Consider the following 57492-nt stretch of genomic DNA (forward strand, 5'->3'; position numbering starts at 1 on the left):
GCGAAGGTAAGTTGATGACTCATGATGAACCCTGTTCCATGGCTCCAGATGACAAACATGATCTCATATCAGGGACTTGTTCGCACCTTCCCTAGTTGAGCTGGCTGTCCATCTCGACTAAATAAAGCCGGGATAACCCGGCTTTACTATCAACTTATTTATTATGTCGCTCGTAAAGTCGCTGAACGACATCCTGTAATCCCAGCCCTTCATTTTGTAGCAGCACGGTCAGGTGGTAGAGCAGATCGGCGGATTCGTTGATAAGCTCCTCCCGATCCTTGGCCATGGCGGCCAGCGCCACTTCCACACCTTCCTCACCGACCTTCTGGGCGATGCGCTTGGTCCCTTTGCCGTAGAGGCTGGCGGTGTAGCTGGTTGCCGGATCGGCCCCTTTGCGAGAAGCCAGTATCTGCTCCAGCTCTGCCAGAAAACCGAGGGGTGGCAGTGGGTGGCCGTTAAAGCAGGAGGTTGTCCCCTTGTGGCAGGTGGGGCCGACGGGGTTGGCGGCAATCAGCAGAGAGTCCTTATCGCAGTCAGTGCTGATGGCCACGAGTTGGAGCACATTGCCCGAGCTTTCGCCCTTGGTCCAGAGCCGCTGTTTGCTGCGGCTAAAGAAGGTGACCTGACCGGTAGTCTGGGTCTTCTCCAGCGCTTCACGGGTCATAAAGCCCTGCATCAGCACCTCGCCGCTGGCGGCGTGCTGGACGATGGCAGGGATCATGCCATCACATTTTGCCCAATCGAGCTGACCGGCAAGGGGGCGCGCGTTGGCGGTTGTTTGTGTGTTATCTGAGAAGTTATTCACGGATGGCGACTCCTTCGGTTTTCAGCCAGCGTTTCAGTTCGGGAATGGGGATAAGGCCTTTGTGGAACACAGAGGCGGCCAGCGCCCCGTCCACGTCGGCGAGGGTGAAGGCATCGCGAAAGTGTGCCATGGCACCGGCGCCGCCGGAGGCGATCAGCGGCACCTTGCAGACGCTGCGCACCAGCTTGAGCTGGTCGAGATCATAACCCTGACGCATGCCGTCCTGATTCATCACGTTCAGCACGATTTCGCCTGCGCCTCGTTTCTGCACCTCCTGCACCCAGTCGAGGGTGTGCCAGGTGGTGGTGCGGGTGCGGCTCTCGTCACCGGTAAACTGTTTGACCTGATAGTGACCCGTTTCGGCGTCGAAGTAGGAGTCAATGCCCACCACCACGCACTGCACGCCAAAGCGCTCGGCCAGTCGGCTGATGAGGGTCGGGTCGGCCAGCGCAGGGGAGTTGATGGATACCTTGTCTGCGCCAAATTCGAGGATCTGGCGGGCGTCTTCGACGCTCTTGATGCCACCGGCGACGCAGAAGGGGATATCGATCACCTCCGCCACCCGGCTCACCCAGCTCTTGTCTACCACCCGGGCATCGCTGGAGGCGGTGATGTCATAGAACACCAGCTCGTCAGCACCCTCTTCGGCGTAGCGGCGCGCCAGCTCGACTATGCCGCCCATCACCTCGTGGTTGCGAAACTGCACCCCCTTGACCACTACGCCATCTTTCACATCGAGGCAGGGAATAATGCGTCTTGCCAGCATCAGTTGCCTCCTCTGGTATCGGCTGCGGGGGCTTGCCAGCAGGCGATGGCGTCACCCACCGAGAACTTACCCTCCAGCAGGGCGCGGCCAAGGATGATCCCTTTGACGCCGGAGCCCTTGAGCGCCTCGATATCAGCGATGCCGCCAATGCCGCCGGAGGCCTGAAAGGCGACGCTCGGGTAGCGGGCGCAGAGATCACGATAGAGTTCGACGTTGGTGCCAGCCAGGGTGCCGTCACGGCTGATGTCGGTGCAGAGCACATGCTTGAGACCGGCGGGGAGGAAGCGTTCGATCAGCGCCTCGATGGTCACGCCGCTGTTCTCCTGCCAGCCTACCACCGCGATATGGCGATTGCCCTGCTCATCGATATTGACGTCCAGCGCCAGCACGATCTGCTCGGGGCCATATTTTTCCATCCAGCTCGCCACCAGATCCGGGGATTTGACGGCGGTGGAGCCAATCACCACCCGGCTGGCACCGGCGGCCAGCAGATCCGCCACATCCTGTTCGGTGCGCACGCCGCCGCCGACCTGCACTGGCGCTTCGGTGGCCGACAGCAGTTGGGTCAGCAGGGGCAGCTGGCGCGCCTTGGCATCCTTGGCACCGTCCAGATCCACCAGATGGAGCTGTACCGCCCCCTGGGAGACATATTCATCGAAGCGGGCTTGCGGGCTGCTGCTGTATTCGGTCTTCTGCTCGTAGTCCCCCTGATAGAGGCGAACCACCTGACCGTTGATAAGGTCAATTGCGGGAATGATCATGCTAGTCACAGCTCCAGAAAATTTTGCAGCAAACGGGCACCGGCTGCGCCTGAGCGCTCCGGGTGGAATTGGGCGCCAAAGAAGTTGTCACGACCGACGATGGCGGTAAACGGCTGGCCGTAGTCGCAGGTCGCCAGCGTCGCTTCGGTCACCTCCAGCGCATAGGAGTGCACGAAGTAGAAGTAGCTGCCGCTCGGGATCCCCTTGAGCAGAGGATGGATCTCGTCATGCTCAATCTGATTCCAGCCCATATGGGGCAGGCGCATGCTTGACTGGTGTAAGGTGCCGACCTCCATCAACCGGATCTTGCCCGGCACTATGCCGAGGCAGTCGATGAGATCGCCTTCACTGCCATCGGCACTCATGCTCTCTTCGGAAGCCTCAGCCAGCATCTGCATGCCGAGGCAAAAGCCCAGCAGCGGCTGCTTGGCGGCGCGAATGAGCGGCACAAGCCCCCGTTCATTGAGGTTTTTCATGGCGGCCACTGCGGTGCCGACGCCGGGCAGGATCAGCTTGTCCGCCTGCTCGATATCGGCTGCCTGGCTGGAGACCAGCGGCTGCACGCCGAGGCGTTCGAACGCCATTCTGACCGAGGCCAGATTTGCACAGCCGGTATCGATAATGACCAGCTTCTGCTTGCTTACATCCATCACAGCACTCCCTTGCTGGAGGGAAGCTCGCTCCCTTCCACCCGGATGGCCTGACGCAGGGCACGGCCAAAGCCTTTGAACAGCGCCTCCACCTGATGGTGGGTGTTGCCGCTGCCCACCTTCATCTGCAGTGTGATGGCCATGGCATCCGACAGCGAGCGGAAGAAGTGGGGCACCATCTCGGTGGCCATCTCGCCCACCTTGTCGCGGCCAAAGCCGCTCGGGCACTCGAACACGAAGTAGGGGCGACCGCTCAAGTCCAGCGCTGTGCTCACCTCCTGTTCGGTCAGCGGACGCGCATCGATCACCGCCTGCACCTCGTCCATCGCCAGCACAAAGCCGAAACGGCCGATACCGCGCTTGTTGCCAAGGGCCTGACGCAGCGCCTGACCCAGCGCCAGTCCGACGTCTTCCACCGTGTGGTGATCATCGATATGCAGATCGCCGCTGACATTCAGCTTGAGCTGGAAACCGGCGTGGGTGGCAATTTGATCCAGCATGTGATCAAAGAAGCCGATACCGGTGGCGATCTGGTTGCCGCCGCTCTTGTTTGTGGCAGAAGGGTCCAAATCCACCGCTACCTGAATGCGGGTCTCCTTGGTGTAACGCTCCACCGAGGCTACGCGCCCATTGGACAGTAGCTGATCACGGATGGCGAGCCAGTCGTGATCCTGCGGGTGGTAGCGAATACCGCCAATGCCCATGTTCTCGGCCAGCTGCAGGTCGGTCTGGCGATCGCCAATCACGAAGGAGTTGGCAAAGTCGATGCGACCGGAGGCGAGGTACTCCTTTACCAGCCCGAGGTGGGGCTTGCGGCAACTGCAGCCGTCGGTGGGGAAGTGGGGGCAGATCAGCACCAGTTCCCACTTCACCCCTTGCGATTCAAACAGGTGCATCATCAGGTCGTGGGGTGGCTGGAAGTTCTCCAGCGGCAGGCTGGCGGTACCCAGCCCATCCTGGTTGGTCACCATCACCAGCACGTAGCCGGCGGCCTGCAACTCGCGCAGCACCGGAATGACCATGGGCTCGAAGCGCAGCTTGGCGAGGCTATCCACCTGCTTGTCGGTCACCGGCTCTTCAATCAGGGTGCCATCGCGGTCGATAAACAAAAACGGGGTCTTCATCGCTACATCCTTGTCTTACAAAGTGGGAGAGGGCAGATCACGCAGTACCGCCAGCACGGCATCCATCTCGCCCTGATAGCCGATGGTGACGCGAATGCTGTTATCCAAGCCGGGTTTGGTCGAGAAATCCCGCAGTATGATGCCGGCGGCCTTCATGGCAGCAAAGACGGTGGCGCCATCCACAAAGCGCACCAGCACGAAGTTGCCCTTGTCTTCGAATACTTCCTTCACGCAGGCAAGCGTTGTCAGCTCTGCCTTGAAAGCGGCCTTTTGCTTGTTGAGCTCTATTACTCGCTCGCGCATCAGCTCCAGCCCCATGGGGGAGAGGGCCTGTGTCGCGATCTGGGCGATGGGCTCGGGGATGGGATAGGGGGCGATCACCTTGGCCAGCATGGCGATCACCTCGGGGCTTGCCAGCGTAAAGCCGCAGCGGATCCCCGCCAGGGCAAAGGCTTTGGAGAGGGTGCGGGTCACCACCAGATTGGGGAAGCGGGCCAGCAGGTCCACTACGGACGCCTCGGGGCAGAACTCGATATAGGCTTCGTCCACCACCACGATGGCGCGATCCCGCGCTTTTTCCAGCAGGGCGATAAGGCCGTCACGCCCCACCAGATCCCCGGTAGGGTTGTTGGGGGAGCAAAGAAACACCAGTTTCACATCAGACAGACGGTCCGCGATGGCGGGCCAGTCCGGCTGGCGGCTGGCGGTTAGCGGCTGCTCGACGATGCCGACGCCACAGGTCTCGGCGCTGATGGCGTACATGCCGTAGGTGGGCGGGCAGATGAGGATCTGATCTTCACCCGCTTCGCAGAAGGTGCGAATAAGCAGCTCGATGGCCTCGTCGGCGCCGCGGCTCACCAGCACCTGATCGGGATTAACCCCGGCATAGGCGGCATAGCCGTTCACCACCTCGGCCGGTTGGCACTCGGGGTAGCGGTTGAAGCGGCTTCCCTCGATGGTGAAGGGATAGGCCTGTGGCGCCTCGTTGGCGTTGAGCCAGACGTGGCCCTTGCCGCCGATGCGGCGGGCGGATTGATAGGGGGTGAGAGCCCGCACCACGCGGCGCGCCAGATTGGCAATGCTCATGACAAATCCTTCTGCTGTGCTGTTGGTTGGGACGCGGCGGTCAGGGCATTCAATCTCAGCGTCACGGCATTTTTGTGGCCATCGAGCCCTTCGGCCTGAGCAATGCGCTCGACGATAGGGCCAAGGCCCTGAATGCCGCGCTCGCTCAGCTCCTGCACCGTATAGCGGCGCTGATAATCGGCGAGGCCAAGGCTGGAACAGGTACGGGCATAGCCATAGGTGGGCAGGGTGTGGTTGGTGCCGCTGGCGTAATCGCCGACCGACTCGGGTGTCCATGCGCCCAGAAAGATGGAACCGGCGTTCTCGAGTTTATCCAGCAGATCGCGGGGGGCGCGGGTCTGAACGATCAGGTGCTCCGGCGCATAGGCGTTGGAGATGGCGCAGGCTTCTGCCAGATCGTCACAGAGGATCACCAGACTTGAGCCCAGCGCCTGCGAGGCGATATCGCGGCGGCTCAACTTGGCCAGCTGGCTCTTGATCTCCCCTGCGATGGCATCGGCCAGCAGCGGCGAGGTGGTCACCAGCACTACCTGGCTGTCGGGGCCGTGCTCGGCCTGGGAGAGCAGATCCGCCGCCACGAAGGCGGGGTTGGCGCTCTCGTCGGCAATCACCAGCACCTCGGAGGGGCCGGCGGGCATATCGATGGCTGCGCCGCGCCAGTCGCGGGATACCTGCCCCTTGGCTTCGGTCACATAGGTGTTGCCCGGGCCGAAGATCTTGTCCACCTTGGGAATGCTCTCTGTACCGTACGCCATGGCGGCGATGGCCTGGGCGCCGCCGATGGCGAACACCTTCTCGACGCCGCAGGCGCGGGCGGCAAACAGGATCTCGTCGCTGGCGGGGGACGGGGTGCAGAGCACCACTTCACGGCAACCGGCGATAGCAGCCGGAATGGCCAGCATCATCACGGTGGAGGGGAGCGGCGCGCTGCCCCCCGGCACATAGAGGCCGACCCGGCTGATGGGTTGGGTGCGCAGCTCGCACACCACCCCTGGCTGGGTTTCTACCCGTACCACCGGCTGCACTTGCGCGGCGTGGAAGGTGCGAATATTGGCAATGGCCGCTTCGATGGCATTTTTGATGTCGTCATCCAGCCGCGCGCAGGCAGCTTCAATCTCGGCTTCGCTGACGCGCAACTGCTCACGGGGGGCACGCTCGAAGCGCAGGCTCAGCTCGCGCAGGGCCTCATCGCCACGGCTACGCACCGCGGCGATGATATCCTGCACTACGGCGCCAATATCGGCCTCGTCACTCAAGGCCGGTCGGGTCAGCACGTCGGCCTGCTGGGCAGGGGAGAGGGTCTTCCAGATCAGGGTCTGCATGATGTCCCTTCCTTATTCCATCATTTTTTCGATGGGCAGCACCAGAATGGAGCTGGCACCGAGGGCCTTGAGCTGCTCCATGGTCTCCCAGAACAGGGTCTCGCTGGATACGACGTGCAGCGCCACCTGATTGGTGTCACCGGCAAGCTGCATGATGGTGGGACGCTCGGCACCCGGCAGCAGATCTGTGATGGCATCGAGCTTCTCTTTGGGGGCGTGCAGCATGATGTACTTGCTCTCGCGGGCCTGCTGCATCCCCTGAATGCGGGGCAGCAGTTTGTCGATGAGCTTTTGCTTGGCATCGGACAAGGGGTTGGGGGCCTGTACCAGTACCGCCTTGGAGCGATAGATCACCTCCACCTCTTTGAGGCCATTGGCTTCCAGCGTCGCGCCGGTGGAGACCAGATCGCAGATGGCATCGGCCAGGCCCGCGCGTGGCGCCACTTCCACCGAGCCGCCCAGCATCACGCTCTTGAAGCCGAGACCCTTTTCGTCAAAGAAGCGCTTGAGCAGCCCGGGATAGGAGGTCGCGATGCGTTTGCCGGCCAGGCTCGCTGGCCCTGTGTAGTTCACATCTTCCGGCACCGCCAGCGAGAGGCGGCAGCCACCAAAGTCCAGCTGCTTGAGGGTTTTGACCCCGAAGGGCAGTCCCTGTGAGGCGCGAATAAGCTGCACCTCTTCCAGCACGTTCTCGCCGATGATGCCAAGGTCAACCACCCCTTCCATCACCAATCCAGGGATGTCGTCATCACGCACCCGCAGGATATCGATGGGCATGTTCTCGACATGGGCGATAAGGCGCTGCTCGCGCAGGTTGATTTTCAGGCCACAGCTCTTGAACAGGGCTTGGGAGTCCTGGCTCAGACGACCGGACTTTTGCATGGCGATACGCAGACGTTGTGTTTCCATTTGCTCGATTTCCTTCTAGTCAAAAACGAAAAAACCCTCGGAAGTGTGTGCTTCCGAGGGTTTATGAATCTTGCGGTCCTTTTGGAAGTCACCAGTTAAGTGTCCTCCAGTAGTCAACCTCCTGAAAGACTAGTCGGGATGATGATGGTGGTGATGAGTCTTCAGGGTGGTGAACTTCATGTAATCAATCCTTTACAAAATAAGATGTCGTAATTGACGCCTGATTTAAACTACCTGCCTTGACAGAAAATGCAACCCGAAATTGTGATTTGATCGATTAAAGTGGCGAAAACGGTTTTCTGGTCGATAACTAGACAATAACCCCTGCAGGAGTCGCCATCATGCCCAGCCAGGACCTGTTGTTCCCCATTTTGCCCCGGGCACCCGCCGCGCCCGGCAGCGAAGAGATCAAGCGGGAAGTGAATCAGATCAGCAAAAAGCACCAGCTGCGCAAGACCAGCACTGACAACAGTGACTCCCAGCAGCGCCAGCAGGCGTATAGCACGCCCGCCAAGCGTGATCAGCCTAAGGCGGAGGAGGACGATCACAAGCCGGACCCCGAGCATCAGATCGATCTGTTCGTCTAGGCAGATTATCTGTCCCGCTTTTGCCGCGCTTTTGGCATAATGGCCGCTTTTGCTGCGGGACGCCCTTTTGACCATCCAGACCCTGTTCAAGCCAGATGGCCCTCTGGCCAGCCATATCGACGGTTTCAAAGCCCGCGATCCCCAACTGGAGATGGCCGAAGCGGTCGCGCGCGCCATCAAGAGTGGTGGCCGTCTGCTGGTGGAGGCAGGAACCGGTACCGGCAAGACCTACGCCTATCTGGTCCCTGCGCTGGAATCCGGCAAGCGGGTGGTGATCAGCACCGGCTCCAAGAACCTGCAGGAGCAGCTCTTCTATCGGGATCTCCCGACCATCACAGGGGCGCTCTCCTACACCCCGCCGGTGGCCCTGCTCAAGGGGCGCAGCAACTATCTCTGCATCGAGCGTATGAACCGGCTCTTGAGCGAATCCCATCTGCAAAAGCCTGAAATCCTGAACGATCTGGTGAAGGTCAAATCCTGGTCCACTGCTACCGATAACGGCGATGTGGGGGATATTCCGGGATTGCAGGAGAACGCCGAGATCCTCGCCCACGTCACCAGCACCAACGATAACTGCCTCGGTCGCGACTGCCCCTATTACGACGACTGCCATCTGGTGGTGGCACGACGCCGCGCCATGGACGCCCAGGTGGTGGTGATCAACCACCACCTCTTCTTCGCCGATATGGCGGTGAAAGACACCGGATTTGGTGAGTTGGTGCCCGAAGCGCAAGTCTATGTGTTTGACGAGGCGCACCAGCTGCCGGAGATCGCCACCAACTACTTCGGCAAGTCGGTAGGCAGCCGAACGATTCAGGATCTGGCGCAGGATATCCAGCTGGCCTATCGGGCAGAGGCCCACGACATGGCCCAGCTCGGCAAGGCGGCGGACCGGCTCGCTATCGCCAGTCAGGACTTGCGTCTCGCCTTCGGGGTGGATGGCGGTCGTGGTAATACCCGCGACATGCTGCGCCAGCCGCTTTGGGGGCAGGCTTTGGCTCGTCTTAACGATGCCATCGGGCTTTGCTACGAAGTGCTGAAACTGGCTCTCGGCCGTGGCGAGCAGCTGGATCACGCCTTCGAGCGCATCAGTGAACTGCGCACCCGCCTGGGTGAAGTGCTGGCGGTCAACCAGACCGGTTTCTCATACTGGTACGACTGCTCACGGCTTCATTTCACCCTCAATCTGACGCCGCTGTCGGTGGCCGAGCGATTCAGTGCCGAGGTGCAAAGACCGGAAGTGGCCTGGGTCTTCACCTCCGCCACCCTGACGGTGGATATGCGCTTTGATCACTTCAAAGCCGAGCTGGGGCTGGCGGGCAGCGCCGAGCTGATCCTCGACAGCCCGTTCGACTATGGCGAGCAGGCGCGGCTCTGTGTGCCCCGCTATCTGCCGGAGCCCAACGCCTTTGGTCGTGGCGAGCAGTTGGCCAATCTGATGATCCCGCTCATAAACAAGACGCCGGGGGGCTGTTTCTTCCTCTGCACCAGCCATCAGGTGATGCGTCAGGTAGCCGAGGTGCTGCGCCGGGAGATTGGCCGAACCGTCTTGTTGCAGGGGGAGGACAACAAGCAGCGGTTGCTCAAGGAGTTTGTCGAGAATGGCCGTGCCGTGCTGGTGGCGACCAGCAGTTTCTGGGAGGGGATCGACGTGCGAGGGGCGGCGTTGTCGTGTGTTATCATCGACAAGCTGCCGTTTGCCAGCCCCGATGATCCGCTGCTCAAGGCGCGGGTGGATGATTGCAAGCTCAAGGGGGGGGATCCCTTCGCTGAGCTGCAGTTGCCCAAGGCGGTGATTGCCCTCAAACAGGGGGTGGGGCGGCTTATTCGTGATCGCAGTGATCACGGAGTGCTGGTGATCTGTGATCCACGAATGGTCAACAAACCTTACGGCGCCACCTTTATCAAGAGTCTGCCCGCCATTCCTCGCACCCGGGAGTTGGGGACGCTGGGGAGCTTTTTCGATCGCGGTGAATAAGTTTGCCGCCAGCTAACAGATTTGAACAACGGGTGAGCATATCTCGCTTGCCGGTTATGTAATTGACTGATTTTATAGAGATTGGAAAGCATGAACGAGTTGAAGATCCTGGCCGTAGATACCGCCACCGAAGCCTGCTCCGCCGCCCTGCTGGTGGGTGACAAGCTGTTCTCCCGCTGGGAGGAGGCGCCACGGGATCACACCCGAAAAATCCTGCCCATGGTTCAGGCTGTGTTAGAGGATGCCGGGATAAGTTTGAGTGACCTCGATGCCATCGCGTTCGGCCGCGGCCCGGGCTCCTTTACCGGCGTGCGGATCGGCATCAGTGTGGCGCAAGGTTTGGCGTTTGGCGCGGGAGTGCCGCTGATTGGCATCTCGACCCTGGCCGCCATGGCGCAAGGCGCCTATCGACTGGATGGCGCCGAGCAGGTGCTGACCGCCATCGATGCGCGGATGAACGAGGTCTATTTCGGCCGCTATGAGCTCATTGATGGCCGCATGCAGCTGGTGGGGGACGAGGTGGTGAGCGAACCCGCGGCACTTGTTGACGTCCGTGGCAAGCTTGCGGGTCTTGTGACCTGCGTCGGCACCGGTTTTGAAACCTATGGCGAGACCCTGAGTGGTCTGGCCGATGAGCTGGCGGTGAGCCAGGTGCGTTTCCCGGCTGCAGAAGACATGCTGCCGCTGGCCCGCGCCGCCTGGCTGGCGGGGGAGGCGGTGCCTGTGGAGCTGGCGACGCCGGTCTATTTGCGTGACAAGGTGACCTGGAAAAAACTGCCGGGTCGCGAATAAGGGCAGGAGCACTGACGTCATGTCGCTCTTGCCGCTCATCAGCTGCAACACAAGCGGGTGGCCCGACGGGCCACGCCGGCAACAGGAGAGTGACATGATGCGTAATACCAAGAGCGACATGATGAAACGCACTATGGTGGTCGGGGCGCTGGCCCTGCTGCTCGGGGCCTGCAGGTCGGTCCCCAAAGAGCTGGCCTATGAGCCCGAAAACCAGCTGGTGGCCTATCAAGCTGCCCTTGGCGGAATGGAGGGCAAACCGGCCCGCTGGAGCGGCGTTATCTCGGCGGTACACAACAAGGCGGATCAGAGCGTTATTGAAGTAGTCTATCTGCCGCTCAAGTCTAACGGTGTGCCGGAGCAGACCGAGCAGAGCCCGGGCCGTTTTCTGGCCATCATGAAGGGTTTTGTCGATCCGACCCTCTACGCCAAGGGGCGCAGCCTGACAGTGCTTGGCACCATAGGCCAACCGGTTGATAGCCAGATTGGCGAGCACAAGTACCGCTTCTCTGTGCTCAATGTGACGGGCAGCAAGCTGTGGCCGCCAGTCAAGGAGGTGGAGGTGCGCTATATGGACCCCTACTTCTACGACCCCTTCTATGATCCCTTCTGGCCGAGACGGCCGCTGCGTCGCTAAGGCTGGCTATGATCAAGAGCATCAAAAGCACTCTGCACGAACGTCTGCTCACCTTGGCAGATGGTCGGCAGGTGGCTCTGCTTGAGAATCAACTCGCGGATCAGGCTCAGCAGGGCAAACCTCTGCTGATCGCCCTGCATGGCTGGCTCGACAATAGCGCCAGCTTCTTGCCGCTGGCGCCGCATCTGGGGGATTTTCACCTCATCTGTGTCGATCTGCCGGGACATGGTCACTCCGATCACAAAGCCACCCCCTATGTCTTTGTCGACTGGCTGGACGATCTCTACCAGATCGTGCAGGCGGCAGGGTGGTCGCGCTTCACTTTGCTCGGTCACTCCCTCGGGGCGTTGATCGCCTCCGCCTATGCCGGGGTGTTCCCCGAACAGGTGGAGTGGTTGATCATGCTGGAGGGGCTGGGGCCGCTGAGCCAGCCCGATGAGGAGGTCCCTGCCCAGCTGCGACGTGCGATTTTAAACCGCAGTCGCACCCGGGAGCGCAGTGCTAACGGCTTTGCCTCCATCGATGAAGCCGTGGCTGCTCGTTGCAAAGTGGCGGATATCACGCCGCAGTCGGCGCGTCTTATCTGTGAGCGGCAGCTTGAGATGAGGGCTGGGCGCTGGCACTGGCGCAGTGACCCCCGTTTGCGTGATCTGTCGCCCCTGAGAATGAGCGAAGGGCAGGCCCGGGCACTGATGGCGGCTATCCGCTGTCCAGTGCTGTTGATTCAGGGGGAGCAGGGCTTTGCTGCGCTTGAAGCCCAATGGCAGGCCCGTCAGGATGCCTTCCAGCAGATCGAGCGGGTCATATTGGGTGGAAACCACCATTTTCATATGGAAAATTCGGTTGATATGGCCGTTTGTATCGTAAAGTTTTGTCAAGTTCGGTAGAATCGCCAGCTTTCAATAATTCCAGGTTTGTTTTCTCCCTCACATTTTTCTGTTGTTAATTTGCTGTTAATTTATGTTGCGCTGTGTAAATATGTGCGGCATTAGAGCATCAGCTTAAAACAACCGATTAAAATGGATGTGAACCGGGACGGAGGCAACACAGTGAGCGCACAGGTGCTAGTTATGCAGGAGAAGTTTGTGGAAAAAGTCTGGCTGAAACGTTATCCGGAAGGGGTCCCCGCCGAGATCAATCCAGACCAATACAGCTCCCTGGTCGAGATGTTCGAATCCTCGGTGACCCAGTTTGCCGATCAGCCCGCCTTCGTCAATATGGACCAAACCATCACCTACCGCCGGCTGGAAGAGCAGTCCCGCGCCTTTGCTGCCTACCTGCAAAACGAGCTGAAGCTGGAGAAAGGGGATCGGGTTGCGGTGATGATGCCTAACCTGCTGCAATACCCCATCGCCGTGTTCGGCATCCTGCGTGCCGGCATGATCGTGGTCAACGTCAACCCGCTCTATACCCCGCGCGAGCTGGAGCATCAGCTCAAAGACTCCGGTGCCAAAGCCATCGTCATCGTCTCCAACTTCGCCCATACCCTGGAAAAGGTGGTCTACGACACCCCGATCAAGCACGTTATCCTGACCCGGATGGGGGACAATCTGGGGCTGGCCAAGGGCACCTTGGTCAACTTCGTGGTCAAGTACGTCAAGAAGCTGGTGCCGAAATACAATCTGCCCCACGCCACCACCATGCGTCAGGCCCTCTCCAAGGGGCGTTTCCTGCAGTACATCAAGCCGGAGATCACCAACGACGATCTCGCCTTCCTGCAGTACACCGGTGGCACCACCGGCCTCTCCAAAGGGGCCATGCTGACTCATCGCAACATGATTGCCAACGTCGAGCAATGCCTCGGCGTCTATGGCCCCATGCTGGAGCGTGGCAAGGAGTTCGTGGTCACCGCGCTGCCGCTCTATCACGTCTTCGCCCTGACCGTGAACTGCCTGCTCTTTATGCGTATCGGCGGTTACAACCTGCTGATCAGCAACCCGCGCGACATCCCGGGGTTTGTCAAAGAGATCAAGAAGTATCCCTTCACCTGCATTACCGGCGTGAACACCCTGTTCAATGCTCTGGTCAACAACGAAGAGTTTCAGGGGATCGCCTTTGACAAGCTCAAGCTCACCATCGGCGGCGGCATGGCAGTGCAGCGCGCGGTTGCGGAGAAGTGGAAGACACTGACCGATACCCCGCTGCTGGAAGGCTATGGCCTGACTGAGTGTTCGCCACTGGTGAGCGTCTGCCCCTACGATCTGACTGATTACAACGGTTCCATCGGTCTGCCGGTCTGCTCTACCGAGATCCGTCTGGTGGATGACAACGGTCAGGTGATCCACGCCCTCGGCACCCCGGGCGAGATGCAGGTTCGTGGCCCGCAGGTGATGGTGGGCTACTGGCATCGTCCCGAGGCGACCGCCGAAGTGATGCAGGATGGCTGGCTCTGTACCGGTGATATCGCGGTGTGCGACGAACAGGGCTTCTTCAAGATCGTTGACCGCAAGAAGGACATGATCCTGGTCTCCGGTTTCAACGTCTATCCGAACGAGATCGAAGATGTCGTTGCCCTGCACCCGAAAGTGTTGGAAGTGGCCGCTGTCGGTGTGCCACACAAGGTCTCCGGCGAGTTGGTGAAGATCTTTGTGGTCAAGAAAGATGCAAAATTGCAGGAGGACGAGATTATTGCCCACTGCCGCAAACATCTGACTGCCTATAAGGTGCCGAAACTGGTAGAATTTCGTGACGAACTTCCCAAGACCAATGTGGGCAAGATCCTGCGCCGCGTACTGCGCGACGAGGAGATTGCCAAGCAATAACCGGACTGCGGCTGCAGAAGCCTCTGCAAACCAGTACCGTCGTTATGCAAAACCGTGGGTCATCCCACGGTTTTTTCTTTTTGGCCCTGATCAACCGCGCAGGCACAGATGCACTATCAACTTATCACTCAGCAAGCCGAACTTGAGCAGTATCTCGCTTCTCTGGCCGACGTTCCCCTGGCTATCGATACTGAATTCGTTCGCACCCGTACCTACTATCCCCAGCTTGGCCTGTTCCAGATCTATGACGGCGAGCATCTGGCGCTGCTGGATCCGCTGACTCTGGATCTCTCCGCCCTCTGGCAGCGACTGGGCCGGGAAGGGCAGATCGCCATCCTGCACGCCTCTGGCGAAGATCTGGAGCTTATCCAGCATCAGGCTGGCCACCTGCCCAACCAGATGCACGATACCCAACTGGCTACCGCCTTTCTCGGTTACGGCGTCTCGGTCGGCTTTGGTGCGCTGGTAAATGAATTCCTCGGGGTCGAGCTGGAAAAAGATCAGGCGCGCACCGACTGGCTAGCCCGCCCGCTTACACCGCGTCAGCTCGAATACGCGGCAGCGGATGTCTTCTACCTGATGCCGCTATACGAGAAGGTGATGGCCAAACTGCGGGAAAGCGGTAAGTTTGCCTGGTTCGAGCAGGAGTGTCAGAACCACTCCGCCCGCAAGACCCAGGGTAGCGATCCCCGTCAGGCTTATCTTGACATCGTCAACGCCTGGCAACTGGGTCGCTGCGAGCTCGCCATTCTGCGCGAGCTGGCCGCCTGGCGCCAGCAAGAGGCGGTGCGCCGCGATCTGGCCCTCAATTTTGTGGTGAAAGAGCTGCACCTGTTCAAGGTGGCGGAGCGTCGTCCTGCCTCCCTGCGGGATCTCAACGAGCTCGGCCTCTCGCCCATCGAGATCAAGATCCACGGCAAGCGGATGCTCGATATTGTCGCCAAGGCGCAGCAGAGCGATCCTGACAGCTGGCCCGAGCCCATTCGTCGGTTGGTGGATTTCCCTCAGTACAAGGCCGAGCTCAAGCGCATCAAGGCCATGGTGGAAGAGAAGGCTAAGGCGAGCAATATTCCGCCCGAGCTGATTGCCAGCAAGAAGATCATTCACCAGTACTTCACCTGGAGCTGGCGGATGAACGACGAAGAGCGGGCCCGCAGCGACAAGCCGATGCTGCTGCAAGGGTGGCGTCATGAGCTGGTCGGTCACCTGCTGGCACAATAAGCCACCAGACGGTTGCACCTATAAATCAATCCTCACCCCCGGGTGGGGATTTTTATTGGGCGAAAGAGACAAACAGGCATGCTGAACTGGAGAACGCAGAGGGGACATGGCTGGCCGGATGGCGGGAGTCGAGAATGAAAAAGAGAGCAGAGAAGAAAAGGCAGCGGCTAACACCGCTGCTTTTTTGATCACCAGATAGGCTGGGTCAGATAAGGGTTGCTCACCTTCTCGCGGCCGAAGGTAGAGCTGGGGCCGTGGCCCGGGATAAAGACGATTTCGTCACCCAGCGGCAGCAGGGTCTCGGTGATCGACTTGATCAGCGTGCCGTGATCCCCACGGGGAAAGTCGGTGCGGCCTATGCTGCCGGCAAACAGCACATCGCCAACCCAGGCGAGTTTTTCGGCTTGGGAGAGCAGCACGATATGGCCCGGGGTGTGGCCTGGGCAGAAGTAGACATCCAGCTCGCACTGGCCAAGCTGCACCTTGTCACCCTGCTCAAGCCAGCGATCCGGCGTGAAGGCGGGGGTATGGGCGAAGCCGAACATCTGGCTCTGCTGGGGCAGCATGTCGAGCCAGAAGGCGTCCTCCTTGTGGGGGCCGGTGATGGTGACGCCAGTTTTTTCCCGCAGCTCGGCGGCGGCACCAACGTGATCCAGATGACCGTGGGTCAGCAGGATATGAGTCAGGGTCAGGCCGCGCTTGGCGATGGCCGCCAGCAGTTTGTCCGCTTCGCCGCCCGGATCGATCAGGGCCGCCTGATGGGTCTCGTCACACCAGACGAGGGAGCAGTTCTGGGCGAACTGGGTGACCGGGATCACCTCGAATTTCAACATAGAGTTCCTCGCTTGGGATGGGTCAGCCGCGCAGCGCGCTGGCATGCTGCTCGGCGAAATAGTCGAGACAGGCCTGTTTGTCACCGCGAAACACGATGCGCTCCTGCTTGTTGCCAAGCTGATAGAGATACATGGGGTCGTAGTAGCGGGTCAGCAGCAACGTGATCCAGGCCAGATGCAGCCCGGTATCGCCGCTCTTTTCCTGCTCGGTGAGAGCGGTCTGCATCAGGGCGTCCAGCTCGCGGTGGGCCTGATCGCCGAGGCGGCGCTTGAGACGGGCTAACGCATCGGTGAGGTAGGCGGCAAACAGCGGCCAACCGGCTTCCTGGCCATACATGGCTTGATAGCGCAGCCAGAGATCGTGCACGTAATCTTCGCGGATCTGCTCGGCGCGATCGATCTGCGGTACATCTACCACCACCAGCGGTGCCTGACTCATGGCCTCATGGAGGGAGAGGGGCAGGCAGCAGCGGCCGATCAGGCGACTCTCATCTTCGACCACGAAGGCATGCTCGCCCTGATGGCGGCGCTTGAGCAGTTCGATGGCCATGTTGTTTTCAAAGTTGATGTTGCTGGGCTGGCCGCCGGGCAGCTGACCAAACGACGAGCCCCTGTGATGGGCGTGTCCTTCCAGATCGAGCGCTTGGGCCACGTGGTCCAGCATATGGGTCTTGCCGGAGCCGGTCATGCCGGTCAGCACAGTCCAGCGACACTCGGCAGAGGCCTTGTCCTGGGTGTCGATCAGGAAGCGGCGCAGCTCCTTGTAGCCACCGGCGATGCGGGGGCGAGTCACCCCGGCATCAGCCAGCCACTGTTGTACGGTTTGCGAGCGCAGGCCGCCGCGAAAGCAGTAGAGCAGGGCATCGGGCTGCTTGCGCAACTGCGCCAGCCAGCCTTCGATACGTTCGGCACGCACAGCTCCCCCTACGAGCTTGTGTCCAAGCTCAATGGCGGCGGCCTGACCCTGCTTCTTGAAGCAGGTCCCCACCTGGGCTCGCTCATCGTCTGTCATCAAGGGCAGGCTGGTCGAGCAGGGGAAGGCCCCCTCCTTGAACTCGATGGGGGCGCGCACATCAATCAACGGCACATCGTCCAAAAAGAGTTGGGCGTAGTCCGTGGCCAGTGGCAATTCACTCATTGGACAATCTCGATAAAGCGGGAGCCCTCAAGGGGCTTGATCTGGCCGATGGGTGAGAGTGCAAGGCCAGCTTCGCGCGCGATGGCGAGCAGCTCGGCTTCGCTCTCTTTCCCCACGGCGACCAGCAGGCCGCCACTGGTTTGCGGGTCGCACATGATGTTGCGGGTGCGATCGTCCATGGCATCGAGCTTGTGGCCGTAGGAGTCGTGATTGCGCAGGGTACCGCCCGGGACGCAGCCCTCGGCGAGGTAGTAATCCACCTCATCAAGCAGCGGCAGCGCCTTGAAGTCGAGGCGGGCACTGACGCCAGATCCTTCACACATCTCCAGCAGATGACCGGCCAGACCAAAACCGGTCACGTCGGTCATGGCGTGGACACCCGGCAGCTCGGCAAAACGCTGGCCAATCTTGTTGAGGGTGCACATGGCGTTGGGGGCCAGCTGCTCGTGTTCGGGTTTCAGCTTGCCCTTCTTCTGGGCGGTGGTGAGGATACCGATACCAAGGGGCTTGGTCAGATAGAGGGTGTCACCCACCTTGGCGGTGTCGTTCTGCTTGATGGCGTCCAGGGGCACGATACCGGTGACCGCGAGGCCGAAGATGGGCTCGGGGGCATCGATGCTGTGGCCACCGGCCAGTGAAATACCCGCTTCGTGGCACACCTGACGGCCGCCGTCGATCACCTGCTGGGCCACTTCGGCGGGCAGGGTATTGATGGGCCAGCCGAGGATGGCGATGGCGACGATGGGCTTGCCGCCCATGGCATAGATATCGCTGATGGCGTTGGTGGCGGCGATGCGGCCAAAGGTGAAGGGGTCATCGACGATGGGCATGAAGAAGTCGGTGGTGGAAACAATGCCCTGACCGTTGCCGATATCGACCACGGCCGCGTCATCCTTGCTGCTGTTGCCAACGATCAGGGTCGGGTCGTTGAAGCCCGGGATCTGGCTCTTGAGGATGGTGTCGAGTACCTTGGGAGAAATTTTGCAGCCGCAGCCAGCGCCGTGGCTGTATTGGGTCAGACGAATAGAAGACATACTTACTCCTTTTATTTGCAAACAGAGCAGAGGCTCTGTGGAGCCGTCTTGGTCAATGGGCGGCCTTGTAGAGAGAATGACAAGAAGCCGCAAATATGGGTGGCCTCGGTGCCGACAGGGGCAGCGATGACTGGCAGTTATGAAGGACCGCCAGGCCGGACGGGGAAGAAAAGGGCGACAAGGTGCGCCAGCGCAGCCCCGTCAAGGGCCACAGGACGGGGCATTATGCCACATTTGCCCCTTGGGGTTCGAACAGGAATTCACATAAACAGCAGGGAATTGCCCGCACTTGCCTGTCATCGGTCTGGATCCGACGCAGGCTGATTGATTGCAGTACAGATGCAGCAAAAAGAACGCCAAAGAGACCAAAAGCATGCAACCGCCGATCTACAACAGGAGAGCTTAGTGACCACCACATTTTTGGTTAACCACCCCATCACCACGGCGCAGTTTGCGGCGTTGTTGGCGCAGACCTCGCTGGGGGCGAGACGGCCGCTGGACCATCCGGCCATCCTGCAGGGCATGCTGGATAACGCCAATTTGCTGATCACCGCCTGGCAGGGCGAGACCCTGGTCGGTGTGGCCCGCTCGGTGACCGATTTTCATTTTTGCTGCTACCTCTCGGATCTGGCGGTGGCCGAGTCGGTGCAGGGGCAGGGGATTGGCAAAGCCCTTATTCGCGAGACGTTTTTGCAATTGCAGCCGGGCTGCAAGCTGATCCTGCTGGCTGCACCGCAGGCGGTGGCGTACTACCCCAAGCTCGGATTTAGCCAGCACCCGAGCGCCTGGGTGATGAACAATCTGGATGAACTGGTGCCGGATGAGTTGGCATAAAACTGTCAACTCATCCAGACAGGGCAAGATTAGCTTATCCGGCTTGCTCCAGCGCCGGTTGCCGTGACTTGCCCCAGCGGCGCAGGCGTCGTTGTAGTGGTCGCTCCAGCAGGTTGTAGCTCAACGCAGAGAGGCCGATCAGTACCGCCAGCATCAGCAAGGTTGCCACTACCCCCAGCAGCGGATTGGTCTGGCCATACCACCATTCGGTGAGCCCCGGCGCCAGATAGTGAATGAGCTCGCAGCCGGTGAGCAGCACCAGCGCATGGAGCAGGTAGATGGAGTAGGAGAGATCCCCCAGCCAGTTGGTGAAGCGGTTATTCAGGAGGTGCAGCAGCGGGCTCTGGCGCTCCCCCTGTGCGGCGGCAATCCAGATCAGCAGCACGTAGGAGCTGATCAGCAGCAGTGTCAGTGGTGGCGTCATGGTGAACTGCATCAGCGCGAAGGGCAGCACAAAGGCGATCAAGAGCGGCAGATCATGCTTCATCATGGGCGAGCTTTTCGCGGCCTTGACCCTCGGCAGCAGCCAGAGGCCGAGCACAAACTCACTCACCCCGCGTCCCACTGCAAGCGCGCCGCTGGTGACATCCAGGGTGCCGCGACTGTGCACGATAAAGGCCAGCACCGTCAGCGCCAGCAGGGGGACGAGATGGCTCCAGCGACTACGGGTCACCGCCAGCGGAATAAGCATCGGGAACAGCAGGTAGCTAATCCACTCTACGCTCAGGGACCAGGCGGCGAAGTTCCAGGTCAACCCGTGATCGGTCACCACCTGCAGCAGCAGTAAGGCGCTGGGCAGCGCTTCGGCTGGCGTGAAGGGGGAACCGAAAGGCGGCATCCCTTCCCACTCCCACATCTTGAAAAAGGGGCCGGCATAGAAGCCTACTCCGTGCTGCGCCTTGTAAAGTTCCCAGCCGACCAGCAACAGCAGGGTTACCAGGTAGAGGGGGTAGACGCGGGTCAGCCGCAGCCAGAGAAAGCGGCCATAGCCCACGGTGCGGGGCGTGCGGGTGAAGGCCTCCCCATAGACATGTGCCAGCACCACGCCGCTCAAAATAAAGAACAGATCGACCCAGAGGTAGCCGTTCTCGATGAGTTGGGTGTGGCCTGCGATCAGCGCCATCCACTGAGGAAAGAGCAGCAAGCGGGCATGGAACAGCACCACCATCAGGGCAGCGATGCCCCGCAGCGGCGTTAACAGCGGCAATGATTGATTCATAACGGGATCCCTTGTGATGTTCAGCTTGGCCTGACATCTATTTTGTTGTTGTACCGCCCATCAATCCTGACGGTGCGGCTGCCCCGGCTTGGCTGCCGCAGGCGGGATCACACTACGAAAAAGAGAGTCATACGGATGTGATTTGAATCATAAATGTGCAGTTATTGTGCAAAGTAATTTAAACAGAGAAGAAGTGGGGCGCCGGCAGCAAAAGAGGAGGAGAAGGAACGCGAATAAAGCAGAGAGGGTGGTCATCGGGGCGAGCGTCAGGCTCAGGTTTATACGGCGCGATGCAAAGCAATCAGGCCCGCAAGGGGCCTGATTGATCACAAGGGGAGGGTGGTTGCCGATCAGCGGGCGCGTACCACCAGACCCTTGAGGTAGAAGCCTTCCGGATAGGCGGTACCGATAGGGTGATCAGAGGCCTGGGAGAGCAGCTCTAGGATCTGGGCATCGCGACCGGCATCGAGCGCCGCATCGGCAACGATCTTCTGGAACAGGCTCTGCTCCATCAGGCCGGAGCAAGAGTAGGTCAGCAGCACGCCACCCGGCGCCAGCAGCTGGAATGCCAGCATGTTGATGTCCTTGTAGCCTCGGCAGGCACCCAGCAGCTGGGCCTTGCTCTCGGCAAACTTGGGCGGATCCAGCACGATGACGTCGAACTTCTCGCCTTTCTCGCGGTATTCACGCAGCAGCTTGAACACGTCGTGACGGACAAACTGGGTGTTGCTGGTATCCAGCCCGTTCAGCTCGGCGTTCTGGCGGGCAATATCCAGCGCATTCTGGGAGAGATCAACGTTGACCACTTCCTTGGCGCCGCCTTTGAGGGCATAGACGCCAAAACCGCCGGTGTAGCAGAAGCAGTTGAGCACCCGCTTGCCTTCGGTGTACTTGGCTGCAGCCTGACGGTTGTCCCGCTGATCCAGATAGAAACCGGTTTTGTGGCCATTGCGAATATCCACCAAGATCTTGACGCCACCGTTCTCTTCGATGACCACCGGCTCGTTCGGGGTCTCGCCATAGATAACGCCGGTGCGCTCTTTCAGCCCTTCCTTCTTGCGCACTGTCACGTCGGAGCGCTCATAGATGCTGCACTCTGGGTAGAGGGTACGCAGTGCTTGCGTTATCAGCTCGCGCTGGAACTCGGCACCGGCAGAGAGGATCTGGCACACCAGAAAATCGGCATAACGGTCGATGGTCAGACCCGGCAGGCCGTCGGATTCGGCGGCGCAGAGGCGATAGCCGGTGAGACCCTGACGCTTGATCAGCGGATCGCGAGACTCCTGCGCATATTTGAGACGACGGATAAAGAAGTCGAGATCGACGGTTTCATCCTTGTCGAAGGTCCAGACCCGGGCACGGATCTGGGAGCTGCCTGACCAGGCGCCACGGGCGAGCCACTTGCCATCGTTGGCATAGATCTCGACGGTATCGCCGTCAATGGGGTTGCCCTGAACCCGCTCAATCCCCTTGGAGAAGATCCAGGGGTGGCGACGCAGCAGGGATTTTTCGCGGCCTTTGACGAGATAGATGGAAGCGCTCATGGATGTTTGCCGATGGTAAAAGAAAAGGGGCCACATTCTATGTGGCCCGCAGGTAAAACTCAAACAACCCTGTGTAATGGATAGGGTTGCCCTGATCTGACACATCATATGGTCAGAGCTTAATCCCCTTGAGTGCCTGGGTCAGCTCGCTGGCGGTGGCTTTCAGCCCCTGCGTGCCAGCTACCGAGGCGCTGGCGGACTCTTCCACCTGCGCCGCTTCATGGCGCACCTGATCGAGATTGTGGGTGATCTCAGCAGCGACCGAGCTCTGCTCCTCGCTGGAGGTGGCGATCTGGGTGCTCATCTCTAGCACCGCATCGCTGTGGTTGCTCAGCTTTTCGATATCGAGCCCCACTTCGCTGATGAGCTGCTGGCTGCTGGCGGCACGCCCCACGGTTTTCTCCATGATCTCGTTTAGTGCGCCGGTACCGGTCTGCAGCTCTTCGATCATCTGCTGGATCTCCACCGTCGCCTGCTGGGTACGGCTGGCGAGAGTACGCACTTCATCTGCCACCACCGCAAAGCCGCGACCCTGCTCACCGGCACGGGCCGCTTCGATAGCGGCGTTGAGAGCCAGCAGGTTGGTCTGCTGGGAGATGGCGTTGATGACGTTGACCACCTCGTTGATCCGGTTGGCATTGTGGGTGAGCCGCTCGACCGCGCCGGAGGCGTTGCCAATCTCGTCGGCCAGGGTGCGGATCGCTTCGATGGTGCGGGCTACCCGGTTGGCGCCATTTGCCGCCTCTTCGCTCGATTGGCGGGTCTGCTGCAGGGTATCGTTGGCATTGCGCGCTACTTCGCGGATTGCCGCCGACATCTGTTCCATGGCGGTGGCCAGTGAATCCATGTGCTGGCGCTGGGAACGCGCCATGGTCTCGCCTTCGCGGGCATGGTCACGAAACTCGTCTGCGGCCAGGGTCAGCGCTTCGGCAGACTCTTCGACCAGCTTGACGATCTGATGCTGGCGGTCGGTAAAGCGGTCGATGCTGCCCGCCAGGGTGGAGAACTCGTCCCGCACCGGGAAGAAGTTGAGACGGAAGGTGAGATCCCCGTCCGCCACGGTTTGCAGCGCCTTGTTGGTGGAGTAAAGCGCTCCGGAGACAAAGGTCATCATGTAGTGGATCACCAGCGCCATCAGGGCGGCCAGCGCGCCGATGAGGAGCAGGGTCGAGCCCTGACCCTCCCACATGGAGAGGTTGCCGGTATCGAGATCACCGGTGACGTAGCCTGCCTGACCCGCTGGCGCGCTAAAGAGGTAGTGATCTCCTTGCTGCTGCAACCCGCTGCTGCCTTGCCGGGTCAGATGCAGATCAGCAGGCAACACCAGAGTGGGCTGCTGGCTGACCAGCTGCGCCGTGGTCTCGACCCGTTGCTGCAACTGCGCTACCCGCAGGGAGATCTCCTGCTGATGGCTGGCCGCCAGCATATACCAGCTGAGAAAGGCGATGATGAAGAGAGGTAACCAGAACGCGATATGGAATTTTTCACTGATGGTGAGGTGAATGAGATAGCGGTCAACCCACCGGAATTTAACTTCTTTCATAATGGAGCTGCATCCTGCAGAGATAGAGTGTCGGGCACATTATCGTCTCGGGAATTTTTTTCTTAAGCGGAAGGTGTGAGAAATGGGAGAGCAATCGTTTGTCATTCGGGTGTGGGGGCAGGTGCAGGGGGTGGGATTTCGCTATTTCACCCGTGAGCGGGCGCTGCAACTGGGTTTGCGGGGCCATGCCTACAACCTGGAGGATGGATCGGTGGAGATCCTCATCAGTGGCCCCGTGCAGGGGGTGCAGATGATGCTGGGCTGGCTGGAACATGGCCCGCGCACCGCCAGAGTGACCAAGATGGAGTATGAGGAGGCGCTGCCGCCCACCGGCCAGGGCTTTCACACCAACTGAAGGGGCGGAGACGAGATGGACGCTGACAAGGAAGGTCTGTTGCTGACTCAGGCAACAAGCTGGGTCGCCCGTTATCAGGAGGCGGCGCGAGCGGTGCGCGAAGAGGCCAGCGAACCGGCCGTGCATGGCTACCGTATCGCGGCGCGTCGCTTGCTGGCGCTGCTCACCCTGTGGCGGCCACTCACCTATCATCCCGAGCTGGAGCAGCGTCTGCTGCGCTCGGTCGGGCGGCTCTCGGCGCTGCGGGATGCTCAGGTCTACGCCGAGCGTTTTGGCAAGCCGCCTGCCAGCACTGGTAATACCCACAAATCGGCCTGTCGCGTGCCCCTGTTGTCGAGGCGACTGGCCCGCTGGCTTGCAGCGGTGGCGCAGGTGCCGGATGCGCGGGCATTGGCATCGCTCTATCAGCAGCATCTGGCCCTGCGCCTTGATGAGGCGCAAGGCGCTCTCGATGAACCTATTCCCTGCGTTGGGAAATCTGCCAGCTCCCGTCAGCAACAGTTGCGCCGCTGGCATCGGCTGCGCCTCGAGATCAAGCAGGCCCGTTATGGCGTGGAACTGTTGCTGGATCTGGGGAGTGGAGATCCCGGCTGGTTGAGCACCCTGACTCACTGGCAGGAACGACTCGGCCAGTTGCAGGATTGGCGTCAATGGCGGCGGAGGTTGCGAGCAGAGCAGGGGAACACCCGCAAGCAGACGAAACTGCGGCAGCAGTTGAAGCAAAAGATCACTGCCCGTTTGCGTCAACTGGACTGCCAGCTGGCGGAGCTGGTGGCGCTCAAACTGGCGATGCAGGCAGGCCACAACATGAATGACATGCCAAGTCGGGTGGTCAGGTATTCAGAACAAAATGTATCGCCCGCCAAGTCAAGCGGTGGATAGCCCCAAGGCCGCAATCTGCGAAAGTCATCCGCGACCAGCATCTACAAAAACTCTCCAAGCCACAAATGCGAGACAAAAAAAGAGAGGCCGTTTGGCCTCTCTTCTCTATCTGGCTGTGGTCGCAGTCAGCGATACGCTTACTTGACGCGCATACCAGGCTGGGCGCCTTCCTGCGGCTCCAGGATCCAGAGATCCTTGCCGCCCGGGCCTGCAGCCAGCACCATGCCTTCGGACATGCCGAAACGCATCTTGCGCGGCGCCAGGTTGGCCACCATGACGGTCAGCTTGCCTTCCAGATCTTCCGGGTTGTAGGCGGACTTGATACCGGCAAACACCTGACGGGTTTCGCCGCCGATATCCAGTTGCAGCTTGAGCAGCTTCTCGGCTTCCGGTACCGCTTCGGCCTTCTTGATCAGCGCGACGCGCAGGTCAATCTTGGCAAAATCGTCATAGGTGATGGTTTCGCTGATGGGGTCATCAGCCAGCGGGCCGGTCACTTTCGGTGCCTGCTCCTTGGCCAAGTCTTCCTTGGATGCCTCGATCATGGCTTCAATCTTCGCCGGCTCGATGCGGGAGAAGAGGGCCTTGAACGGCGCAACGGTGTGATCGACCAGCGGCATCTCGATGCCATCCCAGCTGAGGGTTTCGGCCAGGAAGGCTTCGGCACGTTCGGCCAGCAGCGGCATGACGGGCTTGAGGTAGGCCATCAGCACGCGGAACAGGTTGATGCCAACAGAGCAGACCGCCTGCAGCTCGGCGTCAGCGCCTTCCTGCTTGGCGATGACCCAGGGAGCCTTGTCATCCACATAGCGGTTGGCCTTGTCGGCCAGCGCCATGATTTCGCGGATGGCGCGGCTGAATTCGCGGCTCTCATACGCTTCGGCAATGGTGGTACGGGCGTTGGCGAATTCGGCGTAGAGCTCGGGTTCGGCGCAGGTTGCTGCCAGCTTGCCGCCAAAACGCTTGGCAATAAAGCCGGCGTTGCGGGAGGCGAGGTTGACCAGCTTGTTGACCACGTCGGCGTTGACGCGCTGCACGAAATCTTCGAGGTTCAGGTCCAGATCATCGATGCGGCTGTTGAGCTTGGCGGCGTAGTAGTAACGCAGGCACTCCGGATCCAGGTGGTTCAGGTAGGTGGATGCCTTGATAAAGGTGCCCTTGGACTTGGACATCTTGGCGCCGTTGACGGTCACATAGCCGTGTACGTTGACCTTGGTCGGCTTGCGGAAGTTGGCACCTTCCAGCATGGACGGCCAGAACAGGCAGTGGAAGTAGGCGATGTCCTTGCCGATGAAGTGGTAGAGCTCGGCGTCGGAGTCCGCTTTCCAGTAGCTGTCAAAGTCGATGTCGCCACGCTTGTTGCACAGGTTCTTGAAAGAGGCCATGTAACCGATGGGGGCATCCAGCCAGACGTAGAAGTACTTGCCCGGGGCGCCGGGAATTTCGAAACCGAAGTAGGGGGCGTCACGGGTGATGTCCCACTGCTGCAGGCCGCTCTCGAACCACTCCTGCATCTTGTTGGCCATCTCTTCCTGAATGGCGCCGGAGCCACGCACCCACTCAGAGAGCCATTTTTCAAACTGGGGCAGGTCGAAGAAGAAGTGCTCGGAGTCCTTCATTACCGGAGTGGCGCCGGAGACGGCAGATTTCGGATCGATCAGCTCCGTCGGGCTGTAGGTGGCGCCACAGCTGTCACAGTTGTCGCCATACTGCTCCGGAGACTTGCACTTGGGGCAGGTACCCTTGACGAAACGGTCCGGCAGGAACATGGATTTTTCCGGATCGAACAGCTGGGAGATGGTGCGGCTCTTGATAAAGCCACCATTTTTCAGGCGGCCGTAGATCAACTCCGCCAGCTCGCGGTTTTCGTCGCTGTGGGTGGAGTGATAGTTGTCAAAGCTGATGTTGAACCCGGCGAAGTCGGCCTGGTGCTCCTTGGAGACAGCGGCAATCATCTCTTCCGGGGTGATCCCCATCTGCTGTGCCTTGAGCATGATCGGGGTGCCGTGGGCATCATCGGCACAGATGAAGTGCACCTGATGACCGCGCATTCGCTGATAACGAACCCAGATATCGGCCTGGATATGTTCCAGCATGTGGCCAAGATGGATGGAGCCATTGGCATAGGGGAGGGCGCAGGTTACCAGCATTTTACGAGGATCAGTTGCCATATTACGTTCTTGATGTGCTTGTTGGGATGATAGAGTGCCGTGCATGTTACCCGAATTGGGGGTAGCCTGCCTAGGGTTGTGGCTATGCCAACCTTGGCAGCACCTGCTGTTACGATGGCAGGCAAGCCACTGATTTGTGTGCGGTAACCGTTCACCTCAAGATAATGACAAGATAATGAGGAGTTAATGGTGATTGATTCAGTAAAACAGATCCTCGCCGAATTTAAGCCAGCAGGCTGGCACAAGGATCTGGTGGATGCCGGATTCGTTCGCGAGATCATCAATCAGGGTCAGGGGCTCACTATCCGGCTGGTATTGCCGTTTGCCGGTCTCTCGCTGCTCGATCAGCTCAAAGAGAACTACGATGCCAGGCTGCGCAGCGCCACCGGCGCCGCCCGCATCGACTGGGCATTGGAGATCGATGTGGCCAGCATGCCGAGGGCGCAGGGCCTCAATGCCGTGCAGGGCATTCGCAACATCATCGTGGTCGCCTCCGGCAAGGGGGGGGTGGGCAAATCTACCACTGCGGTCAATCTGGCGCTGGCCCTGCAAAAAGAGGGGGCGCGGGTCGCCATTCTCGATGCCGATATCTATGGCCCTTCCATTCCCACCATGATGGGCACCCTCACAGAGCGCCCGGTCAGCCATGACGGCAAGCTGATGGAGCCGGTGATGGCCTGCGGCCTCAAGAGCAACAGTATCGGCTATCTGGTTTCCGAGCAGGATGCCACCATCTGGCGCGGCCCGATGGCGAGCAAGGCGCTGGCGCAGATCCTCCATGAGACCCGCTGGGGCGAGGTGGATTATCTGGTGGTGGACATGCCGCCGGGCACTGGCGATATCCAGCTCACCATGGCCCAGCAGGTGCCGACGTCGGCGGCGGTGATCGTCACCACCCCGCAAGATGTGGCGCTGGCCGATGCCCGCAAGGGGATCGCCATGTTCAACAAGGTCAATGTGCCGGTGCTCGGTATTATCGAGAACATGAGCTACCACGTCTGCAGCGCCTGTGGTCATCATGAGCCGCTGTTCGGTACCGGTGGCGGCCAGAAGATGGCAGAGCAGTATCAAGTGGCACTGCTTGGCCAGTTGCCGCTGCACATCGATATCCGCCAACACATGGATGATGGCTGTCCGACCGTGTTCGGCGCACCGGAAGGGAGCTTGGCTAAGGCCTATTTGAAGCTGGCGCGCAGGGTAGGGGCTGAACTCTTTTTCAGCGCAAAACCGATTGCGACCCCCCTCTATGCCATGGCGCTGGATGAATAATCGGCGGTCGGTCACTTGAAAGGGAATTGAGGGTGGGCATGACCCACCCTTTTTTATATAATAGATCGGTTTAAACCATCCCCACTGCTCTTCTCTTTTAGGTATTTGTCATGTCTGATACTCAACATTCGTGTGTGATCATCGGTATTGCGGGCGCATCTGCGTCTGGCAAAAGTCTTATAGCCCAGACCATTTATGAAGAGCTGGTGGCCGAACTGGGCGCAGGTCAGATTGGTGTGATCACCGAAGATTGCTACTACCGTGATCAGACCCACCTGACCATGGAAGAGCGGGTCAAGACCAACTATGACCACCCTAACGCGCTGGATCACGACCTGCTGGTACAGCACCTGAGCCAGCTGGTCCAAGGTGACGCGGTTGCCATTCCCCAGTACTCCTACACCGAACACACCCGGATGAGCGAAGTGACACCGTTTGCGCCGCGCCGGGTGATCATTCTGGAAGGGATCCTGCTGCTGACCGACAGCCGTCTGCGGGATCTGATGGATGCCTCCATCTTTATGGATACCCCGCTCGACATCTGCCTGCTGCGCCGTCTGGTGCGTGATGTGCAGGAGCGTGGCCGTACCATGGACTCCGTGCTCAAGCAGTACCAGAAGACAGTGCGTCCGATGTTCCTGCAGTTTATCGAGCCGTCCAAACAGTATGCCGATGTGATCGTGCCCCGTGGTGGCAAGAACCGCATCGCCATCGACATGCTCAAAGCGCGTATCCGCCACATGTTGATTGGTTAAGATGAAACAAGCCGGGTGATGCCCGGCTTTTTTAAAAGCACAATTTGTCAGGAGAGTCGCCCAATGCGTCTGTGTGATACCGATATTGAACGCCATCTGGATGAAGGCAAGATCGTCATTGAGCCACGGCCCGGGGTAGAGCGGATCAGTGGTGTCAGTGTCGATGTGCTGCTGGGTAACGAGTTTCGGGTGTTTCGCGATCATACCGCGCCCTATATCGACCTGAGCGGCCCGAGCAGCGAGATGGCCGATGCCATCGATCGGGTGATGAGTGACGAGATCCACATCCCCGATGGCGAAGCCTTCTACCTGCACCCGGGTCAGCTGGCGCTGGCGGTGACCTACGAATCCGTCACCCTGCCTGCCGATATCGTCGGCTGGCTGGATGGCCGCTCTTCATTGGCGCGGCTGGGTTTGATGGTGCACGTGACCGCGCACCGGATCGATCCGGGTTGGTCCGGTCGCATCGTGCTGGAGTTCTACAACGGCGGCAAACTGCCGCTGGCACTGCGCCCGAAGATGAAAATTGGCGCCTTGAACTTCGAGATGCTCTCCGGCGTCGCGGCCCGTCCCTACAACAAGCGGGAAAATGCCAAGTACAAGAGCCAGCAGGGTGCCGTTGCCAGCCGTATCAATCAGGACTGATAACTGGCAACACGGCAACGATGCAAGGGAGCACAAGGTGCTCCCTTTTTGCATCTGGAATCAAACGGATATGGGGTTGATGGTGCTGGTCGGATGAGATTGGTTGGGCAGGGACGTTTTATCACCACTTCTGCCCGTTTTTCTGTCATAAAAATGTCATAAAAATTAAATTATTGGCTTAATTGTCAGCTATTTTTGCCCTTTCCCGCAATCATTGATGGCTTTAATTAATCGATGGCAAGCCGCATGAAGACTGGCTCTAGGATATTTTTTTCCAAAAAGCTCTTTTTTTTTATGGCTGAAATATTTCAATGGTGGCTATGGTGTTGGCCGCCATCTGGCATAATCCGCCGCAACTCATAAACAGGCTTTTTTTTATGTTTGAAATGTTTAGTGGTTTGGGTTTGTGGTGGTCAATCGGTTTGGTATTGGCCGTTTTTTTTGTGCTTGCCTATGAATTTATCAACGGCTTTCACGATACCGCCAACGCGGTAGCAACGGTTATCTATACCAAGGCGATGCCAGCTCACCTGGCGGTCGTTGCATCGGGGATCTTCAACTTTTTTGGCGTCATGTTCGGCGGTCTGGGTGTGGCCTATGCCATTGTCCATCTGTTGCCCATCGACCTGCTGCTTGGGATGGACTCCACCCAAGGGTTGATCATGGTCTTCTCCTTGTTGTTTTCCGCCATCGTGTGGAACCTGGGCACCTGGTTCTTCGGGATCCCGGCCTCCAGTTCACATACCTTGATCGGTTCCATTCTGGGGGTAGGCGGCGCCTATGCCTGGATCACCCATAAACCGGTGACAGAAGGGATCAACGTGGGCAAAGCGATCGACATCATGCTTTCCCTCATCATCTCTCCCACCATCGGCTTCATCATAGCGGCACTGCTGCTGCTGGCGATGAAACGCATCTGGACCAGCAACAAGATCCACAAAACACCGGAAGAGCGTCAGCTGGTCGATGGCAAGAAGCACCCGCCATTCTGGGCGCGTCTGACCCTGGTGGCCTCGGCCATGGGCGTCAGCTTCGTACACGGCTCCAACGATGGCCAGAAGGGCATCGGTCTGGTGATGCTGGTGCTGATCTGTATGGCGCCTGCCTATTTCGCACTGGACATGAACAGCCGCGCCTATGATCTGGACCGGACCCAGGATGCCAACCAGCGCATCATGGAGATCTACCAGCGCAACCAGTCCGCCCTCTCTGGTGTCATCAACTTCTCTGCACCAGCAACGGCTCAGGAAGAGCTGATGACCCACTGCTCCGCCGATGGCGTGCTGCAGGCGATGGCCACCCTGGATGCCCGTCTGGGGGCCGTGCGTACTTATGATCAGATGAGCCTGACCGACCGCCGCGAAGTGCGTCGTCTGCTGCTCTGTATCGATGACACCGCCCGCAAGGCTGCCAAGCTGCCGCTGCCAGCCAAGGAGCTGACCGATCTGGCCAAATGGCGCAAGGATCTGACCGCGACCGCTGAATACGCACCGACCTGGGTGATCGTCTCCATCGCGCTGGCGCTCGGTTGCGGCACCATGGTGGGCTGGCGTCGTATCGTCCATACCGTGGGCGAGAAGATCGGCACCACCGGCATGACCTACAGCCAGGGCATTGCGGCCCAGATCACGGCTGCAACCTCCATCGGGGTCGCCAGTCTGACCGGTATGCCGGTGTCCACCACCCACATCCTCTCTTCTGCGGTGGCGGGTACCATGATTGCCAACAAATCCGGCCTGCAGAGCCAGACCATCAAGACCATCCTGATGGCCTGGGTGCTGACCCTGCCGCTGACCATGTTGCTCTCCGGCGGCCTGTTCATCGTCAGCCACCATCTGTTTGGTTGATCTGCCGCGCTCATAACGCGCATCACAATGACAATGCCGCCCGGTCGAAAGAGCGGGCGGCATTTTTTATATGCAGGATAGGTCGTGTCTCGTGAGCGCAGGAATATGGCTTGCAGGGATGTTAGGAGCGGGTCAGAAATCCCAGCCAGATTGCGGTATTGGTTCGGGTTGATCGCCTTCGCGAGCCTTGCGCCGCGCAGCCTCGACCCGGCGTTTGCGATCCCGGCACAGGCGCATCACCTCTTGTTGCTGGGCAGGGGTCATGGTGAGCCAGTTGAAACGCTCTTCGCGATTGCGCAGGCACCCCTTGCAGTAGCCCTTGTTGTTCACTTCGCAGACCCCGATGCAGGGGCTCTGCAGCGGGAATATTTCGAGCTGTTCCATCCATCACCTCGCACACCTTGTCACCTTGTTATAACCCAGCGGATCCCCTTTGGAGAAATCCTGCTTCAAGTGATTGATGTCGTTTGCTTTCCCCCTGCAAATTTGGCATCTTCCCCGCCGAGCATGGCTCTTGGCGTTATATGAGGACATATGAACAAACACGCGTACTGGCTGACCGCCGCAGTGCTGGGACTGGCCGGTTGTGCGGGCAACTCTGACAAAGCAGAAGTGCCCAAAAAACAGACCGACAACAGATGCTTTCTTAACTGCGAGGTGCCGGAAAATCTGGGCAAGCAGTATCTGGACGGAACCTTGCCAGAGGATCTGGTGAGGGTGGAGCGAGTCAATAGCCGTGCGCATGCCGACTACAGCAAGTTTGGCCCGCAAAGCAGACTGGTATTGGAGCGCTCCGGCAAGATGACCCGCCGTTATGGCGAGCTCTATCACCAGCTCTCCCGCTGGGTCGCGGGCGGTGGCAACCCTGCCGACATCACCCGTTACGGTATCAGCCTCGCTCAGCTGGGCGGCGCCGATCGCATGGGTAACGTGCTCTTTACCGGTTACTACTCGCCGGTGCTGGAAGTGCGCCACCGCCCGGATGCCAAGTACAAATATCCCATCTATGCAATGCCCAAATGTGGCGGTCGCTGTCCGACCCGGGCCGAGATCCATCAGGGGGCCTTGGCCAACCGCGGGCTGGAGCTGGGTTACAGCAAATCCCTTATCGACAACTTCCTGATGGATGTGCAGGGCTCGGGCTTTGTCCACTACGGGGATGACGATCGGCTGCAGTATCTGGGCTACAGCGGCAAGAACGGCCACGGTTACGTCAGTATCGGCCGGGTACTGATCGACCGCGGTGAAGTGCCCAAAGAGCAGATGTCGATGAAGGCCATCAAGGAATGGGCCAACCGTCAACCGGAGGAGACCGTCAAGGAGCTGGTGGAGCAGAACCCCTCCTATGTCTTCTTCGAGCGTCGCCCCACCAATGATGTGATCGGCGCTGCCGGTATCCCGCTGCTGCCGCTGGCTGCCGTTGCCGCCGACAAGACCCTGCTGCCGATGGGGACCCCGATCCTCGCTGAAGTCCCCTTGCTCGACAAAGAGGGCAACTGGACCGGCAAGCACCAGCTGCGGCTGTTGATTGCGCTGGATGTGGGCGGGGCGGTGAAGAAGGGGCACCTCGATCTCTACCACGGTATGGGTGAGAAGGCCGGTGTCGCGGCCGGTCACTACAAGCACTTCGGCCGAGTCTGGAAACTGGGCCTGCACCACGGGCCGACTGCCGCCCCCTGGTTGTAATCCTCTGAGGGTTCGCGCGTCTGTAATCGGGCGCCCGGGCAATGTGAAGAGACAAAAAAGCCGCCGGATTGCTCCGGCGGCTTTCTATTTTGTGCGAGTGGCTGCTGGTGGCTGCGTCAGCTCTTCTGGATATCCAACCGGATAGCGCCGACCGGTTTGCAGCAGCAGGGGAGGCACTCCCCCTGGGCGACAAATGCCAGCGGCACATTGGGATAGTGCACCTTGCCGGCTATCAGCGGAGTGCGGCAGGCGCCGCAATAGCCGCTGCGACACTGGAACTCCACATGATGACCATGGCGCTCCAGGGTTTCCAACACGCTTTCGCCGGGATGGGCGTACAGCACGGCACCATCCCGGGTATGTACCCGTGGTGCCACGACCGCATGCTGTTCGGCAGGCGCGTGCGGGGCATGGGTCAGCGTGTTGTTGGCGTCACTCACAGCTCGAAATCACCCAGGTCATCGGCATTGACTTCGCTGTCGATCTGACCGACCAGATAGGAGCTGACCTCTACCTCTTGCGGGGCGACCTGCACGTTGTCGGATGACAGCCAGGTGTTGATCCAAGGGATCGGGTTCTGCTTGGTGCCGGCAAAGGCTGGCTGCAGGCCGACCGCGCTCATGCGCAAGTTGGTGATGTACTCCACGTACTGGCAGAGGATGTCCTTGTTCAGGCCGATCATGGAGCCGTCCTGGAACAGGTACTCGGCCCACTCCTTCTCCTGAATGGCTGCTTCCTTGAAGATCTCGAAGCAGGCCTGTTCGCACTCGGCGGCGATCTCGGCCATCTCCGGGTCATCCTGGCCGGTGCGCATCAGGTTCAGCATGTGCTGGGTGCCGGTGAGGTGCAGCGCTTCGTCGCGGGCGATCATCTTGATGATCTTGGCGTTGCCTTCCATCAGTTCACGCTCGGCGAAGGCAAAGGAGCAGGCGAAGCTGACGTAGAAGCGGATTGCTTCCAGCGCGTTGACGCTCATCAGGCACAGATAGAGCTTCTTTTTGAGCTCGCGCAAGGTGATGGTCACCTCGCGGCCCGCGACGGTGTGGGTCCCTTCACCATGCAGGTTGTAGAGGGCGGTCGCTTCGATCAGATCGTCGTAGAAGTGGCTGATGGAGCCAGCGCGCTTCAAGATCTGCTCGTTGGTCACGATGTCGTCGAACACCTGGGCGGGAGTGTTGACGATATTGCGGATGATGTGGGTGTAGGAGCGAGAGTGGATGGTCTCCGAGAAGGCCCAGGTCTCAATCCAGGTTTCCAGCTCCGGAATGGAGACCAGCGGCAGCAGGGCCACGTTGGGGCTGCGACCCTGAATGGAGTCCAGCAGGGTCTGGTACTTCAGGTTGGAGATGAAAATGTGCTGCTCGTGGGGCGGCAGGGCCTGATAGTCGATGCGATCACGGGAGACATCCACCTCTTCCGGGCGCCAGAAGAAGGAGAGCTGCTTCTCGATCAGCCGCTCGAACACTTCGTGCTTTTGTTGATCATAACGGGCTACGTTGACCGATTGGCCAAAAAACATCGGCTCTTTGAGCTGGTCGTTTTGGGTTTGGCAGAAAGTTGAATAGGCCATGGTTACCAGAATATGTGAATAGAGAAAACAGGAGAGCGGGAGCTTCATGCTCCCGCCCGGTTATCAGTTCTTGCCGTGACTTAGATTTTGCAAGCCCCGCCAGCGCAACCGTCATCTTGCAGATCGGTCTGGGCATCGTCTGCACCATCACGGGTGTTGTGATAGTACAGGGTCTTGAGGCCGTATTTGTAGGCGGTCAGCAAGTCCTTGAGCAGCTGTTTCATCGGGACCTTGTTGCCTTCGAAACGGGCAGGGTCGTAGTTGGTGTTGGCGGAGATCGCCTGATCCACAAACTTCTGCATGATACCGACCAGCTGCAGGTAGCCGTCAACGCTCGGTTGCTTCCAGAGCAATTCGTATTGATCTTTCAGGCGATCATACTCGGGCACCACCTGTTTGAGAATGCCGTCCTTGGAGGCCTTGACCGAGACCAGGCCGCGCGGCGGCTCGATACCGTTGGTGGCGTTGGAGATCTGGCTGGAGGTCTCGCTCGGCATCAGGGCGGTCAGGGTGGAGTTGCGCAAGCCCACGGACTTGATCTCTTCACGCAGACTTTCCCAATCCAGATGCAGAGGCTCGTTGCACAGCGCATCCAGATCCTTCTTGTAGGTGTCGATGGGCAGGATGCCCTGGGCATAGGTGGTCTCGCCAAACAGCGGGCAGGGACCGAACTCGCGGGCCAGCTGCACGGAGGCTTTCAGCAGATAGTACTGGATGGCCTCGAAGGTACGGTGAGTCAGGGCCAGACCGGAGCCGTCGGAGTAACGGGCACCGTTTTTGGCCAGGTAGTAGGCGTAGTTGATGACGCCGATCCCCAGGGTGCGACGACCCATGCTGCCCTTCTTGGCGGCGGCAATCGGGTAATCCTGATAGTCGAGCAGGGCATCGAGGGCACGCACGGCCAGATCGGCCATCTCTTCCAGATCTTCCAGCTTCTCGATGGCACCGAGGTTGAAGGCGGAGAGGGTGCACAGGGCGATTTCGCCACTCTCGTCGTCGATATTGTTGAGCGGCTTGGTCGGCAGCGCAATTTCGAGGCAGAGGTTGGACTGGCGTACCGGCGCCACGCTCGGGTCGAACGGGCTGTGGGTGTTGCAGTGATCGACGTTCTGGATGTAGATGCGACCTGTACCGGCACGCTCCTGCATCATCAGGGAGAAGAGGTCTACCGCTTTCAGAGTCTTCTTGCGAATGGCCGGATCCTGCTCGTACTTGACGTAGAGCTCTTCGAACTTGTCCTGATCGGCAAAGAAGGCATCGTACAGACCCGGCGCATCGGACGGGGAGAACAGAGTGATGTCACCGCCCTTGATGAGGCGCTGGTACATCAGCTTGTTGATCTGCACGCCGTAGTCCATGTGACGAACACGGTTCTCTTCCACGCCGCGGTTGTTCTTCAGCACCAGCAGGCTTTCCACTTCGGTGTGCCACAGCGGGTAGAACAGGGTGGCCGCACCGCCGCGTACGCCGCCCTGGGAGCAGCACTTCACGGCAGTCTGGAAGTATTTGTAGAAGGGGATGCAACCGGTGTGGAACGCTTCGCCACCACGGATGGGGCTGCCCAGACCGCGGATGCGACCGGCGTTGATACCGATACCGGCGCGCTGGGAGACATAACGCACGATGGAGCTGGCGGTGGCGTTGATGGAGTCCAGACTGTCGTCGCATTCGATCAGTACGCAGGAGCTGAACTGACGGGTCGGGGTGCGCACGCCGCTCATGATCGGGGTCGGCAGGGAGATCTTGAAGGTCGAGACCGCATCATAGAAGCGCTTGATGTAGTCCAGACGGGTATCTTTCGGATACTTGGAGAAGAGGCAGGCCGCAACCAGCATATAGAGGAACTGCGGGCTCTCGTAGATCTCGCCGGTAACGCGGTTCTGGACCAGATATTTGCCTTCCAGCTGTTTGACTGCCGCGTAGGAGAAATCCATGTCGCGCCAGTGATCCAGATGGGTGTTCAGCTCTTCGAATTCGGCCTGGGTGTAGTCTTCCAGCAGGTGCTTGTCGTACTTGCCCATGTCCACCAGACGAGCCACGTGCTGGTAGAGGTGGGGCGGTTCGAACTGGCCGTAGGCCTTCTTGCGCAGGTGGAAGATGGCCAGACGGGCTGCCATGTACTGGTAGTCCGGGGTCTGCTCGGAGATGAGGTCAGCCGTCGCCTTGATGATGGTTTCGTGAATGTCGGCGGTACGGATACCGTCATAGAACTGGATGTGGGATTTGAGCTCTACCTGGGAGACCGACACGTTGTCGAGCCCTTCGGCGGCCCAGTCCAGCACGCGGTGAATTTTATCCAGATCGATGGGTTCTTTGTGTCCGTTACGCTTCGTCACAAACAAGTTCATTGGCTGATGACCTTCAGTTGATTCCCGAAAAACCATCGCACAATGGTGCCACCCAGGCCCCGGCGATATGCGGGAGTTGGGTAGAGATTGTGCGATGAATCACAAGATGTAGTGTTATTTTAAGTTCGAGCTACAAGATAGTGAGGTCAGCCCGCCATTGCAATGTGTGGATAAGTGACGAGCTGTGGATAAATTGTGAGTCTTGCCCCATCAGTTAGTGACCGCTCACAGTGAGCGGGTTTTCATTCGTCCGCTCCGCTAAATGCAAGTCTCCCGATCGAAGATGGAAAATTTAAATAACTTTTTTTGCTTGCGAAACGGGGGGCTTTTTACTAGCAAACGGCGGCTGATTATCCCTTATGCAACAAGGGTCAAAAGCTGTCCAGTTGTCGCAGCCGCGGGCTCGGCGTGGCAAGGGCTTTGCATCAGATGAGGGTGGTTTGTGGCCGCTTTGTGACGGCTGCGAGCTTGTCAAATGGGTATCCAACAGGCAGAAAGCTGCCTTTATTATCCATGAATAGACGAGTGATGGTGGCGCAGGACGCAGGAGCGTAAAGGAAGAGATGCAAGGGGCGGAGAGTCTCTTCGCCCCGTTTTCGCATATCAGCCGGTAAGGCTGCGCGTTACGCTTTGGCCTTCAGCTCATAGCGCAGCCAGTGGTGCAGGGCCTGCACGGTATCAAACTGCAGATCGGCGCCCCACTGGGCGGGATCTTCCTCATCATTGAGATAGCCCCAGCCAGCGACCGCGGTGCGCATGCCAGCATTGCGGCCCGCTTCGATATCCCGCACATGATCCCCCACATAGAGGCAGTGAGCTGCTTCGACCCCCAGCTTCTCACAAGCAAAGAACATGGGGGCGGGGTCGGGCTTTCGTACCGGCAGGGTATCGGCACTGACAGTGACGCCGCAGCTGGCAAGCTGTGGCAGGGCTGCCAGCAGCGGCTCGGTGAGAAAGCCCGGCTTGTTGGTGACGATGCCCCATGGGAGCTGTTTCTCGTCGAGCCACTCGATAAGATCCACCATTCCCTCATAGGGACGGGTACCGACGCAGAGATTGGCCGCGTAGTAGTCGAGCAGGGCATTGCGCAGGCGGGTGGCCCCCAGCTCCTCAAGCAGTTCGTCGCCGAGGCCCGCTTTCAGCAGCCCGAGCGCCCCGTGGGAGGTGGTCTGACGAATGATGTCGTCAGAGAGCGGCGCAAAGCCTTCGCTGATCAGTACATGGTTGACGGCGGCCCCCAGATCCGGGGCTGTGTCGAGCAGGGTGCCATCCAGATCGAACAGCACACCGCGCAGGGGCAGAGGGCGAGAGGCGCTCATCAACCGTGCTCCGGGCGGACAAACTCCACCATATAGTTGACGTCGACATTCTTGCCGAGCTTGAACTGGTTGGTGAGGGGGGCGTAGTGGACGCCGCTCATGTCCAGCACCAGCAGGCCCGCTGCTTCCCCCATGCGACACAGTTCGGCCGGAGTGATGAATTTTTTGTGATCGTGTGTACCCTTGGGCACCATCTTCATCAGGTATTCGGCCCCGATGATCATCATCAGATAGGATTTGGGGTTGCGGTTGATGGTGGAGACGAACACCCGGCCGCCCGGGCGCACCAGAGTCGCGATGGCGCGCAGCACGGAGGCGGGGTCCGGCACATGCTCCAGCATCTCCATGCAGGTGACTACGTCATACTGGCCCGGCACTTCGGCGGCATGGGCTTCGGCGGTGATCTGGCGGTACTCGAGCTCGACACCCTGCTCCAGAGCGTGCAGGCGGGCGACGCCGAGGGGCTCCTTGCCCATGTCGATGCCGGTGATCTTGGCACCACGGCGGGCCATGCTCTCGGAGAGAATGCCGCCACCACATCCGATATCGAGAATGCGCTTGCCAAACAGACCGCCACTTTTGTCGGTGATCCAGTCAAGGCGTACCGGATTGATTTGATGCAGGGGTTTGAATTCACCTTCCATGTCCCACCAGCGGGAGGCGATGGCTTCAAACTTGGCGATTTCTGTCAGATCGACATTGGCATCACTGTTCATTTTTCGAAGATCCTGTGGCAGGGCGCCCGCTTCTGAGTCATGGGCGCAATCTATTGTCCTGGCGGGCATTATAACGGACGGACTTTGTCACACCAGCCCGATCTGATACCCGATTTGTGGCTTAAGGTATTTGGCTCAGTGTGTTACCATGTCGCGCTGTTTAAGCCAAAGAACAACTAATTAGGGATAAGGCTTTCTATGAGCGATCTGGCCAGAGAGATCACGCCGGTCAACATCGAAGAAGAGCTCAAGAGTTCCTATCTTGATTACGCCATGAGCGTGATCGTAGGACGAGCTCTGCCGGATGTGCGTGATGGCTTGAAACCGGTTCACCGCCGCGTTCTGTTTGCTATGAACGAGTTGGGGAACGACTGGAACAAGCCCTATAAAAAATCGGCCCGTGTGGTCGGTGACGTAATCGGTAAATATCACCCGCACGGCGATATCGCTGTGTATGACACCATTGTCCGGATGGCGCAGGATTTCTCCATGCGTTACATGCTGGTCGATGGTCAGGGCAACTTCGGTTCAGTCGACGGCGACAGCGCCGCGGCGATGCGTTATACCGAAGTGCGGATGGCCCGCATCTCCCACGAGCTGCTGGCCGATCTGGACAAAGAGACCGTGGACTGGGTGCCGAACTATGACGGTACCGAGATGATCCCGGCGGTCATGCCTACCAAGGTTCCCAACCTGCTGGTCAACGGCTCCTCCGGTATCGCGGTGGGCATGGCGACCAACATTCCGCCTCACAACCTCACCGAGATTGTCAATGGCTGCCTGGCGCTGATCGAAAACGGCGACCTCACCATTGACGAGCTGATGACCTACATCACCGGCCCGGATTTCCCCACCGGCGGCATTATCAACGGTCGTTCCGGCATCGTGCAGGCGTACCGTACCGGTCGTGGCTCCATCTATGTGCGGGCCAAGGCTGAAGTGGAAGTGGACGAGAAGACCAGTCGCGAGACCATCATCGTTCACGAGATCCCCTATCAGGTGAACAAGGCTCGACTGATCGAGAAGATCGCCGAGCTGGTCAAAGAGAAGAAGATCGAGGGCATCAGTGCCCTGCGCGATGAGTCTGACAAAGACGGTATGCGCATCGTTATCGAGATCAAGCGCGGCGAGTCCGGCGAGATTGTGCTGAACAATCTCTACAAGCACACCCAGATGCAGACCACGTTCGGCATCAACATGGTGGCGCTCGATAACAACCAGCCCAAGGTGATGAACCTTAAAGAGATCCTGGATGCGTTCCTGCTGCACCGCCGTGAAGTGGTGACTCGCCGGACCGTGTTCGAATTGCGCAAGGCGCGGGATCGGGCACACATTTTGGAAGGTCTGGCGGTTGCGCTGGCCAACATTGATCCCATCATCGAGCTGATCCGCCACAGCGCGACCCCGGCCGACGCGAAAGCGGGCCTGGTTGCCAAGGGCTGGGAACTCGGCAACGTGGCCGCCATGCTGGAAAAAGCGGGCGATGACGCGGCACGGCCAGAGTGGCTGGAGCCCGAGTTCGGTATCCGTGAAGGTCAATACTTCCTGACCGAACAGCAAGCCCAGGCCATCCTTGACCTGCGTCTGCACAAGCTGACTGGCCTCGAGCACGAGAAGATCCTGGAAGAGTACCAGTCTCTGCTGGATCTGATTGCCGAGTTGCTGCACATCTTGGCGAGCCCGGCTCGTCTGATGGAAGTGATCCGCGATGAACTGCTGGCCGTGCGCGAGCAGTATGGTGACGAGCGTCGCACCGAGATCAGCATGTCCAGTGCCGAGATCAACATCGAAGATTTGATCACCCCGGAAGATGTGGTGGTTACCCTGTCTCACCAGGGTTATGTGAAGTATCAGCCGCTCTCCGACTACGAGGCCCAGCGCCGTGGTGGTCGTGGCAAGTCGGCCACCCGGATCAAGGAAGAGGACTTTGTGGAGCGTCTGCTGGTGGCCAACACCCACGACACCATTCTGTGCTTCTCCACCCGTGGCAAGGTCTACTGGCTCAAGGTTTACCAGCTGCCGGAAGCCTCCCGTGGCGCCCGTGGTCGTCCGATCATCAACCTGCTGCCGCTGGAAGAGGGTGAGCGTATCACCGCTATCCTGCCGGTGAAGGAGTATGACGCCGAGAAGTATGTGTTCTTCGCCACCGCCAACGGTACCGTGAAGAAGACCAGCCTCTCTGACTTCAGCCGTCCGCTCTCCTCCGGTATTCGTGCCATCAACCTCAAAGAGGGTGATGAGCTGATCGGGGTGGATATCACCGATGGCAGCAACGAGATCATGCTCTTCTCCGATGCGGGTAAAGTCGTTCGCTTCGCGGAAGGCAGCGGTCGCGCCGATGCCGATGTCAGCGATGACGTTGAAACCGACGACGATGCCGGCAATGACGATGATGGCAGCGACAACGGCGAAGGTACCGAAAGCAAGGGCACCTTCAAGGGCGTGCGTCCCATGGGTCGTACCGCCGCCGGTGTCCGTGGCATCAAGCTGGGCGCCGGTGACAAGGTGGTTTCCCTCATCGTTCCGCGCGGCGAAGGTGCCATCCTCACCGCCACCGAGAACGGTTACGGCAAGCGGACTGCGTTGGCCGAATACCCGACCAAGAGCCGTGGTACCCAGGGCGTTATCTCCATCAAGGTGGATGAGCGTAATGGCAAGGTGATCGATGCGATCCAGGTCGAAGATACCGACCAGATCATGCTGATCACCAACGGCGGTACCCTGGTGCGTACCCGTGTTGCCGAGGTGAGCGTCATTGGCCGTAACACCGGCGGTGTCCGTCTGATCCGTACCGGTGAAGACGAGACCGTAGTCGGTCTGCAGCGCATCGCCGAGAGCGACGAAGACGAGAACGAGGCGCTGGCCGTTGACGGTGAGGTATCTGAAGGTACCGATACCGCGACCGGCACTGATGCGGTCGATGCTGGGGAAGCGGGCGACGAGTAATCGTCACCGGTTACCCGAGCAACGTCTCTGAGCAAAAAGAGCGACCCTGGTGGTCGCTCTTTTTATTTGTCTGCTTTTTATGACTCTCCGCTGATCTTACGGCTGGGTCACTCCTGCAACCACATTCTGGCGCTGCGGGCGGGAATGGTAACCCGTACCCACTGGCTCTGCACGTTGACTACGGCCCCTTGGTCGAGCACGTCACGATAGTTGCGATACCAGTTCATCTCGAATTTGGCGGTATCGAGCCAATACTCCTGCTCATAGTCGCACTTGTTGATGCCGACCAGCCCCTGCTTGCCCCGTTTGAACAGCACAAAGCAGTCACCGCTGCCGACCAACTGCATGGGTTGACCCTGCACCGCATTGTGGAAGCGGATCATCCCCTTGAGATCGGCGCGCTGGTAGTAATCCTGCCAGCGCAGTCCATCCTTGGCCTGGGTCTCGCCGTGATCCGAATAGACCAGCGGCGAGCCACCATCGCGGCCGAGCAGGTAGGCGTAGGCCAGCTTCTCGTCAGTCTGGCTTAAGATCTGATAGCGGAAGCCGTCGTTGGTGGGGATGTCGTGGGTCACGGCAAAGGTGACGGCGCGACTGCCCGGCAGCGCCTGACCATAGGCGCCCGGATCCGCCAGCAGGTTCATGCTGCCACCGTAACTGAAGGCACCGCGCAGGGAGGCAAACAGCGGAAAGTCATAGGCTCCCTGGCCGCTGCTGTCGAGGTAGGGTTTGAGGAAGCGCTCGTAATCGGTGCTGCCTGCGCCCCCTGTGGTGATCACCTCGCCAAACACGTGCATCCCCTGTTTGATTTCGGGGGTGAACACGGCATTGATCTGGTAATCGCTCATGTGCTTGACCGCATCGACCCTAAAACCCTTGATCCCCATCCCCTTGAGTGCCTTGAGATAGGCCTGTTGCTGGCTTACCACCCAGTTATTGGGATCCAGATCCGGCAGCCCCTTGTCACCGGCACCACCACAGAGTCGCCAATACTGGACATGACCCGGATCGCTCCAGTCGCTGATGCACCCTTCGGGATGAAAATCCTGACCGGAGAGGAAGTTTTGCCCCAGATCGCCAAACAGTTTCTGGCGCTCGAAATAGGCCGGGTTGCTGGCGTAGCTTTGCAGCAGCTCGTTGCCGGGATAGTTGAGGTCCTGGCGTTTCCAGCTTTCGTTGGCCATGTGGTTGAGCACCACATCGGCATAGACGGCGATACCCCGCGCCTTCATGGCGGCGATCAGCTGCTCGAGATCCTGCTTGTTGCCAAGAGGGGAGTCGACAAGACGCAGATCCTGCGGCTGGTAACGAGCCCACCACTCGTTGCCTGATGACTTGAGAGGCGGCGAGATGAGTACCTGTTTGTAACCGGCCGACTTGATAAGGTCGGCTTTGGCGGTCACTTCACTGTACTTCCAGTTGAAGGCGTGCAGTATGACGTCGGCGTGCGCCAAGGGGGCGATCAGCATGCCTGCGATCGCCCATATTCCCGCTGTGTGTTTCATTATTGTGTCCCTGTTTTTATAGATGCCTGAATGGGCAACCCAGCTTTGGCGGGAACAGAGTGAGCTGCAATCAACAACCTGCAGATTTGTGACCGCTTTCAGTATGATTTCGCCGAATATGTGAACTGTTTCGGCTTTTCCTCGCCACCGCCAGTTGCCTTTTTACAAGTGATTTTTTGTCATTTCCCTGTCATTCCCAGTCGCTATCCTGCCGGGCGAGTGATGCGTTGTTGCCATCACCTTCACCGTCAGGAGCTGCATATGACCAGTTGGATCACGTGGGAAATTTGGTGGAGCCGGGTATGGGGCGAGTCAGAGGTGCCGCAGTATGAAGAGGATGAGCACGAAGTGGCCCATGAACCCTCGCGGCTGCCGGTTGAAATGGTGCAACAGGGTCGGGAGCAGCGCGCAGGCTAAGGCGTTAGCACGGTCTTTACCGGATAGCGCGATCCTGTCGTGACATGGCTACTCCGTTGGAAAATTCTGAAAAGCGGGATTTCCACGGGATGTGTTGCGCCATATCTTCCTCTCAAGCTCTTGGCACGCCTGATGTGTGAAGGGCGTGAGCAGGGGGATTAGAAGAGCGACAGCTGCTCCCCGGGGCGGATAAACCCATCCAGCCTGAGCTGAATATGACGTTTGCCCAGATCGAGGCGCTTGCTGATGAGGCGAAAGCGCTGGGCCAGCAGATCGGCAAAATGCCCCTCACCGCGCATGCGGGTACCGAAGGCGGTACTGTTGAGCCCGCCACCGCGGCTGGCTCGCAACTGATTCAAAATAGCCTCCTTCTGGCCCGGATAGTGGGTATCGAGCCAGTCCCCAAATAGCGGCGCCAACTCGTGGGGCAGCCGCAGCAGGATGTAATCGGCGCAGCTGGCGCCCGCCTCGGCCGCCGATTTGATGATCTGCTCCAGCTCCGGCTCATTGAGCCGCGGGATCATGGGGGCGGCCAATACCCCCACCTGTACGCCAGCGTTGGCCAGCTTCTCGATCACTTTCAAGCGGCCGGCGCCCGTGCTGGCGCGGGGCTCCAGCTGTCGGCGCAGGGTTTCGTTCAAGGTCGTCACCGACACCATCACCTGACACAGTCCCTCTCTGGCCAGCTCGGTCAACAGATCGAGGTCGCGCAAGGTCATGGCGCTCTTGGTAATGAGCCCGACCGGGTGGCGGTGGGCCAGCATCACTTCCAGCAACTGCCGGGTCAGGCGATAGCGCTGTTCGATGGGTTGATAGGGATCGGTATTGGCGCCAATGACGATGGTCTGTGGCTGATAGGCAGGTTTGGCAAACTCCCGGCGCAGCAGGTCGGCTGCATTGCGTTTGGCAAACAGCTTGCTCTCGAAATCGAGGCCGGGGGAGAGCTCCAGATAGGCATGGCTGGGTCTGGCATAGCAGTAGATGCAGCCGTGTTCGCATCCCTGATAGGGGTTGATGGAGCGACCAAAGGGGACATCCGGTGAGCTGTTGTAGCTGATGATGCTGCGTGCACCGATCTCCCGCACCTCGGTGTCAGGCACAGAGGGGGTGAAGGCGGCATCCCAATCGAACGATTGCCAGCCGTCATCGACCGCCTCGACAAGGGGACCGCTAAAACGGTGATCGATATTGTAGGGGCTGCCTCGTCCTGCCATGGTGTGCACCGACACTGTTCATACATACAGTTATTTTGCCGGTACCCCGGATAAATGACAACAACTGCTGATCGACCGGGTGCAAAAAGGGTTGTCGCTGGGATCTCTTGCTTGATCGCGGCGCTACATTTCGTTTACATAGACGAAATGAGAATTGGATCACGGAAATCATCATGAGCCCCACCACTTCCCGTTGGCTGTTTATCTGTCTGCTTGCGCTGGTTATCTGGCGTCTGCTTCCGCTCTCCACCGAGCAGGAGATGGCTGCCGCCAACCGTGCCTGGCGCACCGGTCACTTCGATGAGGCGACCCGGATCTGGTCGCCACTGGCGGCGCAAGGGCAGCCTAGGGCGCAAGCCTTGATGGGCTGGAGCCATGAGGTAGGGCAGGGGAGCGAGCAGGATATCCATCAGGCCATCAGCCTCTATCGCCAGTCGGCGCAGGCAGGTGATCCCTTCGGCCAATACCGGCTGGCAGAGCTCTATCTGCGCGGTGTCGGGGTCAAGCGTGATCTGCGCCAAGCCTTTCACTGGATGGATCAGGCTGCCCGTAATGGTGATGTCCCGGCCATGCTGAAAGTCGGCGTCCTTCATCTGACGGGGGTCAGCGGCAGGATCGATTTGCCTCAGGCGAAACAGTGGCTCTATCAGGCGGCACAAAAGGGTAACAAGCTGGCGCTTCAGGTGCTGCAAGAGCTGGCGCTGGCCGAGGAGGGGAGCAGTGACTTTGACTTCAACTGGCAATCCCTGCTTGGCGAATAGTCGGCTGGCGACTCATTTGACTGTAGAAAATATCTGCAAATCCGATACAGCACGCCCGACTTCTGGTAGCATGGGGCCGTTTTGGCTTGGTTTGTCACGTTAGACATGTGGTTGACGTGTCAGGCCGTCTTCGCAAAGTGCTGTGGAGAACCAGAACATCACCTTTTTGAATCTCTTTTTCATCCCGCATGTGACCTTTGGTAGGGGTCACCACTGTATAAGGAAACACATAATGCCAATCATTACTCTGCCTGACGGCAGCCAACGTCAATTTGCCCACTCTGTTTCCGTCATGGATGTGGCTGCGGACATCGGTCCCGGCCTCGCCAAGGCGTGCATTGCCGGTCGGGTAAACGGTGAACTGGTGGATGCGTGCGAGCTGATCGAAGCCGATGCTGCGCTGGCCATCATCACCGCCAAAGACGAAGAAGGTCTGGACATCCTGCGCCACTCCTGCGCCCACTTGCTGGGTCATGCTATCAAGCAACTCTGGCCCCAGACCAAGATGGCCATCGGTCCTGTCATCGACAACGGCTTCTACTATGACGTTGATCTTGACCGTACCCTGACCGATGAAGATCTGGCTGCCCTGGAAGAGCGCATGCTGGCGCTGGTAGCCAAGGATTACGACGTCATCAAGAAGAAAGTCTCCTGGCAAGAAGCGCGCGATGTATTCGAGGCGCGCGGCGAGTCTTACAAAGTCGAAATCCTGGATCAGAACATTGCCCGTGATGACCAGCCAGGTCTCTATCATCACGAAGAGTACATCGACATGTGTCGCGGCCCGCACGTGCCCAACATGCGTCACTGCCACCACTTCAAGTTGCTGAAGATGTCCGGCGCCTACTGGCGCGGTGACTCCAACAACAAGATGCTGCAGCGTATCTACGGTACCGCCTGGGCTGACAAGAAGCAGCTCAAGGCCTATCTGCAGCGTCTGGAAGAGGCCGCCAAGCGCGACCACCGCAAGATCGGCAAGCAGCTCGACCTGTATCACATGCAGGAAGAAGCACCCGGTATGGTGTTCTGGCACAACGATGGCTGGACCATCTTCCGTGAGCTGGAAACCTTTATCCGCGGCAAGCTCAAAGAGTACGACTATCAGGAAGTGAAAGGTCCGTTCATGATGGACCGCGTCCTGTGGGAGCGTTCAGGTCACTGGGAGAAATACGCCCAGGCCATGTTCACCACCCAGTCCGAAAACCGCGAGTACGCCATCAAGCCGATGAACTGCCCGGGTCACGTCCAGATCTTCAATCAGGGTTTGAAGTCCTACCGCGATCTGCCGCTGCGTATGGCCGAGTTTGGCTCTTGCCACCGCAACGAGCCGTCCGGTTCCCTGCACGGTCTGATGCGGGTGCGCGGCTTTACTCAGGATGACGCGCACATCTTCTGTACCGAAGAGCAGATCATGGAAGAGGTCTCCGGCTGTATTCGTATGGTCTATGACGTCTACGGTACCTTTGGCTTCGAGAACATCGTGGTCAAGCTCTCCACTCGTCCCGAGCAGCGTATCGGCTCCGACGAGATGTGGGATCGCGCCGAGAAAGCCCTGGCCGAAGCGCTGGAGCTCAACGGTCTGAAGTACGATCTGCAGCCGGGTGAAGGGGCGTTCTACGGTCCCAAAATTGAATTTACCCTGCACGATTGCCTTGATCGTGCGTGGCAATGTGGTACCGTGCAGCTCGACTTTGCCCTGCCTGGTCGTCTGGGTGCCACTTATGTGGGCGAAAACAACGATCGCCATGTACCTGTGATGATCCACCGGGCCATCCTGGGTTCTATCGAACGCTTCATCGGTATTCTGACTGAAGAGTACGCCGGTCTGTTCCCGACCTGGTTGGCACCGACTCAGGCTGTGGTCATGAATATCACGGACAATCAGGCCGATTATGCGGTGAAAGTAGCCAAAGCATTGAATGATGCGGGCCTTCGCGCAAAAGCGGACTTGAGAAATGAGAAGATTGGCTTTAAAATCCGCGAGCATACTTTGAAGCGAGTACCTTTCATGCTGGTCTGCGGCGATAAAGAAGTTGAAGCCGGTAAGATTGCAGTACGGACTCGTAAAGGGGCTGACCTGGGCACTTATCCTGTTGAAGAGTTCATCGCTCTGTTGACCCAGGAAGTTCAGACCCGCGGACAAAAGAAAGTGGAGGAATAAGCTATAAAAGGCGGAAAAAAACTGGGCAAGCAACCGCAAGCCCGCGCTCACCGGATCAATGAAGAGATCCGTCTGAAAGAAGTTCGTCTGACTGGTCTGGATGGTGAAGCCATTGGCATTACCTCCATTCAGGATGCTCTGAACTTGGCCGCAGAGGCCGGAGTTGATCTGGTAGAGATCAGTCCAAATGCTGAGCCGCCCGTTTGCCGGATCATGGATTACGGCAAATTCCTCTACGAAAAGAGCAAAACAACCAAAGAACAGAAGAAAAAGCAGAAAGTCGTCCAGGTTAAGGAAATCAAATTCCGTCCTGGCACTGACGAAGGCGACTATCAGGTAAAACTACGCAACCTGGTTCGCTTTCTGGAAGACGGGGACAAGGCTAAGGTCACCCTGCGCTTCCGTGGTCGTGAAATGGCCCACCAGGATCTTGGTATCAAGGTTCTGGAGCGCGTCAAGAACGATCTGGAAGAGTTGGCCGTAGTCGAGTCGTTCCCGAAAGTCGAAGGCCGTCAAGCTGTGATGGTCCTCGCACCTAAGAAGAAATCTTAAGGCCCACAAGAAATTGGCTCATGGGGCTCGCCCCATGAGTTGGTTCGCCTTGCGATTTTGTTGTCACTCACAATGCGGAGTATGAAATGCCGAAGATGAAAACCAACCGGGGTGCTGCAAAGCGCTTCAAAAAGACTGGCTCGGGTCGCTTCAAGTGCAAGCACAACCACCTGCGTCACATCCTGACCAAGAAGAGCAGCAAGCGTAAGCGTCAGCTGGGACCGAAATTCATGGTTTCTGCTGCCGACCACAAACGTGTTGTCGCTTGTCTGCCGTACGCATAAGGGGGGATGTGAAAAATGCCAAGAGTTAAACGTGGTGTGACTGCTCGAGCTCGTCACAAGAAAGTAATGAAAGCCGCCAAAGGTTACTACGGCGCCCGTTCCCGTGTTTACCGCGTAGCGGTACAAGCGGTAACCAAAGCTGGTCAGTATGCCTACCGTGACCGTCGCCAGAAAAAGCGTCAGTTCCGTCAGCTGTGGATTGCTCGTATCAACGCTGCAGCCCGTCAGAACGGTCTGTCCTACAGCCGTCTGATCAACGGTCTGAAGAAGGCTTCTATCGAGATCGATCGCAAGATCCTGTCCGATATCGCCGTTCACGACAAAATGGCTTTCACCGCCCTGGTTGAAAAAGCTAAAGCAGCTCTGGTTTAATCCAGTTCTGTTATAAACGCTAAAAGGAGGCTCAGGCCTCCTTTTTTGTATCTATAACTCTCTGTTTTACATTATTTTTTCCTTTCTCCCGCCCATATTATGTCCACTGTTTTACACGAGCTGCATATCTCTCCACACAAGGTGATATGTGCGAGATGACCTGTTCTACAAATGGATTGTATGCCAACAAACTAGATGTTTGTTCCATTATTTTAGGAGTTATGGTGAACCGATAAGACTCGCTTGATATAACAAAATGATTTGTAGGGAGAAAAGCCCACCTTAGCTATGGTCAGCGAAGGGGCTTTTTTTGTATTATTCCCCTCTTGACCTTATTTAGCCTAAAGGCTCCTGTACCGGGAGTGGTGACGAGGAAGACATGCAACAGCTTGAAGAAGTAGTCGGCCAAGCCAGAGCCGAAATTGAGGGCGTAAGCGACATCGCCGCCCTCGACGAAATCCGGGTCAAATATCTGGGTAAAAAGGGCTTTTTTACCGAGCAGATGAAGGGACTGGGTGCCTTGTCTGCCGAAGAGCGTCCCGCCGCGGGCGCCGTGATCAACCAGGCCAAACAGCAGGTTCAGGATGCCCTGAACGAGCGTCGTGAAGCGCTCGAAGTTGCCGTGCTGAACCAGAAGCTGGCTGCCGAGACCATCGACGTCAGCCTGCCGGGCCGCCGCATCGAGAATGGTGGCCTGCACCCGGTGACCCGCACCATCGAGCGTATCGAGCGCCTGTTTGGCGAGATGGGCTTCAAGGTTGCCCGTGGTCCAGAGATTGAAGATGGTTTCCACAACTTCGATGCGCTGAATATTCCGGCTCACCATCCGGCGCGTACCGATCACGACACCTTCTACTTCAATCCTGATCTGATGCTGCGTACCCACACCTCCGGTGTGCAGATCCGCACCATGGAGCATCAGCAGCCGCCGATCCGCATCATTGCGCCGGGCCGCGTTTATCGTAACGACTACGACATGACCCACACCCCGATGTTCCATCAGGTTGAAGGTCTGCTGGTTGACGAGCATGCCAGCTTTACCGAGCTGAAGGGCATTCTGCACGACTTTCTGCGCAACTACTTCGAGGAAGACCTGACCATTCGCTTCCGTCCCTCCTATTTCCCGTTCACCGAGCCGAGCGCTGAAGTAGATGTGATGGGCAAGAACGGCAAGTGGCTGGAAGTGCTGGGCTGCGGCATGGTGCACCCGAACGTACTGCGTTCGGTCGGCATCGATCCGGAAAAATACTCCGGCTTTGCCTTCGGCATGGGCGTTGAGCGCCTGACCATGCTGCGTTACGGGGTCAACGACCTGCGTGCCTTCTTCGAAAACGACCTGCGCTTCCTCAAGCAGTTCAAGTAAGGGCGAGAGAACATGAAATTCAGTAAATCCTGGGTGATGGAGTGGGTCCGCACCGAGTTGAGTGACAACGCACTGGCCGAGCAGATCACCATGGCCGGTCTGGAAGTGGACGCCGTGGAAGCGGTTGCCGGCCAGTTCAACAATGTGGTGGTGGGTGAAGTGGTCGAGTGCGCCCAGCATCCGGACGCCGACAAGCTGCGGGTGACCAAGGTCAACGTGGGCGAGGCCGAACTGCTGGACATCGTCTGCGGCGCGCCGAACTGTCGCAAGGGCTTGAAAGTGTGTGTGGCCAAAGTAGGGGCGACCCTGCCGGGTGATTTCACCATCAAGAAAGCCAAACTGCGTGGCCAGCCATCCCACGGCATGCTCTGCTCTTTCAGTGAGCTGGGTATCGACGTTGAAGCCGATGGCATCATTGAGCTGCCGGCCGATGCCCCCATCGGTACCGATATTCGCGACTACCTCAATCTGAACGACGTCTCCATCGATGTGGATCTGACTCCGAACCGTGCCGATTGCCTCGGTATCGCCGGTCTGGCCCGTGAAATTGGCGTGCTCAACAGCGTGGACGTGGTCGAGCCGACCTGGGCACCAGCTGTTGCCACCATTGATGCAACTTTCCCGTTCCGGGTTGAAGCAACCGCCGATTGCCCACGGTATCTGGGGCGCGTTATCAAGGGGCTGAATTTGCAGGCCCAGAGCCCGCTCTGGATGCAAGAGAAGCTGCGCCGTGGCGGCATTCGTTCCATTGACGCCATCGTCGACATCACCAACTACCTGCTGCTGGAATACGGTCAGCCGATGCACGCCTTCGATCTGGCTACCTTGGAAGGGGAGCTGGTGGTACGTCGCGCCCACGCTGACGAGCCGATGACCCTGCTCGACGGCAACGAAGTGAAGCTCAAAGAGACCACCCTGGTGATTGCCGATGCCAAAGGTCCTGCCTGTATGGCCGGTATCTTCGGTGGCAACCGCACCGGTGTATCCGAGACCACTACCGATATCCTGCTGGAGTGCGCCTTCTTCGCGCCGCTCTCCATCACAGGCCGTGCCCGTGCTTACGGTCTGCACACCGACTCCTCCCACCGCTTCGAGCGCGGGGTGGATCCGCAGCTGCAAGCCAAGGTGATGGACCGTGCAACTCGCCTGCTGCTGGATATCTGCGGCGGTGAAGCGGGTCCGGTCATCGAGGTCAAATCCGATGCCCATCTGCCGAAAGCGGCACCCATCAAGCTGCGTCGCAGCAAGCTCGACAAGGTGATCGGTATCAGCGTGGCGGATGCTCAAGTGGTCGAAATTCTGACTCGCCTTGGCATGCAGGTTACTGTGGATGCTGACGGTTGGACTGCGTTGGCGCCCTCCTGGCGTTTCGATATCGCCATCGAGGAAGACCTCATCGAGGAAGTGGCTCGCATCTACGGCTACAACAACATCCCGAACCTGAAACCGGCCGCCTCTCTGGCGATGGTTGAGCAGGCAGAAGGGCAGGTGACCTTGAAGCGCGTGCGCGACCTGCTGGTTGACCGCGGTTTCCAGGAAGCGATCACCTACAGCTTCGTCGATCCCAAGACCCAGCAAACCCTGTTCCCGCAGAGCGATGCCATCGTGCTGCCGAACCCGATCTCGGTCGAGATGTCCGCCATGCGTGTCTCTCTGTTCCCGGGTCTGGTGCAGACCGTCGTTTACAACCAGAACCGTCAGCAGCCGCGCGTGCGTCTGTTCGAGCAGGGTCTGCGTTTCATCAAGGATGAAAGTGCCGAGAACGGCATCCGTCAGGAGCCGATGCTGGCCGGTATCATCACTGGCAACCAGAGCGACGAGCACTGGGATATCAAAACCCGCGCAGCAGACTTCTTTGATTTGAAAGGGGATCTGGAAGCGGTGCTGGACTTGACCGCCGAAGGGGCCACCTTTAGCTTCGAGCGCACCGAGCACAGCGCCCTGCATCCGGGCCAGAGCGCAGCCATTCTGCGTAATGGCGAGGTCATCGGCCACATCGGCGTGATCCACCCGAGCCTCGAGAAGAAGCTGGGCCTCAAGAGCCGTGCGGTGATGTTTGAGCTGGAGCTGGACAAGCTGACCCCGGCCAAGGTGCCGGTTGCGGCCGAAGTTTCCAAGTTCCCGGCGAACCGTCGCGACATCGCCGTGGTGGTCGATCGTCAGGTTCTGGCAGGTGATGTGCTTGAGGTAATTAAAAAAGTTGGCGGAAATCAGGTAGTTGGAATAAACTTGTTTGACGTATACCAGGGTGCTGGTATGGCAGAGGACAAGAAGAGCCTGGCCATCAGTCTTGTATTGCAAGATACCCAGCGCACCCTGGAGGAGAAAGAGATTGCCGAGACCGTAGACAATGTCGTGCGGGCCCTTGGTGAAGAGTTGAATGCATCCTTGAGGGATTGATCTATGGCGCTTACCAAAGCCGACATTGCAGAGCACCTGTTCACCCAGCTCGGGATGAGCAAGCGTGAAGCCAAAGATATGGTGGAAGCCTTCTTTGAGGAAATCCGACAGGCGCTTGAGCGTGGTGAACAAGTCAAGATTTCAGGCTTCGGTAACTTTGACCTTCGTGAGAAGAATCAGCGTCCCGGACGCAACCCCAAGACGGGCGAGGATATTCCTATCAGCGCCCGCCGCGTGGTGACCTTCCGGCCTGGCCAGAAGCTCAAGGCCAGGGTAGAAAATGTTGAACCCAACGAGTGATAAAAAGCCAGGCAGATGCCTGGCTTTTGTTTTCATATGACCAAATTCCCCATTTTTCTTCTGGGTGCCGCACTGGCACTGCCATTGCACGCCAAGCCTTTGCAGACCACAGTGCTGCCGTTGGAGCCGGCGACCCAAGCTTATGTAAATTCACTGAGTCAGCTTTCGCTCTGCTATCCTGCGACGCTTCCTCCACCATACCTGATGGCCGAGGGGGGTCTGCTCAAGGATCGTCTCGCCCGGTTGCAGGAGCTGTTCCCGATTCCGCTGGTGCTCAAAGAGCTGCCCGATTGGCAGACATTGCGCAACGGGCTCGCAGAGGGGGAATGCGACATCATTCCCTATGTCGGAACCCGCAAGAAGGCCGTGGAGGGCATGCGGTTAAGTCGTCCGATGATGGAGACCGATGCCGCCATCCTCTACAAGGGTGAAAATCTCAAACAGGCCCGCTTTCTGGTCTACTCGGTGGCAGACTCAGCCCGCCTATTGCACGAGCTCTATCCTCAGGCGCGCATTATTTCCCTAAAGAGCGGAGAGAAGGTCTACGACGCGCTGCAGAGCGGCAAGGGGGATGCCTATCTGGGGGACTATCTGCAACTGCGCTATCTGATGCGCGAGTTTCCTGCTGATGGTTTGCGCCTGCGCCGCCTGTTTGGTGAGGATCGGATCATCAGCTATCGCTTGATGATGCGTGATCAGCCTGAGTTGGCCAATCTGGTGGACACCCTGATCCGTCATATGCCCGCCGGTACTATCTATACCGATCTGGCCCGTTATCTCGATCAGGGGTCGCTCTACGTCAACCAACCCCACTTCAGCGATACCGAGCAGGCCTGGTTATCCGGCCGCGGGCGCACCATTCGTCTTGTGGTCAATCCCGAGTTGATGCCCTATAGCGGTGTCAATGATCTGGGGGAGGCGAAAGGGTGGAGCGCGGATGTGCTGCGCTGGGTCACCCAGGAGACCGGCCTGAAATACAAGCTGGTACCTGCAGCCAGCAAGGCGGAGGCCGTAGAAAAGCTGCGCCTTGGTGAGGCGGATATGATGGCCGGCTTGCCGGAATCCCCGGCATTGACGGATCAGTTCATTTTCAGTCGGATGATCTCCACCAATCGGTTTGCCTTGATCAGCAAGCGCAAGTTGGCTGCCGATCGCATCACCCAGCTCAAGCGGCAGCGTATTCTGGTACCTGAATCCCTCTACGATCCCTCCTTGCTCGCCCTGCTTGGTGATCAGGAGTGGCTTCGCACCGACGGCCTCGAGCAGGGGTTAGCAGCGATCAAGCAAGGCAAGGCTGACGCCATGCTGAGCGAGCTATATCAGCTGCAATATCCCCAGCGTACCAACTTGCTGGAAGGGCTCGATATCGAGGAGCTGGAAGATCGCTTCAGTCTTGGCTTTGCCATCAACAAGAGTCAGACCGAACTGGCTGGAGTGATGGATCGCAACCTGATGGCGCTGACCAGCACCCAGATCGACGAACTTAACCAGCGCTGGCGCCGCTTGCTCGTCGTGCAGCAGCCCGGCGTGAGCTACGCCGCCTGGTTTGGCTCCATCGCCATGGCACTGCTGATCAGCAGCATTGTCATCGGCGGGATCTGGCGTTCCCGCCAGCAACTGGCACGGGAGGTGGCCCAGCGTCACGCCGCCGAGAAGGCGCTGGCCATCGAGAGCGAGCTGCGGGAAACCATGTTTCAGGCGTTGCCGGTGCCCGTCTATCTGCGCAATAGCCAGGGCAAGGTGATCAAATCCAATAAACAGGGGCGACGTCTGGCCCTGCGCTACTCGCAGCAGTTGATGCTGCCGCCGGTTCAGTCCCAAAAAAGTGAAGGAGAGCTGGTGCTGGGGGATCAGGTCTTCGCCTATGTCCAGCATCCGCTGCGACTGGACAAGCAAGCACCTGCCACCGATCTCATCGCCCTGTCGGATATCAGTGTGCTGCGTGAGCAGGCCCGTTTTTTGCGTCAGGCAGAGCGCCGCCTGCGCGCCCTGACCAATACCGTTCCCGGCGTGGTGCTGCAGTTTATGTTCGAGCGGGGACGGGTGGGGGGTATCGAGTTTATCAGCCGGGGCTGTTACGAGCTGCTGGGGCTGGCGAGCCAGCAGATCCGTCGTGAGCCCAAACGGGTGCTCACTATGCTGGAGCGCGAGGAGCGCCGTCGGGTACGCAGTGAGATGTTCGCCATGTTGCAGGCTGGCAAACCCTTCGCATTCACCATGCGCTACCACCATCCGACCAAGGGTCTGCGCTGGTTGCAGCTCTATGGCCGTGGCCGCAGTCAGCCGCAGGGGTGGCGAATTTATGCGGTGATGCAGGATGCCACTGCCCGGGTCGAGCAGGATCAGGCATTGCAGCACTCCCATGAGCAGGCGCAACAGGCAGTTCTGGCCAAGGGGCGCTTTTTGGCCGCCATCAGCCACGAGATCCGCACGCCGATGAACGCCATGCTCGGCTTGCTGGAGTGGCTGGCCAGTACTCCTTTGTCGAGAGAGCAAGACTCTGCGCTGGCGCGGGTGCGTCAGGCGGGGGATGAGCTGCTCGGCCTGCTCAACGATGTGCTCGACTTTAGCCGCAACGAAAACAGCAAACTCTCCCTCTCGCCCCAGCCCACCGATTTTGCCGAGCTGTGCGAGCACGTGGCGGCGGTGCACTGGACCAAGGCGCGGGCCAAGGGATTGCAACTGCGCCTTACGTTGGACCCGGCTCTGCCAGCCCTGCAGACCCTCGACCCTCACCGGGTACGGCAAGTGCTCCACAACCTGCTCTCCAATGCCATCAAGTTCAGCCTGCGTGGGGAAGTGGTGCTGTGGGCCGAGGTGGTCGCATCGACCTTGCGCTTCGGTGTGGATGATCAGGGACCGGGGATCACCGCCAAGATGCGCACCACGCTCTTTATGCCGTTCGAGCAGTTTGCCGTTGAAGGGCAGCTGCGGGCGCCGGGCACCGGCCTTGGTCTGGCGATCTGCAAGCAGCTGATCGAGCAGATGGGGGGGCTTATCGATGTCGAGGGACGTGTCGGCGGCGGTAGCCGCTTCTATTGCGAGTTGCCACTGAAGCGGGTGCAGCAGGAGCCGGACTGGCAGCCCAATGTGCGACAGCTGGCGCTCTCTTTACCCCACGATGAGGCGCAAGCGTTGTCGCCCTGGCTCAGCCGATTGGGGATCGCCACCGTCAGCAACGCCGTTGATACGCTGCAAGCAGAGGTGGACGAGAAGGGGCTCTACTATTGGGCCTGGCAAGGGGAGTCCTGGGTGCCCGGGACCATCATCACCCTGCTGCAACCACGCTTGACCCCGGATCAACCGGTCGCCGGCACCCAGCCAGGGCTTGGCATGCGGGTACTGCTGGTTGAAGATCACGATGTCAATCGCGAGCTGATCAGCCTGCAACTAGGCCAACTTGGTGCCAGCGTTATCACTGCCGCCAACGGGCAGCTGGCGCTGGAGATGCTGGCGCAGCAGGAGGTGGATTTTGTGCTGACCGATCTGCAGATGCCGGTGATGAACGGGGCCGAGCTGTGCAGGCAATTGCGCCAATCCGCCCGTTGGGCCCGTCTACCGGTCTATGTGATCACCGCAGATCTCAGTGATCAGGCGGCAAGGGAGCTGCAATCCTGCGGTTGCGATGGCCATCTGGACAAGCCGGTCGCTCTCAAGGAGCTGGCGACCTTGCTGCGCCATATTGCCAAAGAGGGGAGCAATGCTGTCGTCCCGACACCGGTTGCCTCGCTGCTGACCGATGAACTGGCCGCCCTTTATCTGAAGGCTACCCGTGATGATTTGGCCGAACTTGAGCGCTGCAGCACAGAAGAAGATGAAGTTGGCGTGAATGCTGCTTTACACAAGTTGAAGGGGGCCGCCAGAATGGTAGGGGCGACTGCGTTGGTGGCGGTCATTGAAGAGTGGCAACAGGCGCCCCATCCGATGCTGCAAGCCAGATTGAACCGGGCACTGGATGAGTTCAGCCAGCAGTTTTCAAAGAGGGCTCAAGATGATCATCACTGATGAAGAATTACTGGCGTTGCTCGATTCGGAAGAGCATGAGGCGGCAGGATTTTGCCCCATTGTGCTCTATGCCCTCGACAGCACCGCCCATGAGTTGGCCAGCACCA

General features: G+C 59.0%; 50 protein-coding genes and 1 other annotated feature (1 of these 51 only partly in view). Of the genes, 27 read left to right on the plus strand and 23 right to left on the minus strand.

Features of this window, described 5'->3' with window-relative positions; all coding sequences use genetic code 11:
• Nucleotides 1-154: 154 nt before the first annotated feature.
• From hisIE to hisG, 8 genes are read right to left on the minus strand one after another with little or no spacing between them, the layout of a single operon-like run.
• A complete protein-coding gene (gene hisIE / locus AB5Y90_RS01795) occupies nucleotides 155-805 on the minus strand; it encodes a bifunctional phosphoribosyl-AMP cyclohydrolase/phosphoribosyl-ATP diphosphatase HisIE (RefSeq protein ID WP_252656661.1) in 651 nt (216 codons plus the stop codon).
• Nucleotides 798-1571 (minus strand): imidazole glycerol phosphate synthase subunit HisF, encoded by a 774-nt coding sequence (gene hisF, locus AB5Y90_RS01800; protein WP_252656660.1) that lies wholly within the window; start codon nucleotides 1569-1571, stop codon nucleotides 798-800. The genes hisIE and hisF overlap by 8 nt, the downstream gene beginning before the upstream one ends.
• Nucleotides 1571-2332, minus strand: coding sequence for a 1-(5-phosphoribosyl)-5-[(5-phosphoribosylamino)methylideneamino]imidazole-4-carboxamide isomerase (hisA, locus tag AB5Y90_RS01805; RefSeq protein WP_252656659.1), 762 nt, complete (start codon nucleotides 2330-2332; stop codon nucleotides 1571-1573). Before hisA ends, hisF begins: the two co-directional genes overlap by 1 nt.
• A 5-nt stretch (nucleotides 2333-2337) precedes the next feature.
• Complete coding sequence (gene hisH, locus AB5Y90_RS01810) at nucleotides 2338-2982, minus strand: imidazole glycerol phosphate synthase subunit HisH (RefSeq protein ID WP_368166471.1); 645 nt, start codon at nucleotides 2980-2982, stop codon at nucleotides 2338-2340.
• A complete protein-coding gene (hisB, locus tag AB5Y90_RS01815; protein WP_368166472.1) occupies nucleotides 2982-4106 on the minus strand; it encodes a bifunctional histidinol-phosphatase/imidazoleglycerol-phosphate dehydratase HisB in 1125 nt (374 codons plus the stop codon). The genes hisH and hisB overlap by 1 nt, the downstream gene beginning before the upstream one ends.
• Nucleotides 4107-4121: 15 nt before the next feature.
• Complete coding sequence (gene hisC / locus AB5Y90_RS01820) at nucleotides 4122-5192, minus strand: histidinol-phosphate transaminase (protein ID WP_368166473.1); 1071 nt, start codon at nucleotides 5190-5192, stop codon at nucleotides 4122-4124.
• The gene (gene hisD / locus AB5Y90_RS01825) at nucleotides 5189-6514 is read right to left on the minus strand and encodes a histidinol dehydrogenase (protein WP_368166474.1); all 1326 of its coding nucleotides are present in this window, start codon (nucleotides 6512-6514) and stop codon (nucleotides 5189-5191) included. The genes hisC and hisD overlap by 4 nt, the downstream gene beginning before the upstream one ends.
• A 12-nt stretch (nucleotides 6515-6526) precedes the next feature.
• Complete coding sequence (hisG, locus tag AB5Y90_RS01830) at nucleotides 6527-7423, minus strand: ATP phosphoribosyltransferase (protein WP_368166475.1); 897 nt, start codon at nucleotides 7421-7423, stop codon at nucleotides 6527-6529.
• Nucleotides 7424-7452: 29 nt separating this feature from the next.
• Nucleotides 7453-7577: a sequence feature (His leader region), on the minus strand.
• Nucleotides 7578-7764: 187 nt separating this feature from the next.
• Here hisG and AB5Y90_RS01835 point away from each other — a divergent pair.
• The 7 genes from AB5Y90_RS01835 to rnd all read left to right on the plus strand — a co-directional run bounded on the left by AB5Y90_RS01835 (nucleotide 7765) and on the right by rnd (nucleotide 15397).
• A complete protein-coding gene (locus tag AB5Y90_RS01835; RefSeq protein WP_005352171.1) occupies nucleotides 7765-8010 on the plus strand; it encodes a hypothetical protein in 246 nt (81 codons plus the stop codon).
• Between the two features lie 67 nt (nucleotides 8011-8077).
• Nucleotides 8078-9988, plus strand: coding sequence for an ATP-dependent DNA helicase (locus AB5Y90_RS01840; RefSeq protein WP_368166476.1), 1911 nt, complete (start codon nucleotides 8078-8080; stop codon nucleotides 9986-9988).
• Nucleotides 9989-10078: 90 nt separating this feature from the next.
• A complete protein-coding gene (tsaB, locus tag AB5Y90_RS01845) occupies nucleotides 10079-10780 on the plus strand; it encodes a tRNA (adenosine(37)-N6)-threonylcarbamoyltransferase complex dimerization subunit type 1 TsaB (protein ID WP_368166477.1) in 702 nt (233 codons plus the stop codon).
• 118 nt (nucleotides 10781-10898) lie between these two features.
• Nucleotides 10899-11414 (plus strand): Slp family lipoprotein, encoded by a 516-nt coding sequence (locus AB5Y90_RS01850; RefSeq protein WP_368166490.1) that lies wholly within the window; start codon nucleotides 10899-10901, stop codon nucleotides 11412-11414.
• Nucleotides 11415-11422: 8 nt separating this feature from the next.
• A complete protein-coding gene (locus AB5Y90_RS01855; protein WP_368166478.1) occupies nucleotides 11423-12301 on the plus strand; it encodes an alpha/beta fold hydrolase in 879 nt (292 codons plus the stop codon).
• 198 nt (nucleotides 12302-12499) lie between these two features.
• On the plus strand, nucleotides 12500-14176 hold the full coding sequence (gene fadD / locus AB5Y90_RS01860) for a long-chain-fatty-acid--CoA ligase FadD (protein ID WP_368166491.1): 1677 nt from the start codon (nucleotides 12500-12502) through the stop codon (nucleotides 14174-14176).
• Between the two features lie 108 nt (nucleotides 14177-14284).
• On the plus strand, nucleotides 14285-15397 hold the full coding sequence (gene rnd / locus AB5Y90_RS01865; RefSeq protein ID WP_368166479.1) for a ribonuclease D: 1113 nt from the start codon (nucleotides 14285-14287) through the stop codon (nucleotides 15395-15397).
• Nucleotides 15398-15585: 188 nt separating this feature from the next.
• Here rnd and AB5Y90_RS01870 read toward each other — a convergent pair whose 3' ends face one another.
• From AB5Y90_RS01870 to selD, 3 genes are read right to left on the minus strand one after another with little or no spacing between them, the layout of a single operon-like run.
• Complete coding sequence (locus tag AB5Y90_RS01870; RefSeq protein ID WP_368166480.1) at nucleotides 15586-16230, minus strand: MBL fold metallo-hydrolase; 645 nt, start codon at nucleotides 16228-16230, stop codon at nucleotides 15586-15588.
• 22 nt (nucleotides 16231-16252) lie between these two features.
• A complete protein-coding gene (gene mnmH, locus AB5Y90_RS01875; protein WP_368166481.1) occupies nucleotides 16253-17368 on the minus strand; it encodes a tRNA 2-selenouridine(34) synthase MnmH in 1116 nt (371 codons plus the stop codon).
• Nucleotides 17365-18402 (minus strand): selenide, water dikinase SelD, encoded by a 1038-nt coding sequence (selD, locus tag AB5Y90_RS01880; RefSeq protein ID WP_167569677.1) that lies wholly within the window; start codon nucleotides 18400-18402, stop codon nucleotides 17365-17367. Before selD ends, mnmH begins: the two co-directional genes overlap by 4 nt.
• Nucleotides 18403-18807: 405 nt before the next feature.
• Here selD and AB5Y90_RS01885 point away from each other — a divergent pair, with 405 nt between their 5' ends.
• Nucleotides 18808-19236, plus strand: a complete 429-nt coding sequence (locus tag AB5Y90_RS01885) for a GNAT family N-acetyltransferase (protein WP_368166482.1) — start codon at nucleotides 18808-18810, stop codon at nucleotides 19234-19236.
• A gap of 34 nt (nucleotides 19237-19270) precedes the next feature.
• On the opposite strand, the gene AB5Y90_RS01890 is transcribed toward AB5Y90_RS01885, so the two are convergent.
• The 3 genes from AB5Y90_RS01890 to AB5Y90_RS01900 form a co-directional block, all read right to left on the minus strand.
• Nucleotides 19271-20455: an acyltransferase family protein gene (locus AB5Y90_RS01890; protein WP_368166483.1), complete on the minus strand. Its 1185-nt coding sequence runs from the start codon at nucleotides 20453-20455 to the stop codon at nucleotides 19271-19273.
• 350 nt (nucleotides 20456-20805) lie between these two features.
• Nucleotides 20806-21999, minus strand: a complete 1194-nt coding sequence (locus tag AB5Y90_RS01895; RefSeq protein ID WP_279490848.1) for a class I SAM-dependent methyltransferase — start codon at nucleotides 21997-21999, stop codon at nucleotides 20806-20808.
• A gap of 112 nt (nucleotides 22000-22111) precedes the next feature.
• Complete coding sequence (locus AB5Y90_RS01900; protein ID WP_368166484.1) at nucleotides 22112-23542, minus strand: methyl-accepting chemotaxis protein; 1431 nt, start codon at nucleotides 23540-23542, stop codon at nucleotides 22112-22114.
• Between the two features lie 82 nt (nucleotides 23543-23624).
• On the opposite strand from AB5Y90_RS01900, the gene AB5Y90_RS01905 reads away from it, so the two are divergent.
• Together AB5Y90_RS01905 and AB5Y90_RS01910 are read left to right on the plus strand one after the other, a co-directional pair.
• Complete coding sequence (locus AB5Y90_RS01905) at nucleotides 23625-23897, plus strand: acylphosphatase (protein WP_368166485.1); 273 nt, start codon at nucleotides 23625-23627, stop codon at nucleotides 23895-23897.
• A 15-nt stretch (nucleotides 23898-23912) separates the two neighbouring features.
• Entirely contained in the window at nucleotides 23913-24779 is an 867-nt protein-coding gene (locus tag AB5Y90_RS01910) for a CHAD domain-containing protein (RefSeq protein WP_307894921.1), read from the plus strand.
• Between the two features lie 137 nt (nucleotides 24780-24916).
• Here the strand turns inward: AB5Y90_RS01910 and metG are convergent, their stop codons facing one another.
• Complete coding sequence (metG, locus tag AB5Y90_RS01915) at nucleotides 24917-26950, minus strand: methionine--tRNA ligase (RefSeq protein ID WP_307894920.1); 2034 nt, start codon at nucleotides 26948-26950, stop codon at nucleotides 24917-24919.
• 186 nt (nucleotides 26951-27136) lie between these two features.
• On the opposite strand from metG, the gene apbC reads away from it, so the two are divergent.
• The 4 genes from apbC to AB5Y90_RS01935 all read left to right on the plus strand — a co-directional run bounded on the left by apbC (nucleotide 27137) and on the right by AB5Y90_RS01935 (nucleotide 31466).
• Entirely contained in the window at nucleotides 27137-28219 is a 1083-nt protein-coding gene (apbC, locus tag AB5Y90_RS01920) for an iron-sulfur cluster carrier protein ApbC (RefSeq protein ID WP_307894919.1), read from the plus strand.
• A 110-nt stretch (nucleotides 28220-28329) separates the two neighbouring features.
• Entirely contained in the window at nucleotides 28330-28974 is a 645-nt protein-coding gene (udk, locus tag AB5Y90_RS01925; RefSeq protein ID WP_307894918.1) for a uridine kinase, read from the plus strand.
• 63 nt (nucleotides 28975-29037) lie between these two features.
• Nucleotides 29038-29619, plus strand: a complete 582-nt coding sequence (gene dcd, locus AB5Y90_RS01930; protein WP_005336719.1) for a dCTP deaminase — start codon at nucleotides 29038-29040, stop codon at nucleotides 29617-29619.
• A gap of 377 nt (nucleotides 29620-29996) precedes the next feature.
• Nucleotides 29997-31466, plus strand: coding sequence for an inorganic phosphate transporter (locus tag AB5Y90_RS01935; protein ID WP_021230067.1), 1470 nt, complete (start codon nucleotides 29997-29999; stop codon nucleotides 31464-31466).
• A 132-nt stretch (nucleotides 31467-31598) separates the two neighbouring features.
• On the opposite strand, the gene AB5Y90_RS01940 is transcribed toward AB5Y90_RS01935, so the two are convergent.
• The gene (locus tag AB5Y90_RS01940) at nucleotides 31599-31850 is read right to left on the minus strand and encodes a DUF1289 domain-containing protein (RefSeq protein WP_005336715.1); all 252 of its coding nucleotides are present in this window, start codon (nucleotides 31848-31850) and stop codon (nucleotides 31599-31601) included.
• Between the two features lie 150 nt (nucleotides 31851-32000).
• Between AB5Y90_RS01940 and mltA the strand changes: the two genes are divergently transcribed.
• Nucleotides 32001-33152 carry a murein transglycosylase A gene (gene mltA, locus AB5Y90_RS01945; RefSeq protein ID WP_069527559.1) on the plus strand — a complete coding sequence of 384 codons (1152 nt, stop codon included), beginning with the start codon at nucleotides 32001-32003 and terminating at the stop codon, nucleotides 33150-33152.
• Between the two features lie 116 nt (nucleotides 33153-33268).
• On the opposite strand, the gene yfaE is transcribed toward mltA, so the two are convergent.
• The 5 genes from yfaE to ubiG form a co-directional block, all read right to left on the minus strand.
• Nucleotides 33269-33592 (minus strand): class I ribonucleotide reductase maintenance protein YfaE, encoded by a 324-nt coding sequence (gene yfaE / locus AB5Y90_RS01950; protein WP_368166486.1) that lies wholly within the window; start codon nucleotides 33590-33592, stop codon nucleotides 33269-33271.
• Nucleotides 33589-34722: a class Ia ribonucleoside-diphosphate reductase subunit beta gene (gene nrdB, locus AB5Y90_RS01955; protein WP_005336708.1), complete on the minus strand. Its 1134-nt coding sequence runs from the start codon at nucleotides 34720-34722 to the stop codon at nucleotides 33589-33591. The genes yfaE and nrdB overlap by 4 nt, the downstream gene beginning before the upstream one ends.
• A gap of 80 nt (nucleotides 34723-34802) precedes the next feature.
• Nucleotides 34803-37070: a class 1a ribonucleoside-diphosphate reductase subunit alpha gene (gene nrdA, locus AB5Y90_RS01960; RefSeq protein WP_019838757.1), complete on the minus strand. Its 2268-nt coding sequence runs from the start codon at nucleotides 37068-37070 to the stop codon at nucleotides 34803-34805.
• 623 nt (nucleotides 37071-37693) lie between these two features.
• Nucleotides 37694-38389, minus strand: a complete 696-nt coding sequence (locus AB5Y90_RS01965; RefSeq protein ID WP_245096664.1) for an HAD family hydrolase — start codon at nucleotides 38387-38389, stop codon at nucleotides 37694-37696.
• Nucleotides 38389-39105: a bifunctional 2-polyprenyl-6-hydroxyphenol methylase/3-demethylubiquinol 3-O-methyltransferase UbiG gene (ubiG, locus tag AB5Y90_RS01970; RefSeq protein ID WP_368166487.1), complete on the minus strand. Its 717-nt coding sequence runs from the start codon at nucleotides 39103-39105 to the stop codon at nucleotides 38389-38391. The genes AB5Y90_RS01965 and ubiG overlap by 1 nt, the downstream gene beginning before the upstream one ends.
• 198 nt (nucleotides 39106-39303) lie before the next feature.
• Here ubiG and gyrA point away from each other — a divergent pair, with 198 nt between their 5' ends.
• Entirely contained in the window at nucleotides 39304-42051 is a 2748-nt protein-coding gene (gyrA, locus tag AB5Y90_RS01975; RefSeq protein WP_307894915.1) for a DNA topoisomerase (ATP-hydrolyzing) subunit A, read from the plus strand.
• Nucleotides 42052-42158: 107 nt separating this feature from the next.
• Here the strand turns inward: gyrA and AB5Y90_RS01980 are convergent, their stop codons facing one another.
• Nucleotides 42159-43556 (minus strand): alpha-amylase family protein, encoded by a 1398-nt coding sequence (locus AB5Y90_RS01980; protein ID WP_307894914.1) that lies wholly within the window; start codon nucleotides 43554-43556, stop codon nucleotides 42159-42161.
• A 261-nt stretch (nucleotides 43557-43817) separates the two neighbouring features.
• Here AB5Y90_RS01980 and AB5Y90_RS01985 point away from each other — a divergent pair, with 261 nt between their 5' ends.
• Nucleotides 43818-43973, plus strand: coding sequence for a hypothetical protein (locus AB5Y90_RS01985; RefSeq protein ID WP_162838997.1), 156 nt, complete (start codon nucleotides 43818-43820; stop codon nucleotides 43971-43973).
• A 158-nt stretch (nucleotides 43974-44131) separates the two neighbouring features.
• On the opposite strand, the gene AB5Y90_RS01990 is transcribed toward AB5Y90_RS01985, so the two are convergent.
• Nucleotides 44132-45187, minus strand: coding sequence for a PA0069 family radical SAM protein (locus tag AB5Y90_RS01990; protein ID WP_307894912.1), 1056 nt, complete (start codon nucleotides 45185-45187; stop codon nucleotides 44132-44134).
• Between the two features lie 173 nt (nucleotides 45188-45360).
• Between AB5Y90_RS01990 and AB5Y90_RS01995 the strand changes: the two genes are divergently transcribed.
• The 10 genes from AB5Y90_RS01995 to AB5Y90_RS02040 all read left to right on the plus strand — a co-directional run.
• Nucleotides 45361-45948, plus strand: a complete 588-nt coding sequence (locus AB5Y90_RS01995; RefSeq protein ID WP_307894911.1) for a tetratricopeptide repeat protein — start codon at nucleotides 45361-45363, stop codon at nucleotides 45946-45948.
• Nucleotides 45949-46180: 232 nt separating this feature from the next.
• The gene (gene thrS / locus AB5Y90_RS02000; protein ID WP_005336690.1) at nucleotides 46181-48109 is read left to right on the plus strand and encodes a threonine--tRNA ligase; all 1929 of its coding nucleotides are present in this window, start codon (nucleotides 46181-46183) and stop codon (nucleotides 48107-48109) included.
• Nucleotides 48110-48130: 21 nt separating this feature from the next.
• On the plus strand, nucleotides 48131-48661 hold the full coding sequence (gene infC, locus AB5Y90_RS02005) for a translation initiation factor IF-3 (RefSeq protein WP_196783562.1): 531 nt from the start codon (nucleotides 48131-48133) through the stop codon (nucleotides 48659-48661).
• 86 nt (nucleotides 48662-48747) lie between these two features.
• Nucleotides 48748-48945, plus strand: a complete 198-nt coding sequence (gene rpmI / locus AB5Y90_RS02010) for a 50S ribosomal protein L35 (protein ID WP_005336688.1) — start codon at nucleotides 48748-48750, stop codon at nucleotides 48943-48945.
• A 15-nt stretch (nucleotides 48946-48960) separates the two neighbouring features.
• Nucleotides 48961-49317, plus strand: a complete 357-nt coding sequence (gene rplT / locus AB5Y90_RS02015) for a 50S ribosomal protein L20 (protein WP_005336687.1) — start codon at nucleotides 48961-48963, stop codon at nucleotides 49315-49317.
• 379 nt (nucleotides 49318-49696) lie between these two features.
• The gene (gene pheS, locus AB5Y90_RS02020) at nucleotides 49697-50680 is read left to right on the plus strand and encodes a phenylalanine--tRNA ligase subunit alpha (protein WP_016350663.1); all 984 of its coding nucleotides are present in this window, start codon (nucleotides 49697-49699) and stop codon (nucleotides 50678-50680) included.
• A gap of 12 nt (nucleotides 50681-50692) precedes the next feature.
• Nucleotides 50693-53080 carry a phenylalanine--tRNA ligase subunit beta gene (pheT, locus tag AB5Y90_RS02025; protein WP_307894910.1) on the plus strand — a complete coding sequence of 796 codons (2388 nt, stop codon included), beginning with the start codon at nucleotides 50693-50695 and terminating at the stop codon, nucleotides 53078-53080.
• A gap of 3 nt (nucleotides 53081-53083) precedes the next feature.
• Complete coding sequence (gene ihfA / locus AB5Y90_RS02030) at nucleotides 53084-53380, plus strand: integration host factor subunit alpha (RefSeq protein WP_005300715.1); 297 nt, start codon at nucleotides 53084-53086, stop codon at nucleotides 53378-53380.
• A 15-nt stretch (nucleotides 53381-53395) separates the two neighbouring features.
• Complete coding sequence (locus tag AB5Y90_RS02035) at nucleotides 53396-57385, plus strand: transporter substrate-binding domain-containing protein (protein ID WP_307894908.1); 3990 nt, start codon at nucleotides 53396-53398, stop codon at nucleotides 57383-57385.
• A protein-coding gene (locus AB5Y90_RS02040) for a response regulator (protein ID WP_307894907.1) crosses the window boundary here: on the plus strand, nucleotides 57372-57492 show its 5' portion. Its footprint extends 1124 nt past the window's final position; only the first 121 of its 1245 coding nucleotides appear in the window; the start codon lies at nucleotides 57372-57374; its stop codon lies off the right edge, out of view. Before AB5Y90_RS02035 ends, AB5Y90_RS02040 begins: the two co-directional genes overlap by 14 nt.

Origin of the sequence: Aeromonas sp. R4-1 (assembly GCF_040908325.1) — a bacterium.
Taxonomy (GTDB): Bacteria; Pseudomonadota; Gammaproteobacteria; order Enterobacterales; family Aeromonadaceae; genus Aeromonas; species Aeromonas veronii.

Excerpts from the sequence above, each read along its gene's own strand:
- rpmI (WP_005336688.1), top strand. The coding sequence starts at position 48,748 with ATGCCGAAGATGAAAACCAACCGGGGTGCTGCAAAGCGCTTCAAAAAG.
- hisA (WP_252656659.1), bottom strand. The coding sequence starts at position 2,332 with ATGATCATTCCCGCAATTGACCTTATCAACGGTCAGGTGGTTCGCCTC.
- thrS (WP_005336690.1), top strand. The coding sequence starts at position 46,181 with ATGCCAATCATTACTCTGCCTGACGGCAGCCAACGTCAATTTGCCCAC.
- hisH (WP_368166471.1), bottom strand. The coding sequence starts at position 2,982 with ATGGATGTAAGCAAGCAGAAGCTGGTCATTATCGATACCGGCTGTGCA.
- nrdA (WP_019838757.1), bottom strand. The coding sequence starts at position 37,070 with ATGAACTTGTTTGTGACGAAGCGTAACGGACACAAAGAACCCATCGAT.
- AB5Y90_RS01895 (WP_279490848.1), bottom strand. The coding sequence starts at position 21,999 with ATGAGCGCTTCCATCTATCTCGTCAAAGGCCGCGAAAAATCCCTGCTG.
- gyrA (WP_307894915.1), top strand. The coding sequence starts at position 39,304 with ATGAGCGATCTGGCCAGAGAGATCACGCCGGTCAACATCGAAGAAGAG.
- AB5Y90_RS01910 (WP_307894921.1), top strand. The coding sequence starts at position 23,913 with ATGGACGCTGACAAGGAAGGTCTGTTGCTGACTCAGGCAACAAGCTGG.
- dcd (WP_005336719.1), top strand. The coding sequence starts at position 29,038 with ATGCGTCTGTGTGATACCGATATTGAACGCCATCTGGATGAAGGCAAG.
- hisC (WP_368166473.1), bottom strand. The coding sequence starts at position 5,192 with ATGAGCATTGCCAATCTGGCGCGCCGCGTGGTGCGGGCTCTCACCCCC.
- AB5Y90_RS02035 (WP_307894908.1), top strand. The coding sequence starts at position 53,396 with ATGCCTGGCTTTTGTTTTCATATGACCAAATTCCCCATTTTTCTTCTG.
- udk (WP_307894918.1), top strand. The coding sequence starts at position 28,330 with ATGTCTGATACTCAACATTCGTGTGTGATCATCGGTATTGCGGGCGCA.
- AB5Y90_RS01890 (WP_368166483.1), bottom strand. The coding sequence starts at position 20,455 with ATGAATCAATCATTGCCGCTGTTAACGCCGCTGCGGGGCATCGCTGCC.
- AB5Y90_RS01940 (WP_005336715.1), bottom strand. The coding sequence starts at position 31,850 with ATGGAACAGCTCGAAATATTCCCGCTGCAGAGCCCCTGCATCGGGGTC.
- apbC (WP_307894919.1), top strand. The coding sequence starts at position 27,137 with ATGGTGATTGATTCAGTAAAACAGATCCTCGCCGAATTTAAGCCAGCA.
- AB5Y90_RS01990 (WP_307894912.1), bottom strand. The coding sequence starts at position 45,187 with ATGGCAGGACGAGGCAGCCCCTACAATATCGATCACCGTTTTAGCGGT.
- rplT (WP_005336687.1), top strand. The coding sequence starts at position 48,961 with ATGCCAAGAGTTAAACGTGGTGTGACTGCTCGAGCTCGTCACAAGAAA.
- mnmH (WP_368166481.1), bottom strand. The coding sequence starts at position 17,368 with ATGAGTGAATTGCCACTGGCCACGGACTACGCCCAACTCTTTTTGGAC.
- pheS (WP_016350663.1), top strand. The coding sequence starts at position 49,697 with ATGCAACAGCTTGAAGAAGTAGTCGGCCAAGCCAGAGCCGAAATTGAG.
- AB5Y90_RS01900 (WP_368166484.1), bottom strand. The coding sequence starts at position 23,542 with ATGAAAGAAGTTAAATTCCGGTGGGTTGACCGCTATCTCATTCACCTC.
- pheT (WP_307894910.1), top strand. The coding sequence starts at position 50,693 with ATGAAATTCAGTAAATCCTGGGTGATGGAGTGGGTCCGCACCGAGTTG.
- AB5Y90_RS01905 (WP_368166485.1), top strand. The coding sequence starts at position 23,625 with ATGGGAGAGCAATCGTTTGTCATTCGGGTGTGGGGGCAGGTGCAGGGG.
- hisD (WP_368166474.1), bottom strand. The coding sequence starts at position 6,514 with ATGCAGACCCTGATCTGGAAGACCCTCTCCCCTGCCCAGCAGGCCGAC.
- AB5Y90_RS01835 (WP_005352171.1), top strand. The coding sequence starts at position 7,765 with ATGCCCAGCCAGGACCTGTTGTTCCCCATTTTGCCCCGGGCACCCGCC.
- AB5Y90_RS01850 (WP_368166490.1), top strand. The coding sequence starts at position 10,899 with ATGATGAAACGCACTATGGTGGTCGGGGCGCTGGCCCTGCTGCTCGGG.
- hisB (WP_368166472.1), bottom strand. The coding sequence starts at position 4,106 with ATGAAGACCCCGTTTTTGTTTATCGACCGCGATGGCACCCTGATTGAA.
- ubiG (WP_368166487.1), bottom strand. The coding sequence starts at position 39,105 with ATGAACAGTGATGCCAATGTCGATCTGACAGAAATCGCCAAGTTTGAA.
- tsaB (WP_368166477.1), top strand. The coding sequence starts at position 10,079 with ATGAACGAGTTGAAGATCCTGGCCGTAGATACCGCCACCGAAGCCTGC.
- rnd (WP_368166479.1), top strand. The coding sequence starts at position 14,285 with ATGCACTATCAACTTATCACTCAGCAAGCCGAACTTGAGCAGTATCTC.
- AB5Y90_RS01980 (WP_307894914.1), bottom strand. The coding sequence starts at position 43,556 with ATGAAACACACAGCGGGAATATGGGCGATCGCAGGCATGCTGATCGCC.
- mltA (WP_069527559.1), top strand. The coding sequence starts at position 32,001 with ATGAACAAACACGCGTACTGGCTGACCGCCGCAGTGCTGGGACTGGCC.
- AB5Y90_RS01985 (WP_162838997.1), top strand. The coding sequence starts at position 43,818 with ATGACCAGTTGGATCACGTGGGAAATTTGGTGGAGCCGGGTATGGGGC.
- AB5Y90_RS01855 (WP_368166478.1), top strand. The coding sequence starts at position 11,423 with ATGATCAAGAGCATCAAAAGCACTCTGCACGAACGTCTGCTCACCTTG.
- metG (WP_307894920.1), bottom strand. The coding sequence starts at position 26,950 with ATGGCAACTGATCCTCGTAAAATGCTGGTAACCTGCGCCCTCCCCTAT.
- AB5Y90_RS01995 (WP_307894911.1), top strand. The coding sequence starts at position 45,361 with ATGAGCCCCACCACTTCCCGTTGGCTGTTTATCTGTCTGCTTGCGCTG.
- nrdB (WP_005336708.1), bottom strand. The coding sequence starts at position 34,722 with ATGGCCTATTCAACTTTCTGCCAAACCCAAAACGACCAGCTCAAAGAG.
- ihfA (WP_005300715.1), top strand. The coding sequence starts at position 53,084 with ATGGCGCTTACCAAAGCCGACATTGCAGAGCACCTGTTCACCCAGCTC.
- hisF (WP_252656660.1), bottom strand. The coding sequence starts at position 1,571 with ATGCTGGCAAGACGCATTATTCCCTGCCTCGATGTGAAAGATGGCGTA.
- hisG (WP_368166475.1), bottom strand. The coding sequence starts at position 7,423 with ATGGAAACACAACGTCTGCGTATCGCCATGCAAAAGTCCGGTCGTCTG.
- selD (WP_167569677.1), bottom strand. The coding sequence starts at position 18,402 with ATGTCTTCTATTCGTCTGACCCAATACAGCCACGGCGCTGGCTGCGGC.
- AB5Y90_RS01870 (WP_368166480.1), bottom strand. The coding sequence starts at position 16,230 with ATGTTGAAATTCGAGGTGATCCCGGTCACCCAGTTCGCCCAGAACTGC.
- AB5Y90_RS01965 (WP_245096664.1), bottom strand. The coding sequence starts at position 38,389 with ATGAGCGCCTCTCGCCCTCTGCCCCTGCGCGGTGTGCTGTTCGATCTG.
- AB5Y90_RS01935 (WP_021230067.1), top strand. The coding sequence starts at position 29,997 with ATGTTTGAAATGTTTAGTGGTTTGGGTTTGTGGTGGTCAATCGGTTTG.